Raw genomic sequence first — 57671 nt, forward strand, 5'->3', positions numbered from 1 at the left:
CCACCAAACGGTTCCGGTTCTGCCCCAGCGGTTCTTGTCCCGCCTAGCGCTTCTGGTCCCGCTCAATAACTCCGGCCCCCGCCCCAACAACCAGCCCGCTCACCGACTCCGGCCCTGCACGGCGACCGGCCCCGCCGAACGACCGGCCTTGGTCAGCGGCTCCGACCCCGCCCAGCAGGTCCTGTCCGGCCTCAGCGAGTCCCATCCGGCCCAGCGGGTCCGGCCTTGCTCAACAACTAGCGTTGCTCAACGACTCCGGCGTCTCCAACGCCGAATCCGCACTCCTTCTGCGCATCCGCACCCGTTCTGGAGTTAGGCGACTGATCATGAGGCACTGGTGGCGGCATCGCCCGAGAAGACCGCGCCACCAGTGCCCGCTCGATGTGGAAGCACCCCTTTCGATCCCACATATCGGGATTACAAGCCTCCCGAGCCGGTCAATCATGGTCTGCGGCGGCCTCATTCAACGACTCCGGCGTCCCTGACGCGAATCCGCACCCTATCTGCGCAGCCGCACCCTTTCTGGACGCCCAGAACCAGTGCAAATCCCCAGAACCAGTGCGGATCCCAAGAAGGAGTGCGGGTGTCCGCATGAGTGGGACAGCGACACGCCGTAAATGCCTCCGTCATGCCCCACTCGTGGATCTCGCCCCGTGTGAACGGGACATGGTTGTGCCAACTATCCACCAGGACAACGCTTTCGGATGCCATCGTGACTCGATAGGTGTGCGAGGAACCGATCGGGGGTGGCGAGCCTCGGCTCAATGTGAGGGCAGTGGTTGCTGACTCATTGGCAAGCGCCGAATAGTCGCCGCCCCTCATCGACGGCAGAGAAATGGTTGCCGGGCCTCGTTGACGGTAGTCATATGGTTGCAAGTGGCCGTTGACGGTAGTCAAATGGCGGCACTATGCGCCGAGACGCCCACCATTGGACTCCCGTCAACATTTCCAAGATCACTTCCTGGAAGATCTTTGGACCGGACCACAGCCAAGTGACCCGGCTGGGACGAGAGAACGCGTGACTGACAGCGAAGGTCAGCCGGGTACGGCACACGACGCAACCACGCTAATCCAGTGCATACCCCGAGGCTGTCGCACTCACCGGAACCGTTGAGCTGAGGAGTTCTTCGGCTTTACCGACCCGATCTGATGCGTTTCAGCCGACGCGGCTGACCGAAACGGGCAGGCCAGGATCGGTGGCGACGGTCAGCGGAGAGGGGGACGCGCCGCCTGCGATGACATGAGCGCCGAGTGCCGCGATCATGACGCCGTTGTCGGTGCAGAGCCGAGGCTTGGGCACCCGCAACGTCAAACCTGCTGCGGTGCAGCGCTCTTCAGCCATCGAACGGATTCGTGAGTTGGCGGTGGCGCCGCCGCCGAGCACCAGGGTGTCGACGCCGACGTCCTGGGCCGCGCGGATCGCCTTCATGGTGAGGACGTCGGCGACGGCTTCCTGGAAGGAGGCGGCGATGTCGGGGATGGGCAGGTCTTCGGCGGTCAGGCCGCTGCGCTGCGCGGACTCGACGTAGCGGGCCACGGCCGTTTTCAGGCCGGAGAACGAGAAGTCGTAGCGCGCGTCGCGGGGCCCGGTCATGCCGCGCGGGAAGCTGATCGCGCGCGAATTACCTTTGGCCGCAGCGGCATCCAAGGCGGGACCGCCAGGAAACCCGAGACCGAGCAGCCGCGCGACCTTGTCGAAGGCTTCGCCTGCCGCATCGTCGACGGTGCTGCCCAGTTCGACGATCGGCGCCGCCAGGTCGGTGACGTGCAGCAGGTGCGTGTGCCCGCCGGAGACGAGTAGCGCGACGCACGACGGCATCGGACCGTGCTCCAGGGTGTCCACCGCGACGTGCCCGCCGAGATGGTTCAACGCATAGAACGGCACATCCCACGCTGCCGCATAGGCTTTCGCGGCCGCGACACCGACCAGCAAGGCGCCGGCGAGACCCGGTCCGATGGTGACGGCCAGCGCGTCCGGTTTGGCGATGCCTGCCACGGCGAGCGCCCGGCGCATGGCGGGCACGATGGCCTCGAGATGCGCACGCGACGCGATCTCGGGGACAACGCCACCGAATCGTGCATGCTGGTCGACGCTGGACGCGACCTCGTCGGCGAGCAGTTCGCATCGGCCGTCGGCGTGCCTGCGCACGATGCCGACTCCGGTTTCGTCGCAGGAACTCTCGATGCCCATGATGATCACGAGAGGACCTCGTCCGGGAGGGGCAGCGCGCTCAACGCGGGTCTGCGCATGGTGTAGGCGTCGGCGCCGCTGGGGTGGTAGTAGTTCTTGCGCAAGCCGATGATGTGGAAGCCGTGCTTGGCGTACAGCGCGATCGCGGGCGTGTTGTCGGTGCGCACCTCGAGGAACACGGGCCCGCCGCGCTTACCCGCTTCGTCCAGCAACGCCTCGAGCAACACCGTGCCGATGCCCGCGCGCAGGCAGCTCGGGTCGACGCCGATGGTGTGCACCTCGGCTTCGGGGTGTTCGTCATCACCCAGCAACGCGATGCCTGCGTAGCCGACCATTCGCCCGTCCTCGGCGCGCGCGGTGATGTAGCGATTGTGCGGCGCGGCCAGCTCCGACTGGAAGGCCACCGCATGCCAGGGGTCGTCCTCCGGAAACAGCAGCTGCTCGAGTTCCACACAGCGCTCGATGTCCGCGGGAGCCATCGGTTCGATCCGAATGTCCATCGGCCTCACGCTCCCGTCCGGTCGAGGGTGCGGTAACTCTTTTCGACTGCGTCCGGCCTGCGCAGGTAGAGCGGCACGAGCGGCTCCGGCACGGTGCGCGCGAGCAGTTCGGCGGCGGCAACCCGGACCAACCCGGCGGGCGACGGCGTCTCCACCGGAAGGACGGGAAGGTCGAAGAAGTCGACGTGCGAAGCGGATCCGGCGATCGCGGTGGCTTGCGCCATATCGACGTCGCCCGGCTTGGTCACGTCCGGACCGGCGACACGCACACCGGCGCGGTAGCGCGCCCAGTACACCTCCCGACGGCGCGCGTCGGTGACGACCAGGAGTTCGCTGTCCGGTGTGAGGTCCGTCGCGGCGTCGGCAGCGATCGCGTCGAGGCTGCACACGCCGTACACGGGCAGGCCGAGCGCGTCGCCGAAGGCCGCCGCCGTGGCCATGCCGACGCGCAGCCCGGTGAAGGGGCCTGGCCCGATGCCGACGACGACCGCGGCGATGTCGGCCCTGGAACGCCCTGCCTCGGTGAGGCATTCGAGGATCTGCGGAGTGAGCACCTCGGCGTGTGCGCGCGGGTCGACCCGAACCCTGGATGCGACGGTCCGCGTCTGGACAGTGCCGGTCCGGCCGACCGGCATGCCGTCGCCGACGACGGTCGCCGCGTCCGGTGCGGCCTGCTCCAGTTCCACCAATCCCGCGGTAACGGCGGGTGTCGCGGTGTCGACACTTAATACCAGCATGATTGACCCAACGATACCGGGTGGTAGCTGCCGCCGGTGCGGAGCTACCAGGTAGTTAATCCACCCATTCCCATTCTGCGGTGCGTACGTCCGAATCCGGCTCGCGCGACAACAGCACCCGCAGATGCCGATCGGTCAGGTGCTCGACGACGCCGCGACCCCACTCCACGACGACCACCGCCTGATGCAGATCGGTGTCGAGATCGAGGGCATCCAGCTCGTCCAGGTCGCCGCCGAGCCGATAGGCGTCCACGTGCACCAGCGGCACCGCGCCCGGCCGCTCGCCTGCTCGGTGCTGGCGGGCGATGATGAATGTCGGCGAACTGACCCGGCCCTGCACGCCGAGGCCTGCGGCGATGCCGCGGGTGAGTGCGGTCTTGCCCGCACCGAGCGGGCCGTCGAGCACCACCAGATCGCCTGCGCCGAGCCCGGCCGCGAGTTCGCGTCCGAGTGCCTCGGTGTCGGCGACGGTGGGCAGCATCCGCTGCTGCCGTTCAGCCACTGCTCACCTCCGAAGGGCGTTGGTCGGCCGGTTCCAGCGCGCCGGCGCGCACGAGCAATCGATCGAGCGCGCCGTTGACGATATCCGGGAACTGCAGGTGCGCCATGTGCGCGGCCCGAACGAGCCGGATGAGTTCGCTGTTCGGCAGCTCACGGGCCAGCGCGCGGGAGTTGCGGAAGGGGATCACCAGATCGTGGGTGCCGCCGAGGACAAGCACCGGCAGGTGCGCCAGGGTGGGCAGCGCGGCCGATTCGTCGTGTAATTCGATGGCTTTCAAGAACTTCACGATGGTCTCGACCGGCGTCTGATCGATCATCAGGGTGGTGAATCGGGACAGTGTCGGGCTCACCGGACCGTGATATGAGCTGACGTGCAGGATCGGCGTGATCACATGACGGGCCGTGGATCGTCCCGCTTGCACCAGCGCGGGCGCGGCGTGCACGGCGACGCGGAACCCGTCGATCGCCGGGTTGCGCAGCAGTTGGGTCATACCAGCGGCAGTGACCTCGGCGGCCGCGGTCGACAGCAATGCGATCCCGATCACGCGCTCCGCGAACAGATCCGGGAACTGCGCGGCGGCGGCGAGCACCGTCATGCCGCCGAGCGAATGCCCGACCAGCACCACCCGGCCGGCCGGCGCGGTCGCGTGGATCACCGCGGCGAGGTCGCGGCCGAGCTGAGCGACGGTGCAGCTCTGCGCCGTCGGCGTGCCGGAGCGCCCGTGCCCACGCTGGTCGAACAGGACGAGCCGAGCGCTTGCGCCCCAGCGCTTTTCGAGGTCACGGCGCTGAAAGTGGAAGGACTCCATGCTGTTGCAGAAACCGTGCACGAAGATCACGGTGACCGGCGCGTCCGCGGGACCGCATTCCCGAGTGGCCAGGCGCACACCGTCTTCGGTGAGCACCGCGCCTGCCCGATCCTGCTCGATGAGGTCGAAGTTCTCGTCCCGGTATTCGTCGCGACGGGCAGGCCAGAGCACCTTGGCGCCTGCGCGGCGTAGGGCGTGCACCCCGGCAAGCGCGCCGACCACGCCCGCGGTGGCTAGGCCGCCGCGGACCGCGGCGACCTTGGTGCGGCGCTTCATCGGCTACCACCCACATAGCGTCGGACCGCCCTGCCTCGCGGCGAACAGACCACCTCGTAGTTGAGGGTGCCGAGCAGGTCCGCCCAGTCCTGGGCGCGCGGCTCGCCCGGCCCGCCGCCGAACAGGATCGCGACATCGCCTTCGCGGACGCCTGCGGCATTGTCGCCGAGGTCGACGACGAACTGGTCCATGCAGATCCGGCCGACGTTCGGGCGGCGGGCTCCACCGAGCCACACTTCGAAACGTCCACTCAGCGGCCGGAATACGCCGTCGGCATAGCCGGCGGGGATGAGCGCGACGGTGGTGTCGTGCGTGGCGACCCAGGTGTGCCCGTAGGAGACGCCCTCCCCCGCAAGCACCGGTTTGACCTGAAGAACGCGGGCCTGGAAGGTCATCGCGGGACGCAGACCGAAGTCGTCGATGTCGGGGATCGGGCTGTGCCCGTAGACCGCGATGCCGGGACGGACCATGTCGAAGGCGAGATCGGGGCGGGTCAGCGCGGCGGGCGAGTTGGCCAGGTGCACGAGCTCCGGTTCCAGGCCGTGCTCCTTGGCCGCCGCGATGGCGTCGAGAAAGCGGTCGCGCTGCAGATCGTTGGTCGGGTGCGCGGGTTCGTCACCGCGCGCCAGGTGCGAGAAGATCGCGCGGAAGCGCACCGCCTGCTCATCGACGAGTGTCCGCAATTCCGCGAGTGCCTGCGGATATTCGACCGTCGACAGTCCGTTGCGGTTGAGGCCGGTGTCGACCTTGAGGCTGACCGTCGCAGGCTTGCCGAGGCGCTCGGCCGCCGCTGCTACCGCGCGCAGATGGGCGAGGGTCGAGACGCCGATCTCGATATCGGCCGCGATCGCGGCACCGTAGTCGGCGTCGGAATCGTTGAGCCAGCTCAGAATCGGCGCGGTGATACCCGCCGCGCGCAACTGCACGCCCTCGTCGATGGTGGTGACACCGATCTCGGCGGCGCCCGCCGCCAGCGCGGCCTTCGCCACCTCGACGGCACCGTGGTTGTACCCGTCCGCCTTGACCACCACCATCACCGCGGCGTCGCCCGCGTGCTCCCGCAGGATCCGCACGTTGTGAGCAATGGCGTCTAAGTCAACGACCGCCTCGACCTGCGCGTGCATGTCCGCCTCTCCGAGTATTCAGGCCAGACCCGGGTGCCACGGTAGTGACTCGGGTGGCCTGCGGTGACGTGGTCATGGGATTAGCCCGTCCCCGGTGAGTTACCCATCTGCTTCCGAAATCAGTTGTCATCGATTGTCGACCGAGTCTATCGACCGAGAAATGTCCTGGTGGAGCGTGTTGCGTGGAAGGTGTTCCGCGGCACAAGTCGATGCGCGAGTCTATTGCCCGTCGGCGAGGGCGCGCAGGGTGCGGATGGCGGGGCGGATGTGGTCGAGCAGCGGAGTCGCCGAGATGGGGGCGGCTTCCGGGTGACCATCGCTGGCCGCCAGGTTGGCGGCAAGGGAGTGGGCGCGGGCCGCGGCCGCGGCCGCGAAGGCCGGGGCGTGATCCGCGGCGAGCAGCGCGCCGATGATGCCGGAGAGGACGTCACCCGCACCAGCGGTGGCGGCCCAGGAGGCGCCTGCCTCGTTGACGAGAACCGGTGCGCCGGGGGCAGCGACGAGGGTGGCTCGCCCCTTCAGCAGGACGGTGGCCTGCCAGGAGTCGGCGAGGGCGCGCACCGCGGCCACTCGATCGGTGCCGACCTCTGCGCCGGCTAATCGGGCGAATTCGCCTGCGTGCGGAGTCAATACGGTCGGCGCCGAGCGCCCGCGCACCAGCTCGGGTTCGGCGGCGAGCAGGGTCAGTCCGTCGGCGTCGACGACTACGGGCAGATCGGTGGCGAGAATCTCGATGAGGCGCTCGCGGGCCGCGGCATCGGTGCCCGCGCCAGGCCCGAACACCCAGGCCTGGACGCGGCCGACCTCGGAGACCTGGTCGGTGGCAATGACTTCGGGGAACTTCGCGAGCACGTCGGCGGCGCACGGCCCCGCGTAGCGGACCATGCCCGAGGTCGCCGCCACCGCCGCGCCGGTGCACAGCACCGCGGCGCCCGGGTAGCTCGCGCTGCCCGCACAGACGCCGGTGACGCCCTGGGTGTATTTGTCGTCGGTGGCGTCCGGCACCGGCCATGCCGCACCGATCGCCGCAGGTTCCAGCGCCGCCAGCGTCGGCTCGGGTAGTCGTAATCCGATGGGCACCAGCTCGATTCGCCCGCAATACGGGGCAGCGAGGGCGTGCACGGGCTTGTAGGCGCCGAACGCGACGGTGACGGACGCGCGCACGGCGGGTCCGGTGACGGCGCCGGTGTCCGGGTCGACGCCGCTCGGCAAATCCGCGGCAATGATCGGGACCTGGAGCGCCGCAACGAGTTCCGCGGCGTTCGGGCGTAACGCCCCGCGGCCGGAGATGCCGACGATGCCATCGATCACCAGATCGGGACTGCCGAGGCGCACCGCAGCGGGATCGCCGCTGCCATCGAGCACTCGGCCGCCCACTTTGCGCAGCGCCGCAAGACCTTTCGCGTGCGCACGCGCCGGGTGCAACAGCACGGCGGTCACCGCGACGCCGCGTCGGCGCAGCGTGGCGCCCGCCCACAGGGCGTCACCGCCATTGTCACCGGAACCGACGAGCAACGTCACCGAGCGCCCCGCAATGCCGCCGGTGCGCGCCCGGAGCTCGTCCGCGACCACCGTGGCCAACCCATATGCCGCACGTCGCATGGGGACGCCGTCCGGGACGCGCGTGAAAAGCTCGGCCTCGGCCGCGCGCACTTCATCGGCGGTGAAATAGCCCCGCTGCGACATGGGCGTTCCTCCACTGGGTTGTTCGGCACTGCTGGGTGTTCGGCGTTCCGGTCGCGCGGACGGTGCCGCGCGGGCCCGCAACGACAGCAGACTACGCTTGGCCATCATGCCAATGGTCAAGCGCCGCGCCAGGTCCATGCAGGTCGTCACCGGATTCGCGGTGGTGACGGCATTGCTGGTGGCCGGGTGCGGCGGCAGCGACACCGGCTCCGCCGCGACGACGACGAAGCGGCCGCCCCAGCCGACGACAACGACCACGCAGCCGACGGGTGATCAGAAGCCCGCCGCCGTCACCGTGCATGTCGGCGACATGAAGTTCGCCCCCGCCGAGGTCACCATCAAGGCGGGCGAGACCGTCACCTGGAAGTTCACCGACAAGGTCCCGCACACCGTGCAGGGCATCGGCGACAAGGCGATGGGCATCAACAGCCCGATCATCGACAAGGGCGAGTGGAGCTACACCTTCACCGTGCCCGGCTCCTACCGCTATCTCTGTTCCCTCCATCCTGAAATGCGTGGCACCATCACCGTCCAATGACCCGACGGGTCAGACGGGACGGTACTGGCGGGTGCGCGAGCTGCGCGCCGACGAGGTGTTGAGGGCTTCCACCGCGGCAACCAGCGGGGCCAGTTCGGGGTCGGCGGCGGCTTGACCCAGTGCGCTCGCGAGTGCGGCGTCATGGGTCGGCCTGGCCTGTTCGAGCAGCGTGAGCCCTGGCGGCGTGACGTCGGTGTAGATGCCGCGGCGATCGTCGGGGCACAGGTAACGCTGGAGCAGGCCGCGGTCCTCCAGGCGAGTGACGAGCCTGGTTGTTGCGCTTTGACTCAGCACGACAGCCTCCGCGACCTGGTTCATCCGTAGGTGACCGCCCGGTCCGTCGTGCTGGCGGCTGAGCACTACTAGCAGCGAGAACTCGCGGACGCTCAGGTGGTGACCGGACTGCAGCGCACGTTCGATGTGCGCCTCGATCCGATCGTGCAGCAGCGACAGTGCGTACCAACCATCGGCCAGGCCGGTCAGGGCGGCATCCGCGGTCATCGTGTTCCTTCCGCGTCGGGACAGTAGTTCCAGGATAGATGACCATCGCAATAGCCCGCGCTTGCAATTATCACGCGTGTGCAATTATTGTTGACGCCCGTAAGGCTCAGGCGCAACATCAAGTGGAGGCTCTCGACCATGCCGCTCGCACTCCTCGCCCTGACACTCGGGGCCTTCGGAATCGGCACCACCGAATTCGTCGTCGTCGGGTTGCTTCCCGACATCGCCGACACCTACGCGGTGTCCATCCCCACCGCAGGCCTGCTCGTCACCGGATACGCGCTCGGCGTCGTGGTCGGCGCACCGCTGATGACCGGACTCGGCACGCGGATCTCGCGCAAGCGCATGCTCCTCGGCATGCTGCTGCTCCTGGTGGCGGGCAACGTATTGTCCGCTGTCGCACCTACTTTCGGACTGATGCTGACCGGGCGGATCGTGGCCTCGCTGGCGCACGGCGCGTTCTTCGGCATCGGCGCGGTCGTCGCGGGTGCGGTCGTCCGCCCGGACCGGCGGGCGGGCGCGATCGCCATCATGTTCACCGGGCTCACCGTCGCCACCATGGTCGGCGTGCCGTTCGGCACCCTGCTCGGCCAACATTTCGGCTGGCGGCTCACCTTCCTCATCGTCGCCGCGGTCGGCCTGATCGGGCTGATCGGCGTGGCCGTGCTGGTGCCCGAGCAGCCTGCGCCACAGGACGCGCGACTGCGCACCGAGCTCGCCGTCTTCCGCAACCCGCAGGTGCTGCTCGCGATGGCGATGACCGTGCTCGGCTTCGGCGGCGTCTTCGCGGCGATCACCTACCTGGCGCCGATGATGACCGAGGTCACCGGCTTCGCGGACAGCTCGGTCACCTGGCTGCTCGTGCTGTTCGGCGTCGGCTTCTTCGTCGGCAACCTGGTCGGCGGCAAGTTCGCGGATCGCCACCTGATGCCGATGCTCTACCTCACCCTCGGCGGTCTCGCCGTGGTGCTCGCGCTGTTCACCCTCACCGCGCACAACAAGATCGCGGCCGCGATCACCGTCGTGCTGATCGGCGCGCTCGGCTTCGCCACCGTCCCGCCCCTGCAGAAGCGCGTCCTCGACCAGGCCGCGGGCGCACCGACTTTGGCCTCGGCCGTCAACATCGGCGCCTTCAACCTCGGCAACGCCGTCGCCGCCTGGCTCGGCGGGCTGGTCATCGCCGCGGGCTACGGCTACACCGCACCGAACTGGGTCGGTGTCGCCCTGGTCCTCGTCGCCCTCGGCCTCGCCGTCTGGTCCGGCGCCCTCGAACGCCGTGCCGGAAGTCCCGCAGCCGAACCAGCTTCCGTGCTGGCCGCCGCCACCCACTGACCATGCCGACAATCCGGCGGTGACAACACGTCACCGCCGGATCTTCCGCAACCAGCGAAACGCGTTCCTGCACAACGCGGACACGACCAACTACAACGTAGACAGCCGCCTGACGCGAGTGCGTCGGGCGGCTGTCAAAGGTTGGGGCAGGGGCTATTCGACGGTGACAGACTTCGCGAGATTGCGCGGCTTGTCTACGTCGTAGCCGCGGACCTGAGCCACCTCGGCGGCGAAGATCTGCAGCGGGACCGTGGACAGCAGCGGCTGGAACAACGTTGGCGCCGTGGGGATCTCGATGAGGTCGTCGGCGAACGGGCGCACCGTGTCGTCGCCTTCCTCGGCGATCACGATGGTGCGCGCGCCGCGTGCCTGGATCTCCCGAATGTTGCTGAGCAGCTTGGAATGCAGCACCGCGCGACCCTTGGGCGACGGCATCACCACGATCACCGGCAGCCCGTCCTCGATCAGCGCGATCGGCCCGTGCTTCAGCTCACCCGCCGCGAAGCCCTCGGCATGCATGTACGCCAGCTCCTTGAGCTTGAGCGCACCCTCCAACGCCACCGGGTATCCGACGTGGCGGCCGAGGAACAGCACCGTCGACACATGCGCCAGCTCACGCGCGATCGCGCGCACCTGCGGCGCGGTCTCCAGCACTCGCTGCACCAGCTGCGGCATCGCCTCCAGCTCGGCGAACTCGCGGGCCACCTCGTCCGGATACTTGGTGCCGCGCGCCTGCGCCAAGGCCAACCCGACCAGGTAATTCGCGGTCACCTGGGCCAAGAACGCCTTGGTCGAGGCGACGCCGATCTCCGGCCCCGCCCTCGTGTAGAGCACCGCGTCGGACTCACGCGGAATCTGCGCGCCGTTGGTGTTGCAGATCGCGAGCACTCGCGCCTTCTGCTCCTTGGCATGCCGCACGGCTTCGAGCGTGTCCGCGGTCTCACCGGACTGCGAGATCGCCACCACCAGCGTCGACCGATCCAAAACCGGGTCACGGTAACGGAATTCGCTGGCCAGCTCCACCTCGACGGGCAGCCTGGTCCAGTGCTCGATCGCGTACTTGGCGAGCAGGCCGGAGTGGTAGGCGCTGCCGCAGGCAACAACGAACACCTTGTCGAAGTCGCGCAGTTCCTGGTCGGCGAGGCGCTGCTCGTCGAGCACGATCCGGCCCGCACCGTCCTGGTCATGGCTGAAATGCCCGATCAGCGTGTCCGCGACCGCGGCGGGCTGCTCCTCGATCTCCTTGAGCATGAAGTAGTCGTGGCCGCCCTTCTCGGCGGCGGCCAGGTCCCAGTCGATCGTGAACGGGCGCGTGCGGTCCTTCGCGTTCTCACCGCTGAAGTCGGTGACCGTGTAGCTGTCCGCGGTGATCACCACGGCCTGGTCCTGGCCGAGCTCGACCGCCTCGCGGGTGTGCTCGATGAACGCGGTGACATCCGAGGCGATGAACATCTCGCCCTTGCCGACGCCGACCACCAGCGGAGTCGACCGACGCGCCGCGAAGATCAGGTCCGGATGATCGGCATGGGTCAAGACCAGCGTGAACGCGCCCTCGAGCCGACGAACCACCGACAGTGCGCTCGCCGCGAAATCGCCCGCGGTCGGGCCCTCCGCATAGGCGCGCGCCACCAGGTGCACCGCCACCTCGGTGTCGGTGTCGCTGCGCAGTTCGACGCCCGCGTCCTCCAGCTCCCGGCGCAGCGGGGCGAAGTTCTCGATGATCCCGTTGTGCACCACCGCGACCTTGCCGCTCAGATCGCGATGCGGGTGCGCATTGCGATCGGTCGGCGCACCGTGCGTCGCCCAGCGGGTATGGCCCATGCCCGTGGTCCCCGCGAACCGCGCGATCCCGATCTCGGCGAGCTCGGCCTCCAAATTGGCCAGCTTGCCCGCTTTGCGCTCCACAGCCAGCGCCCCGGCGCCGTCGACGATCGCCACACCGGCGGAGTCGTAGCCGCGATATTCCATGCGGCGCAACGCGTCAACGACTACGCCGAGCGCGTCCCGGTATCCGACGTACCCCACGATTCCGCACATGGCTCACCAGAGTACTTATCGGATAACGTTCTCGTCGTGTCGGCGTCTGTGAAATCGCTCCTGAGCACCCTGACCAGCCGCGGCCCCCACCGGGTGCTGCGCGGCAATTTGGCCATCGCAGGCCAGCCCGGGGTGGTGTTCACGCCCGAATCAGGACTCAACCTACCGGCGGTCGCCTTCGGACATGGCTGGCTGACCGGCGCAGGCAACTATCGTGGCCTGCTCGAACACCTCGCGTCCTGGGGTTTCGTCGCCGCGGCGCCGGACACCGAGCGCGGGCCGATTCCGTCACATCTCGGCCTCGCGACCGACTTGCTCACCACGCTGGATATCTGCACGGGTGTGCGCCTCGGCGACGGCACGATCAGCGTCCACCCCGGCAAGCTCGCGCTGGTCGGCCACGGCATGGGTGCGGGGGCCGCCGTCATCGCCGCGAACCAGCGACAGGTCGCCGCGGTGGCCGCGCTGTTCCCGGCGCCGACGGCGCCGTCGGCCGAGACCCTCGCCACCGACATCGACACGCCAGCGCTGATCCTGGCAGGCGCCACCGATATCGCCTCGGTCAGCTCCAACGCCATCCCGCTCTCGACCAACTGGGCCGGGCCGATGGTGCTGCGCGCGATCGACGGTGCGTCGCACAACGGCATCATCGAGGGACGGCGCATCCTCGCCGCGGTCGGCGCGGGCAAGCACGAATCCAAGACCGCCCGCACCACCCGCGCCCTGCTCGTCGGGTACCTGCTTGCCACCGTGCTCGGCGACAAGACCTATCGCGCCTTCGCCGACCCGGACGCCGAGATCCCGCACACCGCGGTGGTCGACCCGGAAGCCAAGGAAGAGAAGGAAGCCCCGAAGCTCAAGATCGGCCAGCTCGCCGCGCTCCTGCGCAAGTAACCCGCGCGCCGCACCAGAATCGCCCTCCCACACCAACACTCCGCGCGCCGACACGCCCGGAGCGCCACCCGATCTCGAACCCTCGAGATCCGCACCCTTTGTGTGCATCCGCACCGGTTGCGGACGGCCAGAACGGGTGCGGATTCACAGAAGGAGTGCGGATCTCAGTGTGCTTGGCCTCAGATCAACCAGGTTTCGCGCTGGTAGAAGGCGGCTTCCTCGTCTTCTTGGTCGACGGGGGCGACGTCTCGGTTGGCGCGGCGGGTGGCGATCGAGCGGGCGATGGCTTCGCGTTGTGCGCGGGCCTCGGCCTCGAGCCGCTCCTGCTCTTCGGCGGCGGCGCGGGCTTTCACCAGTTCGTCGGCGTGCGCGGCCGTGTACTCGCGCAGCTGGGCGGCGGATTTCTCGGTCAAGTCACGGCTGGTGTCCGCGGTGCGGCGGTTGATGTCGTCGAGTTCGTCCAGCAGCAGCGCCGAACGACGACGGCATTCCTCGGCCGCACGCTCGATCTCCTCGGCGTAACTCACCCTGCCGATTCTTCCTGATTCGCCAGGACCGCGCCGCGACAGCGCCGCATCCGTCCTGTCGACGCCGTCGGCCGCATGCACTACACCCACGGCTCCGCGCTGCGCGCGCTCACAATGGACCGGCCTCGGTCAGATCCGAGAGTGGGCCTGCCTCGGCCAGTTCCGGACCGTGCGAGGTGTCCGACTGTTGCGTGCCAGGCATGGGTTTGGGCCGGTGCTCTCCGTCCTCGCCGCGCCGGATGTTCGGCGGGGTCCCGGTCGGCATGCCCGGTCGGTCGACGGTCTCTTCGGCGGGTGCCTTCTCGGTCGGCTTCTGCTGCTCCGGACCGCTCGACCCAGGCTGGTCGGACCGGGGTGCGCCCGCGTTCGGCTGGCCCGTGCTCGGCGGCTCGGACTGCGCCTTGTCGCCGCTCGGCGCGGACCTGTCGGGCTGCGGCTGATCCCCCGGTTGCGCTGGATCGCCCGCTGGCGCCGACTCGTCGGTCGGCTCGTTCATCGAAAAGACCGGCATCCCATGCTCATCCAGCCGCACGCTGAACTCCCGCGGCTGCCCGCCGGCATCGGACAGCATCAGCTTCAGCTCGCCGTCCGCCATCTCGAACTTCAGATGCTTTCCGGCGATATCGAATTCGGCCGCAGGCGGGCCTGCCGGGTTTCCTTCGCCCACTTTCGTCGGATCGACGACATCCTCGAGCTTCGCCACCGCATCCTCGACACCCGAACTGATCGCGTCGGACAGCGAACTGATCCCCTGAGTAACGGCGTGGCTGAGCCCAGCGGCCAACGGCGACAACTGACTTGCCACCTCACTCAGCGAAGCGAGCTCATTCAGCGATGGCGTCTTCGATGGTGTCGCGGAAGTCGTGTCCGGCGTCTGCTCGGTGGTCGGCGTAGGGCTTGCCGGAACGGTCGGCGTGGTACTCGCCGGAACGGTCGGTGCAGTACCCGCCGGAACGGTCGGTGCAGTACCCGCCGGAACAGTCGGCGTCGTACTCACGGGAACAGTCGGATTACCGGACGGCCCTGGCGCATTCGTCTCCGTCGGCTGCGTCTTCGGCGTGCCCTCGATCGACTTGTCCGACACCGGAGCCCCCGCGGGGCGCGGGTACGCCGCATCCGAAACCTGGTTCAGCGCACCGATCAACGGGGTGTAGACATTCTTGACCCCTTGGTCGGTCACCTCGCAGGCCTCGAGGAACTTCTGCACCTTCGCCGTGTAATCCGGCTTGAACACCTGGTCGAGCCAGTCTCGACACCGCTGCTGGATCCGACGCGTGTAGTCGGTGCCCGGAATCAGGTACCCGCGCGTCACCGCGCCGTCGTCCTCGGCCAACTCCGGAAAGATCCGCCACAGCTTCTTCAGCAGCGTATTGCCCATGGTGCTGGTGAAACCGATGGTCTTGCCGGAGATGATGTCGTCGATGTCCTCCGGCGCCTTCCCGTCGATCCGCACCGCCTCGCCGTTCTCCAGGATGTGGCGAACGACATCGGCTTTGATCTTCACCGCGCTGCGCAGGGCAGGCACGGCACCAGCCAACGCCTGCGACGCCGTCCCAGCGGCCTGCCAGTCCGTATCGGCCCGGCCCACTTGCTGATTCAGCATGTCGATCGCCGCGTCGGCCGCCTGCCCCTGCCACAGCGCAGGCAACGCCTGCGCGGACCCACGCTGGCTGTCCAGCTGAGTTCCCGCCTCCTGCAACACGTCCCGGAGCCGAGCCGACGCGGCGACGAGCTTGTCCTCGTTGAGCCCGTTCTGCTCGTAGAACCGCTGGTGCAGCTGCTCGTAGCCCGCGAAACCCGCGGGCAGATCACCGAACGCCCGGCGATACCTCGGCTCGAAATGCTCGAAGTACAAAAGACTTCGAGAGCCGATGTCGAGGTACTCGGTGATCGGCGCGTGCGCGGGAACGGTGAAAACCACGGCTAGCCCCCTACCGTCGCGCCGCGCAAACCTCGTGCGCTACCTCGGGAGCTCACGGCCGGCCTTCGTGATGTCTCCCGCGGTCTCCGCGACGGTGTCGGAGTATTTGACGATCGAGGCGCCGAGCGCGTCCGCCGTCGTGATGGTGGCCTCGGCCCAGCTCTCCATCCAGTGCACGATCCGCTCGAATCCGGCTTGGATCTGCGTCCCCTGGTCGGCGTAGTTCGCCCCGGCGTCGCCGGGGCCGAACTCGTTGCCGGTCACGTCTTTCGACCGTTCAGCCACGACCTGACCGGATATCCGCAGGTCTCCGGCGAGGCGTCCCAACTCCCCTGTCTGGACACCGACCACGCTGCTCGGATCGCCGGTCATCTGGTCCCACCGTTCCCTTCGCCGAGTGCCGCCATACTTTCTTCGACGCGCAGCACCCGCGTTCGGTTCCCTCGAATCCGGCGGGATGATCCGGCAGGCTCAGGAACCGATTTTGCCGTGATCCGTCCGAACCCACTCCGAGGACCCGTCCGGGTGCCGGTGGAATTCCCAGGCGGCGTAGTCGCCGTCCTTCTCCACGACCGTGACGTGGTCGGCGAAGCCGTCGTGGTCGTAGTCGGTCCAGACCTGCATGGCCTCCTCACCGGTGGTGGTGATGGTGTCGAGGGTGCCGTCGCCGTCGATGTCCTGGGTGGGGTGGTGCAGTTCGACCGCACCCAGGCCGTCCAGTGACGAGGACGCATCGATGCCGGGTAGATCCAGACCCGGCAATTCGCCCGAGGTGATCATTACTCCTCCTCAGCAGGACTAGCGGTGCTGCCCGAGCGCAGCACTTATCGCTCCATCCTGACATTCATCCGTGCCCGACGCAGCCCCCTGGGCGTCACTTCTTGGGCATCAGCAGCCACAGCACCAGGTAGATGATGAACTGCGGACCGGGCAGCAGGCACGAAACAACGAAAAGCAGGCGAACGACATTGGCATTCCACCCGAGGTATTCGGCGATGCCACCACAGACTCCGGCGATCCACTTGTCGGAGGTGGAGCGGGCGAAGCGGCGGGCAGGTACGGTCATGGTCTTCCCTCTCTGGTGATGATCTCTAGCTGACTCCACTCTGCCGAGCGCCGCTCGTCGGCGCATCGCTCCGGCGACCGATCCCAACCCTGATTTCCCCAGGACCCGGCTCAGGGTGCGACCCCGAGACCGGGTGCATGCCGTGGCGCCGAACACGGCAGACTTAGGCCAGTGAGCCAGCGACAGCGAGGGAACCGCAAAGACAGCGTGCCGGTGCGCGCGACCCAGCCGAGCGCCTGCGAGGTGGCGTCGTGACGACCACCTTGCACGCGCGCGGCCTGTCGGCGGGGCACGGCGAGCGCACCCTGTTCGACGACCTCGACCTCACCCTCGCCCCCGGCGACGTGATCGGCCTGGTCGGCGTGAACGGCGCAGGCAAGTCGACGCTGCTGCGCATGCTGGCTGACCGCCGCACACCGACCGGAAGCATCACGCTGAGCCCGCCGGATGCCACCGTCGGCTACCTCGCCCAGGAACCCGAGCGGGTGGCAGGCGAGACGGTCCTCGAATTCCTCGGCCGCCGAACGGGTGTCACCGCCGCGCAGCAGACGATGGACGCCGCCGCAGAACGCCTCGCCGACGGCGGCGACGACGAATATTCGCCGGCCCTGGAACGCTGGCTTGCACTCGGCGGCGCGGATCTCGACCAGCGCGCCGCGGAAGTGGCGGCCGATCTCGGCTTGATCGACAGCCTCCCGAACGGCCTCGACACCCCGATGACGGGCTTGTCCGGCGGCCAGGCGGCACGCGCCGGGCTGGCCTCGGTGTTGTTGTCCCGCTTCGACATTCTGCTGCTCGACGAGCCGACCAACGATCTCGACCTGGACGGCCTCGCCAGGCTCGAACAGTTCGTCGCAGGCATCCGGGTGCCGCTCGTGGTGATCAGCCACGACCGGGAGTTCTTGGCGCGCACCGTCAATCGCATCGTCGAGCTGGATCTGGCGCAGCAGCAGGTCGGCCTCTACGACGGCGGCTACGAGGCGTATCTGGCCGAACGCGAGATCGCCAGGCAGCACGCGCGCGAGGCCTACGAGGAGTTCGCGGACACCAAGGCAGGCCTGGAGGCCCGCGCACAGATGCAGCGCAACTGGCTCGAGCACGGGGTCCGCAATGCGCGCCGCAAAGCCCGCGACCCGAAGAAGGTCGACTCGGACAAGGCGGGCCGCAAGATGCGCGCCGAGTCCACCGAGAAGCAGGCCGCCAAGGCCCGACAGACCCAGCGCCGCATCGAGCGCCTCGACGTCGTCGAGGAACCGCGCAAGGAGTGGGAGCTGCGGATGACGATCGGCGCGGCGCCGCGCAGCGGGTCGGTGGTGGCGACACTGTCGAACGCAACCGTGACCAGGGGCGAGTTCACCCTCGGCCCGATCACCACCCAGGTCGATTGGGCCGACCGGATCGTGCTCACCGGCGCGAACGGCTCGGGCAAGTCGACGCTGCTCGCGCTGCTGCTCGGCAAGATCACGCCGGACAGCGGAACCGCCGCCCTCGGCTCCGGCGTCGAGATCGGCGAGGTCGATCAGGCCCGCGGCTTGTTTCGCGGCAGCACCTCGCTGGTCGACACGTTCGGCGCGCTGCTGCCGGACTGGCCGGACGCGGAGGTCAGGACCCTGCTCGCCAAGTTCGGCCTGCGCGGCCCACATGCGTTGCGCGCCTGCGAAACCCTGTCTCCCGGCGAACGCACCCGCGCCGCGCTCGCTCTGCTACAGGCCCGCGGCGTGAACCTGCTGGTGCTCGACGAGCCGACCAACCACCTCGACCTGCCCGCCATCGAACAGCTGGAGCAGGCCGTCGAATCCTTCACCGGCACACTGCTCCTGGTCACCCACGACCGCCGCATGCTCGACACCATCGAGGCCACCCGCCGCTGGCATATGGCGGCGGGCACGCTCACCGAAACGAGCTGATCAGACCGAGCCGACCCGCTTGGCGAGGTCGTCGGCGAGTTGCCGGGCAAGGGCCGGGTCGGTGGCTTCCACCATCACCCGGACCAGCTGTTCGGTTCCGCTGGGGCGCAACAGGACTCGACCGGAGTCGCCGAGGATGCGTTCGGCTTCCTGGACGGCCTCGCGGATTTCGGGCGCCGCCGCGACCACGGTCTTGTCGGTCACCGGCACGTTCACCAAAACCTGTGGCACCGTCTGCAATACGGAGGCCAGGTCGGCGAGGGTGCGCCGGGTCCGCGCCATCCGCGCCATCAGCTGCAAGCCGGTGAGGATGCCGTCGCCGGTGGTGCCGAACTGCGGGAAGATGACGTGCCCCGACTGTTCCCCGCCGAGCGAGAATCCGCCGCGGCGCAGCTCCTCCAGCACGTAACGGTCGCCGACTGCGGTGGTGAGCAACGTGATTCCGGCCGCGCGCATGGCGATGTGCAGGCCGAGATTGCTCATCACGGTGCCGACCAAGGTGTTCTCGGCCAACGCACCGGCCTCGTGCATGCCGAGGGCGAGGATCGCCAGGATGACGTCGCCGTCGACGACGTTGCCGTCGGCGTCGGCCGCCAGGCACCGGTCGGCGTCGCCGTCGAGGGCGAGGCCGAGGTCGGCGCCGTGCTCGCGCACCGCCTGCTGCACCTGCTCGATATGGGTGGAGCCGCAGCCGTGATTGATGTTGAGGCCGTCCGGCTCGGCGTTGATGGCGATGACGGTCGCGCCCGCCTCGCGGAAGGCAGCGGGACCGACCTCGGCGGCGGCACCGTGCGCACAGTCGAGCACCACGGTCAGACCGGACAGATCCTGCGCGGTCGCCTCGACCAGATGCTCGACATAGCGCTCATGGGTGCCGGCAAGGCTGTACTGATCGGGGACGACCTGCCCGTGGTCGCGCGCACCTGCGGCGTTGACGACCCGCCCGATGCCAGCTCCGGTCGGTCGCAGCGCCACATCCTCGGCGATCAGCGCCTCGATGCGGTCTTCGATGGCGTCGTCGAGCTTGTGCCCGCCCGCGGCGAAGATCTTGATGCCGTTGTCCTGCATCGGATTGTGCGAGGCGGAGATCATCACGCCGAAGCACGCGTCGTAGAGCCCGGTGAGGTAGGCGACGGCCGGGGTCGGCAGCACGCCGACCTGGAGCACGTTCACCCCGGTGGCGGTCAACCCCGCGGTCACCGCGGCCTCGAGCATTTCACCGCTCGCCCTCGGATCGCGACCGACCACCGCGAGGGGACGTTTCTTCCCCCGACTCAGAATCTGTGCGGCCGCACCCGAGACCCGCAGTGCGAGTTCCGGACTCAACGACTCGTTGGCAAGCCCACGGATTCCGTCGGTGCCGAACAAACGTCCCATACCTCAGCCCCTCATCGGTGGTGCCGCGGCGTGCACGTCCGGCCCGAAGGCGCGAAGTAGGTACACCGGGGTCGGCCAGACCGATCCCGGCGACGTACGTCCGCGAACGCCGCAGTTCTGATACAGCACGAGAGCAGGCAACCAGCCGTTGCTGGAAGCCTGCTCTCGTACAGCTGCCGCGCCGACCATACCGTCCCCGGCACCTCCAGGGTGACGGAAGACGGCGGTCGGCGATGCCAAAATCAGCGCTTCGAGTACTGGGGCGCCTTGCGGGCCTTCTTGAGGCCGTACTTCTTACGCTCGGTGGCGCGGGGGTCACGAGTCAGGAAGCCGGCCCGCTTGAGCGCGGGGCGGTCGTCCGGGGTGACCTCGATCAGCGCGCGGGCGATGGCCAGACGCAGAGCGCCTGCCTGTCCCGACGGGCCGCCGCCGACCAGGCGAGCGTGGATGTCGAAGGCCTCGGTGCGCTCGACGGTCACCAGCGGCGACTTGACGAGCTGCTGGTGCACCTTGTTCGGGAAGTAGTCCTCGATGGTGCGGCCGTTGAGCACGAAGTTGCCGGAGCCCGGCAGCATGCGCACGCGAACGACGGCTTCCTTACGACGGCCGACGGTCTGCACCGGGCGGTCGATCACGATCGGGGCGAAGGTCTCGGCGACAACTTCGGCCTCTTCGTAGCCTTCGCCGTCCTCGACAACCTCGGCGGCGACGTCGAATTCCTCGACGACGGCTTCCTCGTTGAATTCCTCAGGAGCGGTCACTGGGCCACCTGCTTGATCTCGAACGGAATGGGCTGCTGAGCGGCGTGGGGGTGGCTGGGGCCCGCGTAGACCTTCAGCTTGCCCGCGATCGCGTTGCCGAGCTTGTTCTTCGGGATCATGCCCTTGACGGCCTTCTCCACGAGCCGGTCCGGACGGCTCTCCAACACCTGACCGACAGTGCGCGACTTGAGGCCGCCCGGGTGCCCGCTGTGGTGGTGGATCAGCTTGTCCGCCTTCTTGTTGCCGCTGATGGCAACCTTGTCGGCGTTGATGATGATGACGAAATCGCCACCATCGAAGTTCGGTGCGTAGGTCGGCTTCGTCTTGCCACGCAGCAGATTCGCTGCTTGAACGGCGAGACGGCCGAGCACTACGTCAGTGGCGTCGATGACGTACCACTTACGGGTCACGTCACCCGCCTTGGGGCTGTACGTAGGCACAGTGCTTCCCTGTCTGTCGTCGGTGTTGCCGGCCAAGCGTGTGGTCGAATGCCCCGGCGGCCGGTGGAGACCCGGAGCTCGATTGCACAGCCGGTCACCCGGCCGTCCATACGCCAACGAGCCACGATACCAGCCCGGATCCGGCTGACTGAAATCGCCCGGGGTCGGCCGGAGGGGACTGTGCAGCCGACCCTAGATCTGCATCGGGGGGCCCTGGTCGATGCCGCCCCTCGGCCCTGGCAGCAGGTAGCGCAAGGTGTCGACGCTCGGCTGCTCACACTTGCGCTCGTCGGTCCCGCGTTCCCGCCCTCTGGCGTTGGACAGGTGGCCACGTGCGGCCGAAATGCCGGGCCGCACCTCGGTGGTGGCGTATGGCATGAGCGGGCACACACTCGGCAGCGCCAGCTGCCCCGACACTGCGCTCAGGTGCACCTCGGCCGAGGCGAGCTCGACCCGATCGCCACTACCTGGCAGTGCGACCACCGCGAGCGCCACCGCGCCGACCACCGTGTGCGCGCCGAACAGGTTGTCCTTCATCTTGTTCCAGAGCTTGCCCTTGCGGGGCTGGCCCTCGTCGTCGTCCGGCTCGGCACCGGGTTCGCGCCATTGGTGTCTGCCCTGTCCGGATTCGGACTGCGGGGCCTGATGCGCCCCGGCAGGCGGTGCCTGTCCGCCCGGCGGCGCCGCGGGCGCGCCACCGGGCGGCTGCGTGCCGGGTTCGCTGGGCGGGCGGGTGAAACGACTGCCGAGCTCAGCGAGATTCGGCGGCAGACTGCCACGCGGCTCCTCACGAGACATCCGGGTCGTCGGGTCCTCGCCGTGCGTCGGATAGCCCGGCCCGTACTGCACCGGCGGCACCGAGCGCGGCGGCGAAGCCTCCTGCCTGGCAGGCGGCGGATCCGTGCGGCGCTGCGCGGACTCGGCTTGGCGCTGCGCGGACTCGGCCTGCCGATGCGCGGCGCCTGCCTGGCGCTGCCCTGACGCCGCCTGCTGCGGTGCGGATTCGGCTCGATAGTGCCCGGCCGGGTCGCGCTGCTGTGCGCCGTGATCCTGATATTGGGTCGGGTCGACCGGCTGCGGCGGCCCGGCGTGCCTGCCTGCCTGCTCGGGCTCGACGCCTTCGGTGTCGGTCACCAGCAGGTGGGCCGCGCCGAGCACGAGCGCGTGCATCGGATGATCGGCGACCTGCAGCCGGTGACCGAGATGGTTCTGGAAGGCAAGGCGCAGCGGGTCGTTGAAGCACACGTTGCCCGAAAGCAGCACCGTCGAGGTGTCCGCGCCGATCGAGCGCGCCGCAGCCATCACCTCGATCACCACGTTGTCGGCGGAGCGGGCATCGCGCATGGATTCCGGGTTCACCGGCACATCGACCGATTCGGTCGGCTGTTCGTCGTCGCCGTGCACCGCGACCACCAACACAGTCCGGCCGTCGGAGTACACACCGGTCGCGCCGATGCCGTTCGGCCTGGCCTGGTCGGGCGGATGCACCAGCCCGAGCGCCCGCACATAGCCCGACAACGCGACGCTCTCCGGCAGCGGTTCGACGGTCACATCGAGCTGTTCGACCAGCGCGGCGTACACGTCGACCTTCTCGTCCGGCCAGCCGTCCGGGAACGGCAACGCCACCAGGTCCGGTTTGCCGCGCAGATGCTTGCCGATGGCGGCGAGCGGGTTGTACATGCGCGCACGGAACACCAGCTCCGCCGGCCACGTCGCGCCGGCGACCACGATCTGCGGATGGCCGAGGATGTCGCGCACGTCCGCGATGGCCATCCCGAGGTCAGGGCGCTGCCGATCCACCCCTGCGGTGTGCAGCCGACCCGACGAGTCCGCCAGCAGATACGCAGGCGGTGTCCACATACCCTCCACCTGAACCGGGCGAATCGGTGTGCCACCGCCGCCCGCGGCCACGGACACCACATCCCAGCCGAGATGTACTGCCCCTACTCGCACCGTCACAGGCATAAGTGTGCCTGGTGCGCGCAAGACATGCTCGCCGTTGTCCGCACTCTGCGGCAGTGGCCGGGAAATCGCTCGCCCGTCATGCTGCCGACTTCTTCAGTCGCAACCTGCGCCAGGTGATCACGGCCAGCACCAGCGTGATCAGCAACAACACGCCGACATCCAACGCCCAGATGCCAGGCGTGTGCTCCCAGAGCGCATCCGGTTGCGCGTTGAGGAACACCTCGCGAATGTTGACAGTCGACGCCCCGGACGCGTAACCCCAGCGCGCAGGGAACAACCACGACACCTGCTCCAGCACGACCCGGCCGGTGACCGGAATCAGCCCGCCTGCCATCACCAGCTGGCACATGATCGCGACCACAAGCAGCGGCATCACCTGCTCGTTCGACTTGGCCAGTGACGAAAGCAACAGTCCGACAACGACACAGCACACGGCGGTCAACGCGATGTCGATATACAGCTCGGCACTGCCCGACGCGAGCACCGCACCCTCGCCTGGCCGCTTCTTGCCCGCGAGCACGATGCCGACCAGCACCGCCGACTGCAGCAGCGCGGTCAAGCTGAACACCGCGATCTTCGCGATCAGATACGCCGACGGCAGCAACCCGACGGCGCGCTCGCGCTGGAAGATGGTGCGCTCGCCGACCAGATCACGCACGGTGAGCGTGGAGCCCATGAAGCAGGCGCCGAGGATGAGCACCACGAGTAGCTGCTGGGTCTCGCCGCCACCCTCCGGCACAAAGGTGCCGTCCGGCAACGCTTTCAGCGCACCGCGCTGGAAACCGTCCTTGCCAGGCACCACCAGCGACAGCCCGCCGAGGATGAACGGAAGCACCACCAGGAACGCCAGATAGCCGCGGTCGGCCAGGATCAGCCGCATCTGCCTGCGGCACAGCGTCGAGAACTGTTTCCCGCCACTGGATTGCGGCGGTGAGCCGGCAGGCCCGTACTGCTGGGGTGGCGGCGGTGGCGGTGGCGCGGCTGCCTGCCTGCTTCGATAGGCGGCGAACGCCTGATCCGGATTGGCTGCCACATTGGCGAAGATCTCGGCCCAGTCGCTGGTGCCGAGGGTGCCGCCGACGCCTGCCGGATTGCCGCAGTAGGCGGTCTTGCCACCGGGCGCGAGCAACAGCACCTGATCGCACATGTCCAGGTGCGCGACCGAGTGGGTCACCACGATCACCACGCGGCCCGCGTCGGCCAGCTCGCGCAGCATCACCATCACCTGGCGGTCGAGCGCCGGGTCGAGGCCGGAGGTCGGCTCGTCCAGGATCAGCAGCGAAGGACCGGTGAGCAGCTCCAGCGCGACCGACGCGCGTTTGCGCTGGCCGCCGGAGAGCCGGTCCACCCTGGTGTCGGCGTGTTCGGTGAGCGAAAGTTCCTTCAGCACACCGTCGATCACCTGCTGGCGGTCGGCCTTGCTGTTGTCCGGCGGCAGCCGCAGCTCGGCCGCGTAGCCGAGCGCCTGGCGCACGGTGAGCTGGCGGTGCAGCACGTCGTCCTGCGGCACCATGCCGATCCTGGAGCGCAGAGCTTCGTACTCCGCGTGCAGGTTGCGGCCCTCGAAGGTGACCACACCGCCGGACGGGCGGGTGGTGCCGGCGATCAACCGCGACAGCGTCGACTTGCCCGCACCGGACGGACCGATCAGCGCGGTCAGCGTGCCCCGGCTCGCCTGCATGTTCACGTCGACGAGCAGCTGCTTGTTGCCTTCGACGGTGAACCCGACCCCGTGCACCGCGAGGCCCTGCTCGGCGACCGGCTTCTGCCGATGCACCAAAGTGCCCTGCTGGACGACGAAGTCGATGTTGCCGATGGTGATGATGTCGCGCTCGCGCAGCACCACCCGCTGCTGGCGATGCCCGTTGACGAAGGTGCCGTTCGCCGAGCCGAGGTCCTCGATGGTCAGGCCCTCGGTGGTGGCGAGCAGGCGCGCGTGCTTGCGGGAGGCCAGCGGATCGTTGACGACGATCTGGTTGTCGGTGGTGCGCCCGATCGCGAGACCACCCGGCGGCAGCCGATCGCCCCTGGCGATCGGCGCGGTCGAGGCCCTGGCGCGCACCGGCGGGGTGTTCGAGGTGTCGGCCCTGGTGGTCATGTTGAAGTTGACCGGCGGCGACGCGTCCTGCGGCGGCTGATAGGCCGGGCGCTGGAACTGCTGGGCGGCGGGCCGCTGGCCCGACATCGGTGGCGGCACCGGCTGCTGGCCCGATTGCGGCGGGCGCGCCGAAGGACGCTGCGGGGGTTGTGGATTGGCAGGCAGGAGATGGAGTAGCGGACCGGTGATCGCGTCGCCGAGCCGCACCTGCGTCGGCCGATCGATGGACACCGGCTGGGTCAGTCGGCGCGCGTCGACGAAAACGCCGTTCGTGCTGCCGTTGTCGGAGAGCACCCAGGCAGATCCCTGCCACGCGAGCGTCGCATGCACCCGTGAAACGAGCGGGCTGTCGACGAACAGCGTCACTTCCGGCGCACGGCCCATGGTGACCTGCTGGCCGGAATCGAAGACTCGTTCGTTTCCATCATGGCGCACGGTGATGGTCTGCGCCCCCGGTGAAGACATGCAGCGGATACTATTCCATCACCCGGACATCGGCGGTGCCCCCGACGCGCCTTTTGCCCCGATCCGGCGACCGATGTGAAAGTGATACCGGCCGACTAGGGGGAGCCTTGCCGAAAGTTCGTGCGACGGCGATCATCACCGTTGCTTGTCTCGTCGCGGTGCTGGTCACGGGCTGCACTCGGCTGGTAGACGGGCGGGCCGTCTCCATCTATGACGACCCGTTCAAGGTGGCAGGACTGCCGACTACCGACGGCCCGAACGGACCACGTCCCGGCGTCCCGGACAGCTCACTTACTGCCACCAATGGGGATGGTAGCGCCGAGGACGCGTTGGCGCTCAACGCCATCGATGACATCCAGACCTATTGGCGCGCCGAATTCGGCCGCGAGTTCGAGAACGGCGATTTCAAGCCGGTCGAGAAGCTCATCTCCTGGAGCGCACGCGCGCCGCGCGCCGAGGCGCTCGAATTCTGTAAAGAGACCACCTATCAGCTGGTGAACGCCGCGTACTGCCGGTTGGACAACTCGATCGGCTGGGACCGCAAGGTGCTGCTACCCGCCATGACGGACACCTTCGGCAAGATGGCGGTCGTCATGGTGCTCGCGCACGAATACGGGCACGCGGTGCAGACCATGGCCAAGCTGGTCGGCGCCAAGGATCCGGTGATCGTCAAGGAACAGCAGGCCGACTGCTTCGCAGGGGCGTTCATGCGCTCGGTGGCCGAGGGCAAGTCCAAGCACTTCACCATCAACACCTCCGACGGCCTCAACAATGTCCTCGCCGCGACCGTGGCCATCCGCGATTCCGATCCCGATGATCCTGAGAGCGTGCACGGCTCCGCGTTCGAGCGCGTCACCGCGGTGCAGATCGGTTTCACCGACGGCCCCAAGGGCTGCAAGCGCATCGACATGGACGAGATCAACCAGCGGCGCGGCAATTTGCCGAAGGACTTCAGGAACGACGAGAGGCGGGGCGAATACCCGATCACCAAGGACAACCTGGTCGAGCTCAGCAAGGCGCTCGCCGCGCTGCTGCCGACCGCACCGGCACCCGCCTACGACTACTCCGGCGCGAACCTCAGCTGCAGCAACGGCGTTGCCACCGAGCCGGTTTCCTACTGCCCGGCCAAGAACACCATCGGCACCGACATCCCGGCGCTCGCCCAGCGCGGCGCCTCCAACTGGGATGTCGACGATCCGCTGCCGGTGAAGGTCACCGGCGACTACAACGGCTACATCGTCTTCATTTCCCGCTACACCCTTGCGGTGCAGCAGAATCACGGCCAGCAACTCGTCGGACCCAAGGCCGGGCTCCGGGCCGCCTGCCTGTCCGGCGTGGTCACCGGCAAGCTCGCGCTGCCGGGCCGCCCGGTGTCGCAGGGCGATATCGGCCTTGCCGCAGGCGATCTCGACGAGGCGGTGTCCGGCCTGCTCACCGACGGCCTCGCGGCCAGCGACGCGAAGGGCCAGACCGTGCCGAGCGGCTTCTCCAGGGTGGACGCGTTCCGTGCTGGCGTGCTGAACGGCGAGAACACCTGCATGTCGCGCTATTCCTGAACGGCACTGCCGCGGACCGCCCGTGGCCGCTGTCAGCGACCGAAGGGCGGCGGGGCGATGTGCTCGAAACGCAGCACGCGGTTGCCGAGCATGACCTCCGCGCCCGGGACGAGGACCATGGATTGGTTGGGGGCCAAGCGAATCCAGTCCCGGTAGCCGGGCAGGCGGGTGCGGGTGCCGTTCGTCGATCCCCGATCGATCACGGTCACATCCCAATTCAGCAGATGGATCTCGGCGTGCGCGCGGGACATGCCGCCCGAGGAGTCGTCGACCCGCAGCGGAACCAGTCCGCGCTGCACGGCATCGGAATGCTCAGGGTCACGGCCGATCACCGCGTCCGCCGACAGCACATAGGTCATGCCGTCGTCGAGGATCAGCATGCCGAGCGGCGGGCGCACCACCTCGATCAGCAGCTGGGTCTGGTCCACCGGCATGCCGCAGACCGTGCAGAACGCCGCCCGCGGATCGCTGGGATGTGCTCTGGCGCACTTGAATCCCATCACCTTGACGGTGAGCGCGGTGGCCTTCGCGGTCGCTTCCAACCGGCGCTGCAGATCGGGGTCGGGCGCCGGGGCGGGATTAGTGCCTGCCAACTGGGTGTGTGCGTGGTGCGGATCCACTTCGATGCCGTGTGGCGCCGTGCCAGCGGTGTGTAGATCGCTCGCGGTGCTGCGCGGTGCGTCCCCGGTACCACCCGCAACCGGCACGGCCGCGTGACTGTCGTTGTGCGACTCCGCTTCTCGCTGCTCCGACGGCGACTCGTGATCGATCCGCGCGGTCGGCAGCGGCGCGTCCTCGGCACGCCGACGGGCAGGCCGCGCACCGCCGCTCGAGCGCACCGGTGCACGCCCACCCTCGGTCCAGACGATCGCGCCGCCCGCCTGCGCGACGCCCTCGGCCAGCCAGCCGATCCCGCGTTCGGCGGGCAGTTCGGGAATGCGGCCCTTCGCGTCGTCGACGAACAACGCGACCGCCCGCGCGGGCACGCCGACCACCCGGTCGACGGTGAACGCCGCATCACTACCCCGATACCGCTCGACCCTGCCGTCCTCGGCAACGACCGCGGTCACCGCGCCGTGCAGGAAGAGCGCCACCCCGCCGGTTTCCGCGGCGGACAGAATCCCGAAGTCGATCGGCTCCCCCGGGTTGATCTGCTCGGCGTGCTTCATCAACCAGCGGGTGGCCTGCCGCGCCACCAGCGCCCCCGGCCCGCCCGGCGCCTGCTCGGTCGCCGCACGCACCAGTTCGCTCAGCGACTCCAACGCCATCGCCGCCGGCGAATCCTGCGTCAGCCTGCCGGTTCCTCGATGCCCGACCACCACGACCGCCCCCGCGACCCGAGCCAGCGCATGAGCACCGACAACGACCTCGACCTGCCGATCCATCAACGGAATCGGCCTCGGTGGAGGGTGCGGTGCGGGGTGGTTGCCACAGAAACAAGGGTATTGCAATCCCACAACTACTGAAGCGCTCCCCGGCGTCCGTCCGATAACTTCGGTGACAGCACGTGAAGAAACGAGGGGCCCGGTCATGGTTCGGACATCGCGAATCGTAGTCACCGCAACATGTATCGCACTGGCAGGACTGCTGACCGGATGCGGCGGCGTACAAGGAATCGCGCTAGCGGGCGAGCCCGATGTGCGCAAGCTCGAGGTCGGCACCTACCCGGTCGACCGCCACCGGTACAACCAGGATGCCGGCGACAAGGCCGCGCTGCTCGAGGGCATGCGGATGTCCGACGCGGTGGTCCCCGCCGTGTTGATCGACCCGTCGCTCAAGGTCGGCCGCGGCAGCGCCGTGATCGCCGATGCCGAGCAGGCGCTCGATTTCGTCGCCAAAGTCTCCAAGTCCGTCTTCGACGACCGCAAGCTGATCACCGGCTACGCGGCGAGCGGCGCGGACAAGCCGGATCCGGCCGGGCAGACCAACCCGGCCGCCGACACCACCGCGGTCACCATCGCGCTGTTCCGGTTCCCGGACCAGGCCGCCGCGAAGCTCGCCGCCAGGGAGCTGGAGGACGTCGACATCTCGATCTCCCCGGACAACCGCAAGCTCCCGTCGACCAAGTACCCCGACGCCTACATTCATTGGCGCCCAGGCGTTCCCAACATCGGCACCTTCATGGCCTACAAGGAGTTCGTCGTCTCCTTGTTCGTCCAGCGTCCGCGCCCCGACAGCGCCGACATGGTGTCCTGGGTCGACAAGACCCTCACCGCAGAGCTTGCTCAACTGGACAAGTTCCAGGCCACCCCGCCGGACCAGATCAAGAACCTGAAGGTCGACCCGGACGGGCTGCTCGCCCGCGTCGCCGTCGGCGACCGCAAGAGCCGCACCCCGGATACCGCCACCTTCGGCGTCTTCGGCGCCGACCACATGGTGCACCGCGCCGACGACGAATCCAACCATCTGCGGCTGGTCCAGGACGCGGGCGCCGACCGCCTCGCCCTCGTCGACGACAGCTATGTCGTGCGCACCAGGGATGCCGCCGCCGCCCAGAAGTTTGCTACCGGGCTGCTGGAAAGCGAAGGCGCCCACTACGACTCGCTCGGTGCACCGAAGGATGTGCCAGGGGCCAAATGCCTCCAGCTCAACAGCGCGGGCGACCCGCAGCGCGAATACAAGTACCGCTGCTATGTGCCGTACAAGCGCTATGTCGGCGTCGTGACCAGCGACAAGGAGCCCGACGTCCGGCAGAAGGTGGCCGCCGAATACGCGCTGCTCGCCAACAGCCTGTGAGGTCGGCCCCCCAACCTCGAGGTCCTGTGCCTGCCCAAACCGTGAAGTAGGATCCCGCGGGGAACTACGAACGTAGGGGAGGCCCGTTGCAGCTGACGGTGGCAGCGATACCTCGGCGAATGGTCGGGAGGCGGAGCCGACCGGGGGTGCGTCGGCACCGGAGGGCCGCTGGTGCCCTGGTCATCGCGGGCATGCTGGCGGCGAGCAGCGCGTGCGAGTCGGCGCCGCAGGATCCGGCGCCCCCGGCTCCCGTCGTTGATCTCACTCGGCTCGACGTCGGCAGCTACCCGACGCAACCCCGTGAGCTCGGCACCGCGAAGAACCCGGACCAGGCCAGGATGATCGAGGCGCAGCGGCTCGGCAACGTGGTGCCGACCGCCGCGGACATCGACCCGGCGTTCCGCGAGGGCAACGCGTTCGTCTCGTCCGTCTTCATCGATCCGCGCAATTCGCTCGGCAAGATCATGAAAATCGACCGGTTCGCCGAGGCCGCACCGGATTTCATCGCAGGCTTCCTCAGCCACGGCAGCACGGAGGCGAAGAACCAGGGCCGAGACCTGTTCAACGCGGTGCTGATCTTCCCCGACGAACAGCGGGCCACCGCCGCCGCCGAGGCGCTCGAACGGGTCGACTTCGAGGCCAACGAGCGCAACGAGCGGGTGCCGATTCCGAAGTATCCCGCGGCGCGCGCGCATTGGCAGCCGCAGGAGCAGTCGATCGGTTCCTGGTTGGCCACCGGCAAATTCGTCGTCTACACCTGGATCTTCGACTATCTGAAGATCTTCCTGGAGCAGGTCGACCTGCCCGCGCTGCAGGCACTGGTCGAGAAGAGCCTCGACGCCGTCGTTCCCGCCATCGCCGCGTTCACGCCGACCCCCGCCGATCAGCTGATGACCATCCGGATCGACATGGACGGCATGCTCGGCCGCGCACTGCCACGCCAGCGCGAAGACGGCTGGCTCGATCCGCCCGGCGCGTTCACCGGCCATGCCGCACTGCACTTCGCCAGCGACCCGGCCGACGATCGCCGGATCATCGAGGCGACAGGCGTGGACAGGTACGCCACCGACGGCACCGAACTGTATCGGGCGCGCGACGCCGCGGCGGCCACGCAGCTGCGGGAGGAACGCGCCCGCCTCACCAAGAAGTTCACCGGCGCCGCCGCCCCGGAGAACCTGCCGGTGGCCAGGTGCAAGGAGTACATCGGCAGGGAAGCCCTCGCGGTCCGCTACTACTGCTCGGTGGCCTACGACCGCTATGCCGCGTTCGCCGCGTCACACCAGCTGCTCGACGCACAACAGCGAATATCCGCGCAGTACGCGATCCTGGTGCACGCGAAATGAGGCGGCTGCGCACGGCACTGCTCGCCGCCTGCTCGATGACGATCCTCGCCGCCTGCGGGTCGATCGTCCCAGGCACGGCACAGCCCGGTGAGATCGATATCAGAAACCTCGACACCGGCAACTATCCGACCCTGCCGCTGAATGCGCACGACGACGACTATCGACCGCATTTCCATGAGATGAAGGACGTCGCCGCCATGCGCGTGGCCGACCACGTCGCCTCCGCCTACGACATCGACCCACGGATGAAATACGGTTCGCTGACGTGGAGCATTTCCAGCGGGGTGATGCCGGAGGAGCTCGGGCGCAAATCCGAGATGGAGCCGATTGCCAAACGGCACAAGATGATCTACGGATTCAAGTCCAACGGCTCGGATGCCGAAGGCGGGATCTTCGCCACCACCGATTGGCCTGCCAAGCGGCAGGCGAACTCGACCACCGTCAGCACCATGGTCATGCAGTTCCCGGACGACGCGCGGGCCAAGGCGGCCGCGACCGAGTTCGCCGAGGCAGACCTCGCCGCGACCGCAGGCCAGAACCAGCCCGCCGCGCTGCCGAAATATGCCGAGGCACACGGCAATTGGCGGCCCGGCTCACCGTTCCTGCGGACCACCCTTGCCCGCGGGCCCTACGTTGTCGCCTTCCTCGTCTCGACACCCGACCCGGTGCTGAACAGCATGGTGGCGCTGGCCGAAAAGGCATACGACACCCAGTTTTCGCTGCTGGAGCAGCTGCCGACGCTGTCGCCGGAGCAATTGCTCCAATTGCCGTGGGACCCCGACCATCTGCTCAGCCGGACGTTGAACCCGGACAAGTTCCAGCGGCCGAGCTTCGACGACAGCAACGCACTGTTCAGCCTGCGCGGCGTACTGCAGTACGCCAAGGACCGGGACTACGCGAAGCAACGTTTCACCGCGATGCGCGCCGACAAGTTCGCGCTGTCCTCGGGCACCCTCGTCGTGCACACCGCAGGGCCCGACGCCGCGCGCAAGGTGGTCGCCGACCGCATTACCCCGACCGTCGTGTCCGGCGACGCCGAGGCGCCCGCCGGGCTGCCCGATTCGGCCTGTGTCGAAAACAAATCCGGCGCGGCAAGCGCCAAGCGATTCACCTGCATTGTGGCGTACCACGAATACGTCGGATTCGTCAGCAGCAATCAACTCGGCGACGCCAAGCAACGGGCCGCCGCGCAATACTCGCTTTTCGCGAATAGTCGATAATGCGACGCACCGTGCCCGATTCGAGCAGTCCAGTATGCTGCTGCGTGAGCACGACCGACTCAGGAGATTGTGGATCATGGCGATGAGCCCCGGCACCATCGTGGGCGGGTACCGCATCGAGCGGGTCCTCGGTGCAGGCGGCATGGGCACGGTCTACCTGGCCAAACACCCCAGCCTGCCGCGTATGGACGCGCTCAAGCTGCTCAGCGCCGACCTCAGCAACGACCACGAATTCCGGACGAGGTTCGAGCGGGAAGCCAATCTCGCGGCTGGCCTTGACCATCCGAACATCGTCTCGGTGTACAACCGCGGCGAAGAGCACGGGCAGCTCTGGATCGCCATGCAATATGTCGACGGTATCGACGCATCGGCCGAACTGCTCCGCGACCCGCATTCGATGAATCCGCTGCGGGCACTGCGCATTACCACCGAAGTCGGCAAGGGCCTCGACTACGCCCACCGAAAAGGCTTGCTGCACCGCGACGTCAAGCCAGCCAACTTCCTGCTCTCCTCCACGGAGGGCGACGAGGAACGCGTCGTGCTCACCGATTTCGGCGTCGCCAAATCCAACGACGACACCACCGAGCTCACTCAGACCGGCAGTTTCGTCGCCACCATCGCCTACGCGCCACCCGAGCAGCTCACCGGCGAGCACCTCGACCACCGCTCCGACATCTACAGCCTGGCGTGCGCCTTCTTCAAGTTGCTCACCGGCCGAAACCCGTATCCGGCAACGCAACCGGCGTTGGTCATGATGGGCCACCTGCACGAGCCGCCGCCGCTGGCCACCACGGTCAACCCCGGCCTGCCGCCGGCCATCGACCAGGTGTTCGCCCGCGCAATGGCGAAGAATCCCGCGCATCGGTTCAACAGCTGCCGCGAACTCACCGACGCCGCGGCGGGCGCCCTCATCCCCGGCTACAACCCGGTCGCCACCAACACCTCCCCCACCTACCCGGTCCAGGTCTTCGACCCACGTCCGCACACCGACCCGCGCGTCGACGCGGTGTCCGCGCCTGCACTGACCGCCGCAGCGGCGAGCCGCCGTCGCAAGCGCAGGCTCATCGGCGTGGAGATCGGTGCGGTGGTCGTCGCCCTCATCGCTGGCATCGGTGTCTGGGCGCTCAGCAGCGGCGGGACGCCGAATACGCCGGCGCCGACGAGCCCGGCACTCGCGTCCCCCGCGCTGGCGCCACTTGCCCAGGCGCGCAAGGACAATCCGTTGTTCGACGGCCGAACGGTGACCATGGTCGACGTATCCGAACAGGGCAAGTTCTCCATCTATCTGTCCGGAACTCCGCAGACCAAATTTTTGGAAGACCTCGGTTTCGTCTACAACTTCGCGTACGGGAAGCAAAATGGTGAAACCTCGCCGCGCCCAGCGACGAACGGCGCCAATGCGCTCACCGCATTAGCGGGCAGCTATGTGCTTGCCATTCGCAGCGATGAAAAAGCGGGCGGCGGTGGATTCGCGGGATTGCCGTACGAGATCACCGGAACGAAGGCGGAGGTCATTCCGATCGACGATCCGGCGGCGGTGGCCGCGATGCGAAACTGGTCGCCCAACTCCGAACAGACCTTGATCGACAAGCTCGTTCCGGTGCTGCGCAAAAGGGTGAAGTAGCGTCAACTCCTGCTAGCGCGAATCCGGGGGGTTCGATAAGGTATAGCCGCAGCCAGGCCACTCGCCAGTCAACACCAAGCGAGCAGGGGGAAGGAGGGGAGCAAGGGGCGCTGGCGGCACCAGTCATGCAGGTTCGACGACGATCGCGGCTGATAGTGCGGCCCTCCTCGGGCACCAGCATCCACGATGGCGTCGGCCGAGACGCACCGGGCATCCTGATCAGGTTGGGGAGGATCCCAAATTTTTCTGCCACGGGATGGAACCGATCAGACCCAAGGCGCGTCAAACCATATGTACAGGCCAGCTGACGCTTCGACCGTTGGCCGAGACGGGAACCGAAAGGAACCAAAATGGCAGGACAACTCCAAGCCGACGGCGACGCGATCGCGAAGTTCACCGAGAACTGCAGGCAGCGGCACCTGGACCTCCAGAACGCGATCACGGCGCTGAACGCCAAGTCGGATTCGACCACCTCCACCTGGAGCGGTGCGGCGCGTGGCGCATTCGACACGTTCATGGACAACTACTTCGCCCAGGCCAGGAAGCTGAACGATCAGCTGGACCAGACGGCCGACAAGCTCGCCACCGCGGGTAAGAAGTTCGTTGAGCAGGACGAGCAGTTCGCCCAGCAGGTGACGTCGCAGGCTTCCAGCCTGGACCTCCCCTGATTCGACAAGCCAGACCATCAGTTAACTAGGAGCTCCAGATGGCAGCAAACAACCCGGGGACGATTGCCTCTAACTTCGGTGAGGTCGAGGCGGGCGCCCAGTCCATCGTGTCCGAAGCACGGAACGTCATGTCCATGCTCGAGGATTTCCACAAGCAGGTCACCGACTTCGTCACCAACAACTGGAAGGGCGACGCAAACGACGCGTTCGCTTCCCTCCAGGCGCAGTGGAACACGAATGTGACCCAACTGAATACGACGCTCGAGAGCGCCGGCAAGCTCGTCAGCTCCGGCAACACGGACCTGCAGGGCACCGACACCTCGCTCGCTGGTCTTTTCTGAGTTAGCACCCGCTCGGCCAATTCGGGCCCCCGGCAAGGTTTGCTGGGGGCCTGGATTATTTGGGGGGTGGGGGTGGGTTCGAGGGGCGGTTGTGTTCGGGAGTTGTGTTCGGGGGCGGTTGCGTTCGGGGGTTGTGTTCGGGGGCGGTTGTGTTCGGGAGTGGGTTGCGTTGGGGGCGGGTTGTGTTCAGGGGTGGGGGTTGGGGCCGGATTATGTTTGGGGTGCGGGTTGTGTGCGCAGGCGGGTCGCACTCGGGGTGGGGTATGGGTTCGGCGGCGGGCTGGGTTCGAACGCCCAGACTCGGTGCGAGGCACCAGATTTCGGTTCGAGGCGGACCGGATTCGAGGGCCCGGATTATGGTTCGGGCGAGTTGGGTTCAGGGGCGGGTTGATCGGGGTGGATTGGGTTCGAAAGGCCCGAATTGCGCTTGGGGTGGGTTGTGTTCGGGGCACGGATTGCACTCGGCGACGCCGATGGCCCCCGGCGGCGCCAATTGTGTTCGGCGGCACGGATTGTGTTCGGGGTTGGTTGCGTTCGGGGTATGGGCGGCGAGTGGGATTCGGTGATTCGTTATCGACTGCCGCACAGTGAATATTCGCTTCGGCACATGCGAATAGAATCCTCGACCTGACGGTCTCCTGCGCGTGCGGCTGCGTCAGTATGCACCGGATTAGCGTGGGCGCGTTGGGTGCCGTATCCGGCGGACCTCCGCGGTCAGGTGCGTGACGTCTTGTTCCAGCGTGGTCATCGGCTTGTATTCCGGTTCAACGAGTTTCAAGCAAAGAGCCGCATTGACGGGAGTCCTATGGTGGGCATCGGTGTGTACCTTGCAACCATTCGACTACCGCCAACGGAGGCGGCAACCATTGGACTACCGCCAACGGGGGTCGCGACTGTTGTACCACCACCAACTAGGGCAGCGACCATTGGACCACCGGGTTCAGCAACGATTTCTCGCCCGTGATCCTGGGTGTCGCGGTCGTGTCGGGTTCTTCGCACGCCTGTCGAGCGCATCGCATGCGTGTCATCCCTTTTGGGTCGCAACGAATTTGGCGGTGCCCAGGTGCCGGCCGAGACCGTCTCGGGCGGCGGCTACATGGAAATCGAGGTGGGTGTCGACTCCTGCGGTGATCTCACCGACCGCCACGATCGACTCGTTCTTGGTTGCAGGGGGTTTGTTTGCCATGCTGGTAGTGGCCATCCTGTTCGCTGGTACCGGGCGGGAGTGGCACTTGCCGGGCCGGTGGTTGGACAGGACAGCGATGGGTTCACCTGGGCAAACAGGCTCCTATTAAGTCACATCGCCGGTCTGGCAAGACCTGGCGATCCCCCGGACCCGGACGACAGATCATGGCAAAGGCATACACGCCTGTCCCACTCTGGGTCAGACCGGACCAGGGAACCGCTATTTACATCCTCGCTGTCCCACTCACCAACCCGATACATGCGAACGGGACATGGCTGCAACAACTCTCGAGTCGTACACCAGTTCTGGGCGCCACCGGCTCAAGAGGTATGAGAAACCCCGTCAGTGAGTGCCAGACCTCGGATGGGCGGGCGAGCGACCGATGGTTGCCGACTCGTCGGCGTGGGCCGAGTGGCCGCGGCCTCGTCGACGGTAGTCGAATGATTGCCTAGCCCTCATTGGGCGACGGTCAAATGGCCGCCCGACCTCGTTGCCTGAGTCCAACGCTGTCGAGGCTCATTGAGCGGCAGCCCAACTACGGCCGAGCTTCGTTGAGCGGCCGTCGAATGGTTGCCGACCCAGGTTGGCGTGAGAGAAGTGGTTGCCCGCCTTCATCGACGTGAGTGAAATGGTTGCAACACGCACCCGCGATTTCTCTCACGCCAACACTTCAAGATCGCTTTGGAACAATCGCGGACCCGCCCCCGACATCGATCGGAGACAAATGGTTACTGACCCCATCGACGGGAGTCAAATGGTTGATCAACTTCATCGACGGTAGTCATATGGTGGCAGTACGCACCGAGACGCCCACCATTTGACTCCCGTCGATTTTCTTTCAAGATCTTTGAACCGGACCACAGCCAAGCAACCCGCCCTGGGACGAGAGAACGCGTGAGCGACTGCGGAGGTCAGCCGGGTACGGCACACGACGCCACCACGCTATCCAGTGCAAACCCCGAAACTGTCCCGCTCGTCAGGAAACCGTCGAACCCGCGGATAAGCCACCACCCCAAACGCAACTCGCCCCAACCAAACCCGCACCAGCCCCAAAACCGCGCCCGCCCAAAACCGCGCCCGCCCAAAACCGCACCAGCCCAAAACCGCACCAGCCCAAAACCGCGCCCGTCCGAGGCCGCGCCCCACGGGTCGGGTTGGACTGCGCCCGTGCCGCTTTGGGCTCGGCGAAGGCAAAGCTCCTTCAGGTATACGGTCTCCTGACGAATGCGGCAGCCAAAGCTATGCACTGGAGTAGCGTGGTTGCCTCGCCTGCCGTACCCGGCTGACCTCCGCAGTCGCTCACGCATTCACTTGTCCCAGCCGGGTTACTTGGCTGTGGTCCCGTTTCGAGAGTTGCAAATCACGTGGTGTCCAGTCCCAGGCAGGCCACTTGGCTGTGCTCCCGTTTCGAGAGGTTTCGAGATCAAAGATGTCGAATATTATTGCCCACCAATGGGTTCTGCCACCCGTCGGTTTCGTCCTGGCGCACTTGACGTAGGAATTGTGTTCTTGACCTAGGTTTGCAGCAACGTGGGTCAAGAGCACACTTCCTACGTTAAGTGGTGCGCACGGAGGTGGAGATCCGCACTCCAATGTGGATCGACGCTGGTTGTGGGCGGTCAGATCGGTGCGGATCCACAGCAGGGGCGTGCATTTCAGGTTCCCGATCAAACGCGGAAGCCGGATAGTTCACTGAATCACTCGCAGCGAACCACCGAATTGATCGCACGTGGTCGACAACGCGGGCCAACTGTCGCCGGCATACTGACATCCGACGCTGACCTGAACTCCGTTCTCCAGCAACACATGCCAGCGCACGGTCGACCCGTCGCCGGGGTGTTCGGTGTAGGCGAGACCGGGGCGGCCGCCGTAGCGGACGTCGCGCTGTAGTTCGGAAAGCACGCCGGAGGGGCGCTGGCTGATCTGGTCTTCGAGCCGACTGGCGAGCTGCTCGTAGCTGACACCGGGGACCAGGGTGTGCGTCACCGTGATGCGGAGCCGCGCACCGTCGTCCGGGGACAGGTCGACCCGGTACTTGTTGGAGACATCGGGGGTGGAGCCGACATGCCACCCGTTCGGCACCTGGAATCGGAGGCGGCCGACCGTCGTCGCGGTGTCGGTCGGCGGCACGATGCTGTTCGATGGCGGTGCGCTGCCTGGTGATTCGGGGCCGCTGGTCGCCGCGGTGCCGCTCGGCACCGGCATCGAGGTCGGACCGGCCACGGGCGGTGCGTCGGACCGGTTCAGGAAGACGACGCCGACGATCACGGCGACAGCGACCACCGCCACGGCGGCGACGACCGCACTCACATAACCGCTGCCGCGACGACCGGATTGCTGGGCGGCGCGTTCGCGCAGCGGCTGCATCCATTCGGGTTGTGGCAGGGCAGGCGGCACCTCCGAAGGCCGGATCGGCTCGGTCTGGCGACCGGGGACCAGATCTGGTCCGGCGACGGAGCGCAGTTCGACGCCTGGTCCGCAGGTTCGCTGCACGGCCGCGCGGAGCACTTCGACCGTCCGCTGGTCGGTGACACCGACCGCTTGCGCCAGATCGACGGGGCGGCCATCGACCAGCCGGGCGATGAGCCCGCAGAGTTCGGTGAACCCGCGAGAATCCGGATGTACCTCGGCGAGTGCGAGATTCGGTTCGTGTTCGCAGGCTTCGACATACACGCCCTGATGGCCGCGAATCACGGCGGAGGCGGTAGCGCTGAGTGCACCGAACTCCAGCACCAGCGTGCGACGGCTGTGGCTGGTGCCCGCGTCTACCGCGACGGCCCGCACCGCCAGCTCCTCGAACGCGACCTCCGCCGTGAACCGCCGAGCCGCCTGATCGAGCACGGCACGGCGGGCCCCACCCCATTCGGTCGGGCAGATGAGGGTAATCCGGTCGCAGGGCGTGGTGACGCGCAGGTTCTCCAGCACGGTCGCGAAGACGGCACTCAGCGCGTCCACCACGGACGGTGTGCGCGGCAACAGCGCGATGGCCTCGGCCGACACGTACTGCACCGCGGAACTCACCTGGGTGGGCGGCGTCAGCGACTGTCCGACCACCAGGTCGAATCCGTTGCTGCCCAACACAACCGACGGCGGCATGTCCCAGTGTGTCGTCGCGCCGCGCGCCCAGACGCGCGTCGCGGTGACCACCAGCTGCACGGCCGACATCAGGGCTGCTGCATCCAGGCCGTCTGGATCAGCCCTTCACTGTTGCGCGTCACATACGTGCCGCGTCCCGGCGGCATGGTGCTCGGACGCGTCGTGCCCATCAGCACACCCTCGTCGCGGCTGCAGCTCATGATCAGGCCCGCCGAGCCGAGGTCCTTCATCCGTGCCAGCGTCGCCTCGTACATGGCGCGGCTCGCGCCACCGGAGCGGCGCGCGATGATCAGGTGGAAACCGAGGTCACGTGCGTGCGGCAGGTGCTCGACGAGCGCCTGGACCGGGTTGCCGGTGCTGGTGGCCACCAGGTCGTAGTCGTCGACGATCACGTACAGCTCGGGCCCACTCCACCAGGAACGATCGCGCAGCTGCTGTGGTGTCACGTCAGCGCCCGGCGTCCGGTTGCTCACATATGCGGCGAGATCGGCCATGTTCTGGGTGAATTGGGGCGCGGTCGAGCCGTAGCCGGAGAGGTAGCCCTCCGGCACCGTGCCGAGCATCGAGCGCCGGTAGTCGCCCATGATGATCCTGGCCTGGTCCCGGGTGTTCGACGCGCAGATGCCCTCGACGATCGAGCGCAGCAGCGTCGTCTTCCCGGATTCGGTGTCGCCGATGATGATGAAGTGCGGGCTCTCGGCGAAGTCGATGTAGACCGGCGCCAGCTCGGATTCGTTGATGCCGATCGGGATCCGCATGCATTTCGCGGTCTGGTCGACCTGCGCAGGCCAGCCGCCCGCCAGGTAAAGCAGTTGGTCGCGCGGCAGCTGTTCGGGCAGCATGCGGACCGACGGCGCCGGGCGGCCCGGGGTCAACCTGGCGATGGTGGCGACGGCGTCGCCGACGGCCTGGCCGAGGTTGTTCTGATCCGCGCTGCCATCGATGCGTGGCAGACCTGTCAGCATGTGCAGGCAGTCCGGTGTCATACCGCGGCCGGGGCGGCCCTGGGGGACCATCGCGGCGAACTTGCGGCCGAGGTCGGAGTCCATCGGATCGCCGAGGCGCAGTTCGATTCTCGTGCCGATCTGGTCCTTCAGCGCGGGCCGTGCCTCCGCCCACCTGGCCAACGCGATGACCACGTGCACGCCGTACGACAGACCCTGCACGGCCAGGTTCATGATCACCTGTTCGAGCTGCTCGAAGTCCTGGCGGATCGAGCCGAAGCCGTCGATCACCAGGAACACATCGCCGAACGGGTCCTCGTGCGCACCGGTCGCGGCCGGGCTGCTGGACGGGTCCATCGCGCGCAGGCGCCGGAATTCGATCATCGACTCGATGCCGAGCTGCCGGAAGCGCGCCTCGCGCTGGCGGACGATGGTGGTCATCTCGGCGATGGTGCGCCGGACCTGGTCCTCGTCCAATCGGCTTGCGACAGAACCGACATGGGGCAGTCCCTGCAGGCTCATCAGCGTGCCGCCACCGAAGTCGAGGCAGTAGAACTGCACCTGCTCGGCGGTGTGCGTCATCGACATCGCCATGATCAGCGTGCGCAGCGCAGTCGACTTGCCGGACTGCGGGCCACCGACAACAGCGACGTTGCCGCGGGCGCCGGCCAGGTCGACGATCATCGCGTCACGCCGCTGGTCGTAGGGGCGGTCGACGATGCCGATCGGCGCGCGCAGCGTGGCCACCGCGGCATATTCGCCGGTGAGGATGGAGCGCGGAATGAGCTGGTCGAGGGTGGGCGCTTCGTCGAGCGGCGGCAGCCAGATCTCGTGCGCGGGACGGCCGTGGTTGGCGATCCGGGAGACCAGCATGTTCAGGTTCGACATCTGTTCGCCGTCGTCGCGGTCGTCGGCCTCCAGGCTCGGCTCCGGCGGCAACGGAACCCGGTCCACCGCACGGAAATCCACGTGGGTCGCGGTGAACGGCCGTGCCTTGGTGTCGATTTCGCCCGCCTGGGTGGCGACGTGCATGTCGCGCTGCGAACCGCCGCCGACGTACGCGCCGGAAACATAGGAGGCCTGGAAGCGCACGATCTCACCGGAATCCGACTTCAGGTAGCCGCCACCGGGATTGTTCGGCAGGTTGTAGGCGTCGGGCACGCCGAGCACCTGGCGGGATTCGTTGGCGGAGAAGGTCTTCAAACCGATCCGGTAGGACAGATGGCTTTCCAGGCCCTTCAGCTTGCCCTCTTCGAGGCGCTGCGAGGCGAGCAGCAGGTGCACGTGCAGCGAGCGGCCGAGCCGGCCGATCATCACGAACAGTTCCGCGAAATCCGGGTGCTGGGTGAGCAGTTCGGAGAACTCGTCGAGCACGACGAACAGCGCGGGCAGCGGATCGAGGTCGGCGCCTGCCGCGCGGGCCTTCTCGTATTCGGAGACGTTCGCGAAGTTGCCCGCGGAGCGCAGCACCTCCTGGCGGCGGTTCATCTCACCCGCCAGCGCGTCCTTCATACGGTCGACGAGGTCGGCCTCTTCCTCCAGGTTGGTGATGACGGCCGCGACGTGCGGGACGCCGTCGAGGCCGAGGAACGTTGCGCCACCCTTGAAGTCGACGAGCACCAGGTTGAGCTGGTCCGGCGAGTGGGTGGCGAGCAGACTGAGCACCAGTGTGCGCAAGAACTCCGACTTACCGGAACCGGTGGCGCCGATGCACAGGCCGTGCGGGCCCATGCCGTTCTCGGCGGCTTCCTTGATATCGAGTTCGACCGGCAGGCCGTCGGCACCGACACCGAACGCGACCCGCAACCGTTCACGGCCGTAACGCGGGCGCCAGGCGTGCTCGGGGTTGAACGAGCCGATGTCGCCGAGATTCATCAGCTGACTCCAGGTCGAGATCACCTCGGAGTCATCGGTTTCCACGTCGCTGCTGCGCTGTGTCGCGGCGCGGTACGGCGCGAGCCTGCGGGCCACCTGCTGCGCCTGCTGCGGGCTGATCCGGTCGATCAGCGCGAAACGCTCCTGGTTGCCGGTCGCGCCGCGGCCGACGCACTCGCCGTTCTCCACGATCATCTTGATGCCGCGCGACACCGCCAACCGCGGCGCGTACCCGCACAGGTCGATGATGGTGACACCCTCGTAGCCGGATTCGCGCAGCTGATCGTCCTCGGCCTCGAGCAGGCCGCCGTCGACGACGATCACGATGTGCACCATGTTCGCGTTGGCAGGCTGGTTACGCGAGTACCTGACCCGGTTGCCGAGCAGCGGCTGCAGGCCTGCCATGGCCTCCCGGATCGAGCCGTAGAACATCCGCTGGGTGCCGATGCCGTCTTGGGCATCGGGGTGCTGGGTGTGCGGAAGCCACTTGGTCCACTCCCATTCACGCGCCGTGTCCGGGCCGCAGACCACCGCGACCAGCACCTGATCCGGCGCCTGGAACATGCACAGCTGCAACAGCATCGCGCGGGTCATGTCCCTGGCCTCGACCCGGTCGCCGTCCAACGCGATGGTCGCGAAGCCCTTGACCGCGATCGCGGTCGGCAGATCAGGCACCGTCGAGTGCGCGCGCACGAAGCGGCGCAGCGACACCGCGGCGATCGGCTCCAGCTCCTCGACCGGTCCGGTCTCCGGCGCGACCAGCCGGGTCGCCAGTCGCTGGCCGCCGACGCCGATGCGGGCGTGGCAGAAGTCCTTGTCGCCCGCGCGGCGCTCCCACATGCGGCTCGTGCCGGCAAGCATCCAAACGAGGCCGGGCTCCGGGTGGCTCCATTCGACCGAGGCGCGCTGCTGTTTGGCGGTCTCGTCGACGTCGCGGCGCACCTGGTCCAGGTAGCGCAGGTAATCCTTGCGGTCCTCGTTCGCCTCGGCGGCCTTGGCCCCTTTACCGCCGCCCTGGCCCGCGAACATGCCGACCATGGAGAACATCATCATGAGCGGGAACATCATGCTCATCGGGTTCGATCCGATGCCGCCGCCCGAGGTGAACAGCAGCGCCATCATGCCGACCATGCCGATGATCATCACGACCGGCATCAGCTTGAGCAGCAGGTTGCCCGGTGTCACCCGAGGAATCTCGGGTGGCGGCTGCAGCGTGACCTCGCCGCCGGGCGAACGCGGCATCTCTCGGCGGGCTCGACGCTGGAACCGGACAGTACTCATCTGAAAAGCTATCCCCCTCTTCGACAGCTGCTACCCCGACGGCCGAATTACTGTGGCTGCCGAGTTTCGGCCTCAGTGTAGAGGGCACAGCCGACATGTCGTACAGTTCGACCAGCATTCTGCTGCCCGGACCGTGGGTTCGCAAGCTCGACGTCGGCTCTCGGGTTTGCGAAGATTACGAGGTAGAAGACCGAGTTGGGGGAAGCTTGACGCACGCGCGACTTGACCATATCGAGGAAGATTCCTCGCGCGGAATCGTCCGCGCACCGGATCTCGCCCGGGTAACCATTCTCGCCAAACACACTCAAGTGGATATGGCGATTCCCGTGGATGTTCCGGTCGCGTTGGTGATCCCGAGCGTCGTCGACATGGTCGCACAACACAGCAGAACCAATGATTTCGACAATGAGGGCGAGCGCTTCGAGCCCGCCGAATGGGTGCTGGCGCGGATCGGTCACCCGCCCTTCTCCAATTCGCTGAGCCTCGGCGAACACGGCGTCCGCGACGGCGAGCTGCTCATGCTGGAGAGCGCCTCGCACACCGCGCCGACCCCGCTGTTCGACGACATCATGTACAACGTCGCGATCGCGGACACCGACCACTACCGCAGCTGGACCCCCAAGGTCGCGCGGATCACCGGGTCGGTGCTCGCCGCCGTCACCATGCTCGTCGGCTGCTTCGGCCTGCTGATCGCCCCCGGCACGCTCCCGTACTGGGTCAGTGGTTCGGTCGCGATGGCGGTGACGATCCTGCTCGTGGTCGCCGCCATGGTGCTCAGCCGGATGTACGGCGACACCTCGACTGCCCTCGTCCTCGGCGGCTGCGCGCTGCCCACCGCCTTCACCGCAGGCATGCTGTATGTGCCCGACCACTACGGTTGGGCCCATATCCTGCTCGGCGCAGTGTTATTCGGCGCCACCGCGGTCTTAGCCTGGCGCGTCACCGGCGTCGGCCTCGCCCTCTTCATCGGCGCGGCAACCCTCGCGGTGTACGCCGTGCCCGCCGCCCTGGTCGGCCTGCTCACCGCGCAACCGGAACGCGCGATCGGCGCGGGCGCCGCCGCCCTCGGCCTCGCAGGCCTCGCACTGTCGCCGCGAGTCTCCATGCTCCTCGCGAAACTGCCGCTCCCCCCGGTCCCTTCGCCGGGCACCCCGATCGACCCCACCGAAGACGACCCCGACGACCACCGCGCCCTGCCGACCATGGAAGCGCTGCGGGTGAAATCGGAACGCGCCCGCAGGTACCTGGCAGGCCTGGTCGCCGCAACCACCCTGGTCACCGCCGCAGGCGCACTCGCGGCGACCGACCCACGCGCCGAAGACCCCTACTGGCAGGGCATCGCCCTCGCCCTCGTTTGCGCGGCCGTCCTCATGTTCCGCAGCCGCACCTACGCGGGCGCCGAACAAGCGGTCGTGCTCATCGCGGGCGGCGCAGGCATCGTGCTGATCATGCTGATCGGCGCAGGCTTCGCCATGGATCAGCCCCTCGCGGTGTTCGGCGCCGCCATGGTCATCCTCATCGCCGCCCTGATCCTCGGCATCATCATCCCCAACCAGTCGGCGACCCCACCCATGCGCCGAGGTGTCGAACTCCTCGAATACGCCTTCGTCGCAGCGGTACTGCCGCTGGTCTTCTGGGTAGCCAGCCTCTACTCCCTCGTCCGCGGGCTGTGAACCGGATCCTGCGCACCGGCGCAGCGGCGACGGTGCTGGCACTGAGCGTGTCGTTAGGGGTGGGGGCGACTCAGGGTGTGGCACTTGCTGATCGGCCGCCTGCAGTCAACCCGGCGCTGCTTCCGTCGGGCGATCCGGCTCGGCCGCCGGAGCCCACCGAGCATCCCGCCAACACCCCGTGTGCCTCGACCCAGCAAGGCGGAGAAGGGCCTGCGACCCCGTTGCCCCAGCAGGCACTCGACCTGAAGCGCGCATGGGAGTTCTCCAAGGGCGAAGGCCAGCTCATCGCGGTGATCGACACCGGTGTGGTCCGCCACCCGCGCCTGCCCGATCTCGACGCGGGCGGCGACTATGTGGCAGAGGGCGGCGACGGCGTCAGCGAGGACTGCGACGGACACGGCACCGTTGTTGCGGGCATCATCGGCGCGAAACCGGTAGCGGGACAAGGCTTTTACGGCGTCGCACCCGAGGCGAGAATCCTCTCCATCCGGCAAACGAGCAAGTTCTACGACAAGAAAGAACGCAGGGCGGAGAAGCGACCGGAAGAACCTCCGGAGGGCTACGGCAATATCGACGCGCTCGCGCAGGCTATTCGGCGTGCGGCAGATCGCCGCGCCTCGGTTATCAACATCTCGCTCGTCTTGTGTGTCGACAACAGCCAGGCCCTCAACGATTCCGCTGTCGGTGCGGCAGTGCGCTACGCAACGCTCGAGATGAATTCCGTCGTGGTGGTGGCGGCGGGCAACAAAGACAAGAATTGCAAGGCAGGCAACCCCGATGTCGTCAATCCGCTCCATCCGGAGAGCGACCCGTGGAAGAACGTGACAACCAATGTCACGCCCGCCCGTTACGACGACTACGTCCTTACCGTCGGATCCATCAATAAAGACGGCGCGCCGTCGGACTTCACCGTGCCCGGCCCTTGGGTCGGAGTAGCCGCACCCGGCGAGGACATCGTCTCGCTCGATGCACGGGGCAGCGGCACCATTACCGGCATCTACGAGAACAACCAAATGATCCCGCTCAAGGGCACCAGCTTCGCCGCACCCTACGTTTCGGGCGTGGTGGCGCTGGTCCGCGCCCGCTTTCCCGAACTGAGCGCGCTCGAGGTCATCAAACGCATCGAGGCCACCGCGCACGCGCCAGGCGAAGGCTGGAACTCCTACGTCGGCTACGGCGCGATCGACCCGATCGCCGCCCTGACCGCCGAAACAACGAAACCCCTTCCCCCCAAACGCCCCGCGGCCGCCAAGCAAATCCAACTGGCGGTCCCCGCACCACCGCCACCACCGGACAACCGAGCCCGCAACGCCGCCCTGATCGGCAGCGCCTCCGTCGCCACCCTGCTCATCATCGGCATGCTCGCCTCATTCCCCATCCGCCGCCGCTTCGGCGTACACGGCGACGACCTGTAATAGAGAAATGACCCCCGATGGCAATATCGGGGGTCATTTCGATCTTTCCTCAGCCGATTCGATGGTTGGGCGGTGCCGACACCTCGGGCGAATTCACTCCGGTTCGCCGGTGGATCGGGTGGGCGGCGGTAGCGTCTGGACCGCACAGCGCGAAGTATAGGGTGCTGGATTCCATCGACGCAGGTAGATCGCATGTCACAGAGACAAGACGTCAGCAGCGGCGCGGCAGGCCCGACAAGGCCGAGTCGCCGTCAGGCATGGGAGCGTGCGACGGGGGTGCCGATGGTGGTGCTCGCCGTGATCTTTCTGGTCGTCTACGCGTGGTTCGTCCTCGATACCGGCGCTTCGCCGGAGTTGGACGCCTGGTTGGGGCGGGTCGATGTGGCGATCTGGGTGGCGTTCGTCGCCGACTTCGTGATTCGGTTCGGGTTGTCCACCCGCCGTTGGCATTTCCTGCGGACGCACCCGCTGGAGTTGTTGATCGTGCTCATTCCGCCGTTCCGTCCGCTGCGGCTGTTGCGGGCGGCGGTGCTGATCCTCGGCTCGCTCAACCGGCACTCCCTTTCGCACCGGACCCGGCTTTCGGTGTTCGTCGGCACCGGCTCGGTGCTGGTCTTGTCCCTGTGCAGCCTGGCGTTCTTCGATGCCGAGTACGGCGTGGAGGGCAGCAAGGTGCTGAACTTCGGTGATGCGCTGTGGTGGTCGGCGGTCTCGGTGACGACCGTTGGCTACGGCGACGTCTATCCGGTCACCACCGAGGGCAGGCTGATCTCGCTGGTGTTGATGACCTTCGGCATCGGGCTGATCTCGTTCGCCATCGGCACCACGACCACCTGGGTGATCGATCAACTGAAGGCGGTCGAGGAAAGCTCGGACCGCGCCGACCGGGAGATCAGCGCACTGGTCGCCGAGGTGCGGACGCTGCGCGCCGAGGTCGCCGCGCTGCGCCCGGCCGACGAGCAGTACCCCGCAGACATCGCGAAACCCGTTGGCGCGGACGGTCGTTAGCGACTACTTCGGCGAGATCAGCTGTTTGGCCGGCGCGGCGTCCGGGGCGACACCGTCGTGGGCAACCATTGCTTCGTCACGGCCAAGGGTCGGTCCGCCTGCGAGCAGACCGACGATCGGATATGGCGCGCGTTCCGGTGTCACGCCGGACTCTTTGCCCATGCCGAGCGCGTTCGCCGCATCCTCGTTCTTGATGCCGTAGCGGACGCCGGTGTCGGAGACGTAGAACATGCTGTCTTTGCGGCGACTGTCGACCTCGATGCCGGTGGTCTGGACGAAGGCGCCCGAGCCTGGCTTGAAATACACCGAATCGACGTTGTCGCCCTTGCCATCTGCCTGCGCGAGCGAAACCAGTTTGGCGTTACTCGGCATCGGCAAATCAGTGCCGTCGATGACGGACAGTTCCGCGTGCACCGCGACCTCAGCGTTGTCGGCGGCGCCGGCGATCGGCTTCCAGGACAGGCAGCTCACCGGCCGCACCTTGGACTGCACGATGGTCGGCGCGACATCGGGGTACGAGTCCACCCGCAATACCTTTGCGGGCGGTGAATTGGTGGACTCGAAATCACCAATAACGGCACCATGATCCGGGTTCCGCTGCGAAACCTTGATCACGTCGGCGGTGAACGGACTCACGGGCTGAATGCCGTCACGCAGCAACACGTAATTCCGATCGGCCTTTCCTGACACCTGAACCACGGTGCCGATCTTCAGATTATTGATCGAATAGCCGACCGTTGACCCGCCTGGATCATCGATCTTCGGCGGCACAATCGCGTTCACCTCGGGGATGGCATTCAGCAGTCCCTCGCTGATCGGCCGCGGCGTCATGCCTCGGATGTTCAACGGCCCGGTGACCTGCGGGTCGTTCATGTCCACCCGCGCACGCGTGTTGTTCCAGATGAGGTAGGTCGCCTCTTTGCCCTTGACCAGCAGGCCTTTGTCCCGGCCCATCGTCGACGCTTTGTCGCCGAGGTCCAGGTCACCGATCAACACCGAGCTGGTGCGATCGTCGGTGCCGTCCGCCTTCAGCGAATCGCAGACGGTCCATGCCCGCCCCTTGCCCGCCTTGTCGAAGCTCAGCGCACTGGGTGCACCGGGGATGCCGATCAGCTGACCACGCGGTTTCTTGCCGACCTCGGATTCCTTGACGAGGGTCGGCTTGGCGGCATCGCCGACCGCGAGCCGCGCCGAAGCAAGGTTCAGCGTCGGGTATGCGACGTCGTTGATCATGGCGTAAATGGCGCCGGATTCCTTGGCGACCAGGATCTTGCTGCTGCCGTCGACTTTCCCCTGCGGGCGAATCAACGCCAAGATCCCGCAACCGGCCAAGACGACCAGCGCGAGAACGAGCCCGGCCGCGTACGCACGCGACTGCGAGCGCATCGGATCGTGCAGCATCCGCACGTCCCGCCGGACCAGGGCGTGTTCCATCCGTCGAACCAGGAAGCGGTAACCGCTCACCTGCCACCGAGTAGTGGGTTTTGAAGGCATTATTCCTCCCCCGAACAGTGCTCGCGTTCGCGCAACACAGTACAGTTCCCTGGGACTCTTGTTCAGCTCGGCCACGACGAATGGGCCGACACCGGGTACTTGGGGGACGACGATGGCGGAACCTGCCGGGGCGGGACCACGACCGCTTCTGGGGCGCATCTCGCTACAGAATCTGCTGATTGCGCAGGTCATCGGGTTTATCGCAGGGGTGGGCGCACTACTGGGCGGGTTGCAGGCGCTGCCCGCGCTCGGGGTAGGCATTGTCGTCGCGCTGATTCCGCTGATCCCGATCGCGAAGCGCACCCTCCTCGACTGGATCGCCACCTGGTGGCGCTACTTGACCAAGCGTGACTATCTGATCGGCGACACCGTCGACTACCGCGGCACCGACGGCCGCTCGCTCGGCCTGTACTGGGACGGCAGCCGGGTCGTCACCGTCGTCGAGGTGCTCGCCCCACCCGGCGGGCTGACCCGAATCGCCCGCAACACCGTGCACGCCTCGCACCTGCTCCCCCTGCCGGAGCTGGCGAAATGCCTTAGCCAGCACGACATTCTGCTCAGCGGCATCGACATCGTCAGCCACGGCCACCGCAGCAGGTCCGGCACGCCCGCGGGCAAGATCTACGAATCGTTGCTCGGCCCACTGCCCGCCACCGCGCACCGAACCGTCTGGCTGGCAATCGGTTTCGATGCGGTGGCCTGTCCGGAGGCGGCGGCCCGGCGTGGCGGCGGCGCGGAGGGCGCCTCCCGCGCGGTCACCATCGCGACGCAACGCATCATGCGCACGCTCGAGGACGCCGACTGCAATGCCCGCATTCTGACCGCGCCGGAAATCCGCAAGGCGGTCCTGCAGATCACCAGCGGTTTCGATCCGCGCACCCTCGAACATCGGTGGCGTTACGCCGAAATCGGCAACAGCGTGAACATCGGCATGGCGGTCGATCCCAAGCGGCTCGGCTCGGATCTGCTCGCCCAGCTGTGGGTCGCCCCGTCTCGTGGCACCACGGTGGCGGTGCGGCTGCGGCCGGGCAGCTCGGCGGAATCGGTGAGCATCGGCGCCGCATGGCGACTGACTGCCAGGGAACTGCCAGAACGGCGCAAGCTGGCAGGCATGGTGTCGATGAACGGCAGACACCGCGACGGCCTGCTCGCGCATCTGCCGATCGCGGTTCCCGGCGTCGACGACACCGTCCCGATGAGCGAATACCCGATCGACGTCGTCGGTGCGCTGCATCTGCCTTCCTCGGGTTGTGGCCAGCTGATCGGCTCCGACGACGAGGGCAACGGCGTCGCGGTGCGCATCGTCGGCACCGGCATCTCGACCGTGTACGTAGCCGGAGAGCTCTATCTCGCACAGCAATTGGTGTTCCGCGCGCTCGCGGTCGGCGAGCGCGTGCTGATCCGCACCGACCGCGCACACGCGTGGGAGAACCTGGTCACCACCATCGGCAACCCGGAGCGGTTGACCCTCGCGGTCGAAACCCACCAGTCCGACGCCGGATTCACCGCGACCGTGGTGGACGGGGTGCTCGCGCCGGCACCGCACGCGGGCGTCACGACGATCTACGTGACCGGCGATCCGATGGGCTGGCCTGCCACCCGCCCCGATCTGTCCCTGCACCAGCCAGGCGCGATCGGCAACCACGTCATCCTGCGCACCGGCACCGCCCAGGTGGACCTCACGCTCGTCTCCATCCCCCGCGAGGCCACGTACATCGGCCACCCGCGGGGTCGGCGCGGCGCCATGGCGGGCAACAACGCCGGGTGAGGTCAGCCCGGATACGGATCGGTTGCCCGGGCAGCACGCAAAGTCCGTGCCCACCAAGCCAACTGGCCCAATAACCGCTCGGCGGCGTCGATGGCCGCGCCGTCCTGGGTCTCGCCTGCCGCGTCGAACTGTTTCTTCGCCTGATGGAAGCTGACGGTCTCGCGGATCGACACCATGTGGATTTCCGCGACGACCTGACGCAGTTGCTCCACGGCGCGCAGCCCGCCGGAAAGCCCACCGTAGGAGACGAATCCGATCGGTTTGGCCCGCCATTCGCGCTTGGCGGTGTCGAAGGCGGTCTTCAGCGCGGCCGGGTATCCGTGGTTGTACTCCGAGGTGATCACCACGAACGCGTCCGCCGCCGCCAGCCGAGCGCGATAGGCCATCGCCGCCGGGCTGTCGGTGAGGTCGGCGGGCAACGGAGTATCCAGCAAATCGATAACGCCCGTGTCGAATTCGCTGTGCGCACGTAAGGTGCGCAGGAACCAGTCCGCGACCACGGGCGCGAACCGCTCCGGCCGCACACTGGCCACGATGACCTCGAGTCGCAACGGGGTATCCACCGCGTGAGCTTAACGCGCGGGCAGAGCGGTCCGAAGGAGACGAAATGATCTTGGTAACCGGCGCAACAGGCACCATCGGCGGCGAACTGGTGACGGCGTTGAGCGCGGCGGGCACACCGGCCCGCGGCCTGGTCCGCAATCCCGCGAAGGCCACCATGCCCCCTGGCATCGACGCGGTCACCGGCGACCTGAACCGGCCGGAGAGCCTGGCCGAGGCGCTCGACGGGGTGCATGCCCTGTTCTTGCTGCCCGGCTACGACAACCAGGCCGAACTGCTCGACCTCGCGAAAAAGGCGGGGCTGCACCGGGTTGTGCTGCTGTCGAGCCCCGCGGCGGCGCTCGAAGACATGGACAACGCGGTGTCCCGCTATATGACCCTGTCCGAGCGCGCGGTGCGCGAATCCGACCTGACCTGGACGATCCTGCGGCCACGCACGTTCATGTCGAATGCACTGCGCTGGCTCCCGCAACTCGCCGACGGCGACGAGGTGCGGGTGCAGTTCCCCGATGTCCGGGTCGGCGCAATCGACCCCGCCGACATCGCCGCCGTCGCGGCCCAAGCCCTCGAGGGCGGGTTCGACGGCCGCGTCCTCGAGCTGACCGGCCCGTACGCGCTGCGGCCCGCCGACCAGATCGCCGTGCTCGCCGAGGTTCTGGATCGCCCGCTGGTCGCACGCGGGCTCAGCACCGAGGAGACCAAGGCGGAGCTGGCGGCGGCCATGCCGCAGCACTACGTCGATGCGTTCCTGAGCTTCTTCGCCGACGGCACGCTCGACGAGGCGACGCTGCATCCCACCGTGCGTGAGGTCACCGGCCGGGGGCCGCACACGTTCGACCAGTGGGCGCGCACGCACGCCGCTGCCTTCGCCCGCTGACCGTGCGCACTGCCCGTTTCGGTGGCAACACTGCCCCCTTTCGGCATCGACACTGCCGAATCAGGCACGATAGGCACTGGATGTCGGCCTGACCGTGGCATAGTGTTCGACTTCGGGAGGGGGGATTGTGATCACCGAGCGCTGGCTGCTCATCGAGACACTGGGGCATGTCCACAGTTGGTCGCTGCTCGCCGTCGGGACGTCGCCGCGCGAGTGGAAGTCGTTCCAGCGCGCGGTGGCCACCCGCTTCCAGCACCTCATCGGTGCGGCCTTCGCGAGCGGCGCGGTCATCGACGAGGAACTGCCGCAGTCCAGGCACAGCTGGTCGGGGCAGCGGATCCGGGTGGTGCCGCTGCCCGGACCCGACGGCCGTGCCCATGCGGTTCGGCTCTGGGTCGGCGCCGGTGAACCGCCGCCGCCCGCCGGTGTCGCCGCGTTCGACGTCGACGCACGCACCCGGCGGATCGAAGCGCTCCCGCACGACCTCGGACCGCATTTCGAGGACCGCGTCGTCTGGATCGGCGCCGAATCCTTCGAGCTGATCGAACGATTCGACGGCGCACTCGATCTGGTTGCCGCGCTGGCCAGATCGACGCCAGGCGACCAGTGGCTGGACACGGCGACCGTGCGATCGCGGACCGGCCCGCGCACCCTGCTGCTCGCGGCCCGCAATCCCGAGCAGAACCGCTACCGATGGCGCGGCCTGGCCGTCGATGTCACCGAGAGTGTTGCGCCACAACCCAAATCGTTCGAGGCGGCAACGCTCGATCTGCTGCGCGGCGCGCAGCCGAACCTCTACCTGGCGATCGTCGACCTGGCGCAGGTCCGGCTGATCCGCTGGGTCACCGAACCCGTGCCCGGCCTGCGCTGGGGCCGCGGCACCGACGAACGAACGGTGCCGCATCCGGCCGACCGCGCCCGGATCATCGCCGCCCGCAACGACATCCGATCCGGCACTCAGCGCGTCACGCTCACCGGCGTTCGCCTGGCCACCGACAACGGCGACTGGCTCGTCGCCGACCTGGAGGCCTCACCTCTGCCAAGCGGCACAGCCACACTGCCGACCCCCGGTTTCGCCCTGGTCCAGCTCGACATCATCGCGCCACCACCGACCGCGTAGCCAGGTCCCCAGCAACCGCACACCCTCTGGTTTCCCGCACAACGACTCGCCGCACCGACACGCGTGCGGATGTCAAAGCGTGTGCGGCGATGGGGATTACCGTGGCGGCGGATCTGGATGACGCTGCCGGATCGGCCACCGTCCGGAGCGATCAGCCCGCGGTGACTTGTGTGGGCGGCGCCGCGAACTCCGCGAAGCCCTGCACCGGCGGCACCTGCGCGACGAAACCTAAGCTCCGCCTGGCCCGTTCGGGGTCCGCGACGAAATGGCGCACATCGCTGAGCCGGTACTGCCCGGTGACCACCGGCGCAGGCCCGCCGCGCGCCTTCGCCATGATCGAGGCCACCTCCCACAGCGTGACCGCACGCCCGGACGCGATATTCAGCGGAACGAACCCCGGCAGTGCCGCTTCGACGGCCGCGAGCACGGCCGAGGCGGCGTCGCGCACATGCACGAAATCTCGTACCTGCCCGCCGTCTTCGAACACCTGCGGCGCACGGCCTTCGTCCAGCGCGGCCCGGATCCGTCCGACCAGTCCGGCGTGCGCGCCCTCCCCGTAGACCTGGTGCATCCGCAACGCGGTCACCGCGCCACCGACGCCGAGTCCCCACGCGAACGCGTAGTTCTCCTGCGCCACCTTGCTCGCGCCATACGTCCCGCGCGGCCGCAGCGGCGCGTCCTCGGCGACCGGCTCCCAGGTGAGCACCTCGCCGGTGCGCGGAGCCCGGTGGTCGAACATGCCGCGATCCAAATCGGCGCGTCTGCGCAGCCCGGGAAAGAACGGGCCGCCGCGCACGCTGCGATACCGGCCTTCGCCGTAGACGGTGATCGAGGACGCCAGCACCAGGCGACGCACCTTCGTCCGCTCCATCGCGCCGAGCAGCGCCGCGGTGCCCAGATCGTTGTGCGCCGCGAAGTCGGCAGGGTCGGTGGCAACGGTGATCGCGGCGAGATGGCAGACGACGTCGACGCCGGCGAGCAGCGGCTCCAGCGCCGCGCCGTCGCGCACGTCGACGCGCGAAACACCGTCCGGCGGTTCGGCGTCCGCGCCGTGCACCGAGTCGAGCATCAGGTCGACCGCGACCACCTCGTGTCCGGCGGCAGCCGCGGCCTTACGCACCTGTGTTCCGATGAAACCGGCCGCGCCGGTGATCAACACTTTCATGTACGCACCTGGATCATCCCCGCGTGCGCGGAGAGCACCCTTCCTTGGCCCATGGGTCAGGGTAGATCGAACGGCAGCGACACTCCGGTATGGACACGGCATCGATCGCACGTGTCGGTCTCGGTGACCGCCGCGACCGAGCGGCGGATCAGCTCCTTGAACGGCGCCAGGTTGCGCTTGAACTCGGCGAAGACGTCGACCGCGTGCACGCCTGCGCCCTCCTCCAGGCCCGCGTCCAGATCGGTCACCAAAGCGACTGCGGCGTAGCACATCTCGAGTTCCCTGGCGAGCACCGCCTCGGGGTGACCGGTCATGTTCACCAGGTCCCAGCCCTGTCCGGCGAACCAGCGGCTCTCGGCCCTGGTGGAGAACCTCGGCCCTTGGACGACGACCATCGTGCCCGCGCCCTTCATCGGCAGCGCGTCGTTCGCGGACTTGATGGTGGCGGTGCGCAGGTCGTCGCAGTACGGATCGGCGAACGAAACGTGCACGCCGCCACCGTCGAAGTAGGTCTGCGGCCGACCCGAGGTCCGATCCACCAGCTGATCCGGCACCGCCACCGTGCCCGGCCCCCAGTCCCCGCGCAGGCTGCCGACCGCACAGGGCGCGAACACGCGGCGCACGCCGAGCGATCGCAACGCCCACATGTTCGCCTGGTACGGCAACGTGTGCGGCGCGAACTCGTGGCTCTTTCCGTGCCTCGGCAGGAAGGCGACGGGCCGTCCCTCGACCTCCCCGACCGCGATCGGCGCACTCGGTGCCCCGTAGGGCGTCTCTACCTCGACATTTGTCGCCTCGTTGTCGAAAAAGTCATAGAAACCACTACCACCGATAACAGCAAGCGCGGGCCTGGCATGCGAACTCATGCACCAATTCTCTCGTCCCCGATTACCCGATGTTCAACGGGTACCAGAACTCCGGGCAACAAGACCGCAAGTTGTCAGACCCCTCGGCAATGATGGGAGGAATTCGGAGCTGGGCGGAGGTGCGTGTGGTGCAGGCGCGTCGTGGTGTGTCGCGGACGGGTGTCGGGGTGTGGCTGACGGTGTGCAGTGGGCTGGCTTTCGCCAGCACCGGACCGCTGGCGAAATCGGTGCTTGTCGAGGGCTGGTCGCCGGGGGCGGTGATGGCCGTCCGGCTCACCGGCGGGGCCGTGATCATGCTCGGCCTGGCGCTGCTCGCCGATCCGACCGGACTGCGCGCGTGCGTGCAACACCTGCGCACGGTCGTCGCCTTCGGGGTGATCGCGATCCTCGGCGTGCAGGCCACCTTCCTGCTGTCGTTGCCGTATCTCCAGGTCGGCGTGACCCTGATGATCCAATTCCTGGCACCGATCGTGGTGATCGGCTGGAACTGGGCGGTGCGCGGGCACAAACCTTCGCACCTGACCATGCTCGGCGCGGCCCTGGCACTGGGTGGTGCGGCGTTGGTGATCGACGTGTTCGGCGCGGGCGGGCTGAACCTGCTCGGGATCGGCTGGGCTGCACTGTCGATGCTGTGCAACGCGGCATTCTTTCTGCTGTCCGAACGCACCTCGGACCGGCTGAGTCCGGTCGCACTGCTCGGTTCCGGGCTCACCGTCGCAGCGATGGCCGCGTGGCTGGCGGGCGTGGCAGGCGTGCTGCCGTTGGTGTTCGGTGGCGGCACGGCAACGCTCGCCGCGCAGCACATTCCCGCCGCGGTCTCGCTGGCGCTGCTGGTTCTCCTCAGCACCGTGGTGGCCTACCTGTCCAGCGTCGCAGGGGCGGCACGGCTCGGGTCGACGCTCATGTCGCTGGTCTTGCTGAGCGAGGTGCTGTTCGCGGTGGTGCTGGCGTGGCTGTTGCTCGGCGAATCGATTCGTCCGGTGCAGTTGGCCGGCGGGGTCTTGGTGGTCGCGGGGATCGCGCTGGCCCGCGGCAGCGCAGGGCGGCGCGCTGCCGAGCGGGTGCCCGACGCGGCAGCACCGGTCCTGACCTGACAAGTTGGCCACCGAACTGTACCCTAGGGGGGTATTAAGTCCGGTCCGGCCGCAGACCGGCAGGCAGCGAGGAGAACCGGTGACAGACGCCACGCAGGACCACAGTGCGCACGACCATGCCGCGCACGGGTACATCACTGCCAAGGACGACTACCTGAAGCGGCTGCGTCGGATCGAGGGCCAGGCGCGCGGGCTGCAGCGGATGGTCGAGGAAGAAAAGTACTGCATCGACATCCTCACGCAGGTCTCCGCGATGACCAAGGCGTTGCAGGCGGTGGCGATGGGGCTGTTGGAAGACCACATCAGCCATTGCGTGGTCGATGCCGCGGTCGCGGGCGGGCCCGAAGCCGAGGCGAAGATCAAAGAGGCGACCGACGCGATCGCGCGGCTGGTTCGCTCCTGACTCAGCCGTGCCAGCGGCGGTAGACCTCGATGGCGCCGGGATGCAGTGGGACCGGCGCGGTGCCGATCAGGGAACGGCCGTCGAGGAACTGGGTGCCCGCCGCCTCGGTGGGCACCAGCGAATCCGCTTGATACACCAGTAGTTCGACGATCGCAGCGGCGATGTCCTGCGACATCGACGCCGCGGCGAGCATCAGGTTCGCCACGCCGATGGTGTGCACCGCGGAACCGCCGGGATAGGCGTCGGCGGGGATCTCCACCCGGTCGTACACCGGGCCGAATCGCTCGCGCATCGGCACCGCCCACTCGCCCATGTCCACCAGCCGCATCCGGCTCGGCACCTCGAGCACCGTCGTCGGCACGCCGCCCGCCCACAGCAGCGCGTCCGAGGCACCGGAGTTCAACGCTGCCACCGCATCCCGCAGCGGCCGATGCGAAATCACCACGTCCTCTTGCGGATCCATCCCGGCGACGCGAAGCAGCCGGTCGCCGGTCAACGCCGCACCCGACCCGTCGGCACCCAAATTCACCCTGGCGCCACGCAAGTCGGCCACGCCGGCGATCGGGCTGTCCGAGCGCACCACCAGCTGCAGGTAGTTCTCGTACACCCGGCCGAGCGCAAGCATCCGGTCCGTCGTGTCCCCCACCGAATCCGACAGCGCCAGCGCCGCATCCACCTGGCCCTGCGCCAGCATCGTCAGGTTC

At 67.7% G+C, this 57671-nt stretch carries 47 protein-coding genes (1 of these 47 only partly in view); 19 read left to right on the top strand and 28 right to left on the bottom strand.

What is annotated here, in order from left to right:
- Nucleotides 1–1156: 1156 nt before the first annotated feature.
- The 7 genes from tsaD to ACGFNJ_RS22660 form a co-directional block, all read right to left on the bottom strand.
- Complete coding sequence (gene tsaD / locus ACGFNJ_RS22630; RefSeq protein WP_393451411.1) at nucleotides 1157–2200, bottom strand: tRNA (adenosine(37)-N6)-threonylcarbamoyltransferase complex transferase subunit TsaD; 1044 nt, start codon at nucleotides 2198–2200, stop codon at nucleotides 1157–1159.
- On the bottom strand, nucleotides 2197–2691 hold the full coding sequence (gene rimI, locus ACGFNJ_RS22635) for a ribosomal protein S18-alanine N-acetyltransferase (RefSeq protein WP_393451414.1): 495 nt from the start codon (nucleotides 2689–2691) through the stop codon (nucleotides 2197–2199). Before rimI ends, tsaD begins: the two co-directional genes overlap by 4 nt.
- A gap of 5 nt (nucleotides 2692–2696) precedes the next feature.
- Entirely contained in the window at nucleotides 2697–3428 is a 732-nt protein-coding gene (gene tsaB, locus ACGFNJ_RS22640; protein WP_393451417.1) for a tRNA (adenosine(37)-N6)-threonylcarbamoyltransferase complex dimerization subunit type 1 TsaB, read from the bottom strand.
- Between the two features lie 55 nt (nucleotides 3429–3483).
- Entirely contained in the window at nucleotides 3484–3909 is a 426-nt protein-coding gene (tsaE, locus tag ACGFNJ_RS22645; protein WP_393452240.1) for a tRNA (adenosine(37)-N6)-threonylcarbamoyltransferase complex ATPase subunit type 1 TsaE, read from the bottom strand.
- 13 nt (nucleotides 3910–3922) lie between these two features.
- Nucleotides 3923–5014: an alpha/beta fold hydrolase gene (locus ACGFNJ_RS22650; RefSeq protein WP_393451420.1), complete on the bottom strand. Its 1092-nt coding sequence runs from the start codon at nucleotides 5012–5014 to the stop codon at nucleotides 3923–3925.
- Entirely contained in the window at nucleotides 5011–6138 is a 1128-nt protein-coding gene (gene alr, locus ACGFNJ_RS22655; RefSeq protein WP_393451423.1) for an alanine racemase, read from the bottom strand. Before alr ends, ACGFNJ_RS22650 begins: the two co-directional genes overlap by 4 nt.
- 219 nt (nucleotides 6139–6357) lie before the next feature.
- A complete protein-coding gene (locus ACGFNJ_RS22660; protein ID WP_393451426.1) occupies nucleotides 6358–7824 on the bottom strand; it encodes an NAD(P)H-hydrate dehydratase in 1467 nt (488 codons plus the stop codon).
- Nucleotides 7825–7930: 106 nt separating this feature from the next.
- Here ACGFNJ_RS22660 and ACGFNJ_RS22665 point away from each other — a divergent pair, with 106 nt between their 5' ends.
- The gene (locus ACGFNJ_RS22665) at nucleotides 7931–8362 is read left to right on the top strand and encodes a cupredoxin family copper-binding protein (protein ID WP_393451430.1); all 432 of its coding nucleotides are present in this window, start codon (nucleotides 7931–7933) and stop codon (nucleotides 8360–8362) included.
- Between the two features lie 9 nt (nucleotides 8363–8371).
- On the opposite strand, the gene ACGFNJ_RS22670 is transcribed toward ACGFNJ_RS22665, so the two are convergent.
- Nucleotides 8372–8863 carry a MarR family winged helix-turn-helix transcriptional regulator gene (locus ACGFNJ_RS22670; RefSeq protein WP_069163682.1) on the bottom strand — a complete coding sequence of 164 codons (492 nt, stop codon included), beginning with the start codon at nucleotides 8861–8863 and terminating at the stop codon, nucleotides 8372–8374.
- Nucleotides 8864–9001: 138 nt separating this feature from the next.
- Between ACGFNJ_RS22670 and ACGFNJ_RS22675 the strand changes: the two genes are divergently transcribed.
- The gene (locus ACGFNJ_RS22675) at nucleotides 9002–10195 is read left to right on the top strand and encodes an MFS transporter (RefSeq protein ID WP_393451434.1); all 1194 of its coding nucleotides are present in this window, start codon (nucleotides 9002–9004) and stop codon (nucleotides 10193–10195) included.
- Between the two features lie 153 nt (nucleotides 10196–10348).
- Here the strand turns inward: ACGFNJ_RS22675 and glmS are convergent, their stop codons facing one another.
- On the bottom strand, nucleotides 10349–12232 hold the full coding sequence (gene glmS / locus ACGFNJ_RS22680) for a glutamine--fructose-6-phosphate transaminase (isomerizing) (RefSeq protein WP_393451437.1): 1884 nt from the start codon (nucleotides 12230–12232) through the stop codon (nucleotides 10349–10351).
- Nucleotides 12233–12268: 36 nt separating this feature from the next.
- On the opposite strand from glmS, the gene ACGFNJ_RS22685 reads away from it, so the two are divergent.
- Nucleotides 12269–13126 carry a dienelactone hydrolase family protein gene (locus ACGFNJ_RS22685; protein ID WP_393451440.1) on the top strand — a complete coding sequence of 286 codons (858 nt, stop codon included), beginning with the start codon at nucleotides 12269–12271 and terminating at the stop codon, nucleotides 13124–13126.
- 179 nt (nucleotides 13127–13305) lie between these two features.
- On the opposite strand, the gene ACGFNJ_RS22690 is transcribed toward ACGFNJ_RS22685, so the two are convergent.
- The 5 genes from ACGFNJ_RS22690 to ACGFNJ_RS22710 form a co-directional block, all read right to left on the bottom strand.
- Complete coding sequence (locus tag ACGFNJ_RS22690; RefSeq protein ID WP_393451443.1) at nucleotides 13306–13653, bottom strand: hypothetical protein; 348 nt, start codon at nucleotides 13651–13653, stop codon at nucleotides 13306–13308.
- A gap of 109 nt (nucleotides 13654–13762) precedes the next feature.
- Nucleotides 13763–15574 (bottom strand): hypothetical protein, encoded by a 1812-nt coding sequence (locus ACGFNJ_RS22695; RefSeq protein ID WP_393451446.1) that lies wholly within the window; start codon nucleotides 15572–15574, stop codon nucleotides 13763–13765.
- 39 nt (nucleotides 15575–15613) lie between these two features.
- Nucleotides 15614–15946, bottom strand: coding sequence for a hypothetical protein (locus ACGFNJ_RS22700; RefSeq protein WP_393451449.1), 333 nt, complete (start codon nucleotides 15944–15946; stop codon nucleotides 15614–15616).
- Between the two features lie 99 nt (nucleotides 15947–16045).
- Nucleotides 16046–16354, bottom strand: a complete 309-nt coding sequence (locus ACGFNJ_RS22705) for a DUF6802 family protein (protein WP_069163689.1) — start codon at nucleotides 16352–16354, stop codon at nucleotides 16046–16048.
- A 94-nt stretch (nucleotides 16355–16448) separates the two neighbouring features.
- Nucleotides 16449–16640, bottom strand: a complete 192-nt coding sequence (locus ACGFNJ_RS22710) for a PspC domain-containing protein (RefSeq protein ID WP_069163690.1) — start codon at nucleotides 16638–16640, stop codon at nucleotides 16449–16451.
- Between the two features lie 251 nt (nucleotides 16641–16891).
- On the opposite strand from ACGFNJ_RS22710, the gene ACGFNJ_RS22715 reads away from it, so the two are divergent.
- Nucleotides 16892–18547, top strand: a complete 1656-nt coding sequence (locus ACGFNJ_RS22715; RefSeq protein WP_393451453.1) for an ABC-F family ATP-binding cassette domain-containing protein — start codon at nucleotides 16892–16894, stop codon at nucleotides 18545–18547.
- Here ACGFNJ_RS22715 and glmM read toward each other — a convergent pair whose 3' ends face one another.
- From glmM to ACGFNJ_RS22740, 5 genes are all read right to left on the bottom strand, one after another.
- Entirely contained in the window at nucleotides 18548–19924 is a 1377-nt protein-coding gene (gene glmM / locus ACGFNJ_RS22720; protein ID WP_393451456.1) for a phosphoglucosamine mutase, read from the bottom strand. It lies immediately after the preceding gene.
- A gap of 242 nt (nucleotides 19925–20166) precedes the next feature.
- Nucleotides 20167–20685: a 30S ribosomal protein S9 gene (gene rpsI / locus ACGFNJ_RS22725; RefSeq protein WP_393451459.1), complete on the bottom strand. Its 519-nt coding sequence runs from the start codon at nucleotides 20683–20685 to the stop codon at nucleotides 20167–20169.
- Entirely contained in the window at nucleotides 20682–21125 is a 444-nt protein-coding gene (gene rplM / locus ACGFNJ_RS22730) for a 50S ribosomal protein L13 (RefSeq protein ID WP_014981802.1), read from the bottom strand. The genes rpsI and rplM overlap by 4 nt, the downstream gene beginning before the upstream one ends.
- Before the next feature lie 192 nt (nucleotides 21126–21317).
- Nucleotides 21318–23090: a hypothetical protein gene (locus ACGFNJ_RS22735; protein ID WP_393451463.1), complete on the bottom strand. Its 1773-nt coding sequence runs from the start codon at nucleotides 23088–23090 to the stop codon at nucleotides 21318–21320.
- Nucleotides 23091–23166: 76 nt separating this feature from the next.
- Nucleotides 23167–25653 (bottom strand): FHA domain-containing protein, encoded by a 2487-nt coding sequence (locus ACGFNJ_RS22740; protein ID WP_393451466.1) that lies wholly within the window; start codon nucleotides 25651–25653, stop codon nucleotides 23167–23169.
- A gap of 107 nt (nucleotides 25654–25760) precedes the next feature.
- Between ACGFNJ_RS22740 and ACGFNJ_RS22745 the strand changes: the two genes are divergently transcribed.
- Complete coding sequence (locus ACGFNJ_RS22745) at nucleotides 25761–27209, top strand: metallopeptidase (protein ID WP_393451469.1); 1449 nt, start codon at nucleotides 25761–25763, stop codon at nucleotides 27207–27209.
- 32 nt (nucleotides 27210–27241) lie between these two features.
- Here the strand turns inward: ACGFNJ_RS22745 and ACGFNJ_RS22750 are convergent, their stop codons facing one another.
- Complete coding sequence (locus tag ACGFNJ_RS22750) at nucleotides 27242–28594, bottom strand: FHA domain-containing protein (protein ID WP_393451472.1); 1353 nt, start codon at nucleotides 28592–28594, stop codon at nucleotides 27242–27244.
- 145 nt (nucleotides 28595–28739) lie between these two features.
- On the opposite strand from ACGFNJ_RS22750, the gene ACGFNJ_RS22755 reads away from it, so the two are divergent.
- From ACGFNJ_RS22755 to ACGFNJ_RS22780, 6 genes are all read left to right on the top strand, one after another.
- Entirely contained in the window at nucleotides 28740–29945 is a 1206-nt protein-coding gene (locus ACGFNJ_RS22755) for a hypothetical protein (protein WP_393451475.1), read from the top strand.
- A 146-nt stretch (nucleotides 29946–30091) separates the two neighbouring features.
- Nucleotides 30092–31288, top strand: a complete 1197-nt coding sequence (locus ACGFNJ_RS22760) for a hypothetical protein (RefSeq protein WP_393451478.1) — start codon at nucleotides 30092–30094, stop codon at nucleotides 31286–31288.
- Entirely contained in the window at nucleotides 31285–32508 is a 1224-nt protein-coding gene (locus ACGFNJ_RS22765) for a hypothetical protein (protein ID WP_393451481.1), read from the top strand. The genes ACGFNJ_RS22760 and ACGFNJ_RS22765 overlap by 4 nt, the downstream gene beginning before the upstream one ends.
- Nucleotides 32509–32584: 76 nt before the next feature.
- Nucleotides 32585–34132, top strand: coding sequence for a serine/threonine-protein kinase (locus ACGFNJ_RS22770; RefSeq protein WP_393451483.1), 1548 nt, complete (start codon nucleotides 32585–32587; stop codon nucleotides 34130–34132).
- A 350-nt stretch (nucleotides 34133–34482) separates the two neighbouring features.
- Nucleotides 34483–34800, top strand: a complete 318-nt coding sequence (locus ACGFNJ_RS22775; protein ID WP_393451484.1) for a WXG100 family type VII secretion target — start codon at nucleotides 34483–34485, stop codon at nucleotides 34798–34800.
- Between the two features lie 38 nt (nucleotides 34801–34838).
- On the top strand, nucleotides 34839–35141 hold the full coding sequence (locus ACGFNJ_RS22780) for a WXG100 family type VII secretion target (RefSeq protein ID WP_393451486.1): 303 nt from the start codon (nucleotides 34839–34841) through the stop codon (nucleotides 35139–35141).
- Between the two features lie 1024 nt (nucleotides 35142–36165).
- On the opposite strand, the gene ACGFNJ_RS22785 is transcribed toward ACGFNJ_RS22780, so the two are convergent.
- The 3 genes from ACGFNJ_RS22785 to eccCa form a co-directional block, all read right to left on the bottom strand.
- Entirely contained in the window at nucleotides 36166–36327 is a 162-nt protein-coding gene (locus ACGFNJ_RS22785) for a hypothetical protein (protein WP_393451489.1), read from the bottom strand.
- 1689 nt (nucleotides 36328–38016) lie between these two features.
- Nucleotides 38017–39492: a type VII secretion-associated protein gene (locus ACGFNJ_RS22790; protein ID WP_393451492.1), complete on the bottom strand. Its 1476-nt coding sequence runs from the start codon at nucleotides 39490–39492 to the stop codon at nucleotides 38017–38019.
- Nucleotides 39492–43523, bottom strand: a complete 4032-nt coding sequence (gene eccCa / locus ACGFNJ_RS22795) for a type VII secretion protein EccCa (protein ID WP_393451495.1) — start codon at nucleotides 43521–43523, stop codon at nucleotides 39492–39494. The genes ACGFNJ_RS22790 and eccCa overlap by 1 nt, the downstream gene beginning before the upstream one ends.
- Nucleotides 43524–43729: 206 nt before the next feature.
- On the opposite strand from eccCa, the gene eccD reads away from it, so the two are divergent.
- The 3 genes from eccD (at nucleotide 43730) to ACGFNJ_RS22810 (ending at nucleotide 47619) form a co-directional block, all read left to right on the top strand.
- Nucleotides 43730–45196, top strand: a complete 1467-nt coding sequence (gene eccD / locus ACGFNJ_RS22800) for a type VII secretion integral membrane protein EccD (RefSeq protein ID WP_393451499.1) — start codon at nucleotides 43730–43732, stop codon at nucleotides 45194–45196.
- 77 nt (nucleotides 45197–45273) lie between these two features.
- Complete coding sequence (gene mycP / locus ACGFNJ_RS22805) at nucleotides 45274–46611, top strand: type VII secretion-associated serine protease mycosin (RefSeq protein ID WP_393451502.1); 1338 nt, start codon at nucleotides 45274–45276, stop codon at nucleotides 46609–46611.
- 192 nt (nucleotides 46612–46803) lie between these two features.
- Entirely contained in the window at nucleotides 46804–47619 is an 816-nt protein-coding gene (locus ACGFNJ_RS22810; protein ID WP_393451505.1) for a potassium channel family protein, read from the top strand.
- Nucleotides 47620–47622: 3 nt separating this feature from the next.
- On the opposite strand, the gene eccB is transcribed toward ACGFNJ_RS22810, so the two are convergent.
- The gene (gene eccB, locus ACGFNJ_RS22815) at nucleotides 47623–49113 is read right to left on the bottom strand and encodes a type VII secretion protein EccB (protein WP_393451508.1); all 1491 of its coding nucleotides are present in this window, start codon (nucleotides 49111–49113) and stop codon (nucleotides 47623–47625) included.
- Nucleotides 49114–49225: 112 nt separating this feature from the next.
- On the opposite strand from eccB, the gene eccE reads away from it, so the two are divergent.
- Nucleotides 49226–50881, top strand: coding sequence for a type VII secretion protein EccE (gene eccE, locus ACGFNJ_RS22820; protein ID WP_393451511.1), 1656 nt, complete (start codon nucleotides 49226–49228; stop codon nucleotides 50879–50881).
- Between the two features lie 2 nt (nucleotides 50882–50883).
- Here the strand turns inward: eccE and ACGFNJ_RS22825 are convergent, their stop codons facing one another.
- Nucleotides 50884–51444, bottom strand: a complete 561-nt coding sequence (locus tag ACGFNJ_RS22825; RefSeq protein ID WP_393451514.1) for an NADPH-dependent FMN reductase — start codon at nucleotides 51442–51444, stop codon at nucleotides 50884–50886.
- A 44-nt stretch (nucleotides 51445–51488) separates the two neighbouring features.
- Between ACGFNJ_RS22825 and ACGFNJ_RS22830 the strand changes: the two genes are divergently transcribed.
- Nucleotides 51489–52319, top strand: a complete 831-nt coding sequence (locus tag ACGFNJ_RS22830; protein ID WP_393451517.1) for an NAD(P)H-binding protein — start codon at nucleotides 51489–51491, stop codon at nucleotides 52317–52319.
- Between the two features lie 127 nt (nucleotides 52320–52446).
- Nucleotides 52447–53439 (top strand): GAF domain-containing protein, encoded by a 993-nt coding sequence (locus ACGFNJ_RS22835; protein WP_393451520.1) that lies wholly within the window; start codon nucleotides 52447–52449, stop codon nucleotides 53437–53439.
- 151 nt (nucleotides 53440–53590) lie between these two features.
- Here ACGFNJ_RS22835 and ACGFNJ_RS22840 read toward each other — a convergent pair whose 3' ends face one another.
- Nucleotides 53591–54604: an NAD-dependent epimerase/dehydratase family protein gene (locus ACGFNJ_RS22840; RefSeq protein ID WP_393451523.1), complete on the bottom strand. Its 1014-nt coding sequence runs from the start codon at nucleotides 54602–54604 to the stop codon at nucleotides 53591–53593.
- A 56-nt stretch (nucleotides 54605–54660) separates the two neighbouring features.
- Nucleotides 54661–55470, bottom strand: a complete 810-nt coding sequence (locus ACGFNJ_RS22845) for an S-methyl-5'-thioadenosine phosphorylase (RefSeq protein ID WP_069167621.1) — start codon at nucleotides 55468–55470, stop codon at nucleotides 54661–54663.
- A gap of 128 nt (nucleotides 55471–55598) precedes the next feature.
- Here ACGFNJ_RS22845 and ACGFNJ_RS22850 point away from each other — a divergent pair, with 128 nt between their 5' ends.
- Together ACGFNJ_RS22850 and ACGFNJ_RS22855 are read left to right on the top strand one after the other, a co-directional pair.
- Complete coding sequence (locus ACGFNJ_RS22850) at nucleotides 55599–56564, top strand: EamA family transporter (RefSeq protein ID WP_393451527.1); 966 nt, start codon at nucleotides 55599–55601, stop codon at nucleotides 56562–56564.
- A gap of 79 nt (nucleotides 56565–56643) precedes the next feature.
- The gene (locus tag ACGFNJ_RS22855; RefSeq protein ID WP_069167620.1) at nucleotides 56644–56967 is read left to right on the top strand and encodes a metal-sensitive transcriptional regulator; all 324 of its coding nucleotides are present in this window, start codon (nucleotides 56644–56646) and stop codon (nucleotides 56965–56967) included.
- Between the two features lies 1 nt (nucleotide 56968).
- On the opposite strand, the gene ACGFNJ_RS22860 is transcribed toward ACGFNJ_RS22855, so the two are convergent.
- On the bottom strand, nucleotides 56969–57671 hold the 3' portion of the coding sequence (locus ACGFNJ_RS22860; RefSeq protein ID WP_393451530.1) for a TAXI family TRAP transporter solute-binding subunit. The gene runs 212 nt beyond the window's last position; the window shows 703 of its 915 coding nt (coding positions 213–915); its start codon lies off the right edge, out of view; the stop codon is at nucleotides 56969–56971.

The organism is Nocardia sp. NPDC049149, from assembly GCF_043197455.1.
In the GTDB taxonomy this organism is placed as follows: domain Bacteria; phylum Actinomycetota; class Actinomycetes; order Mycobacteriales; family Mycobacteriaceae; genus Nocardia.

Bases quoted from the DNA above. Each gene is read 5' to 3' on its own strand.
- eccE (WP_393451511.1), top strand. From the start codon at position 49,226: ATGGCGGAACCTGCCGGGGCGGGACCACGACCGCTTCTGGGGCGCATC.
- ACGFNJ_RS22710 (WP_069163690.1), bottom strand. From the start codon at position 16,640: ATGACCGTACCTGCCCGCCGCTTCGCCCGCTCCACCTCCGACAAGTGG.
- glmM (WP_393451456.1), bottom strand. From the start codon at position 19,924: ATGGGACGTTTGTTCGGCACCGACGGAATCCGTGGGCTTGCCAACGAG.
- ACGFNJ_RS22750 (WP_393451472.1), bottom strand. From the start codon at position 28,594: ATGGATCGGCAGGTCGAGGTCGTTGTCGGTGCTCATGCGCTGGCTCGG.
- ACGFNJ_RS22775 (WP_393451484.1), top strand. From the start codon at position 34,483: ATGGCAGGACAACTCCAAGCCGACGGCGACGCGATCGCGAAGTTCACC.
- ACGFNJ_RS22675 (WP_393451434.1), top strand. From the start codon at position 9,002: ATGCCGCTCGCACTCCTCGCCCTGACACTCGGGGCCTTCGGAATCGGC.
- rimI (WP_393451414.1), bottom strand. From the start codon at position 2,691: ATGGACATTCGGATCGAACCGATGGCTCCCGCGGACATCGAGCGCTGT.
- ACGFNJ_RS22700 (WP_393451449.1), bottom strand. From the start codon at position 15,946: ATGACCGGCGATCCGAGCAGCGTGGTCGGTGTCCAGACAGGGGAGTTG.
- ACGFNJ_RS22790 (WP_393451492.1), bottom strand. From the start codon at position 39,492: ATGTCGGCCGTGCAGCTGGTGGTCACCGCGACGCGCGTCTGGGCGCGC.
- ACGFNJ_RS22705 (WP_069163689.1), bottom strand. From the start codon at position 16,354: ATGATCACCTCGGGCGAATTGCCGGGTCTGGATCTACCCGGCATCGAT.
- ACGFNJ_RS22785 (WP_393451489.1), bottom strand. From the start codon at position 36,327: ATGGCAAACAAACCCCCTGCAACCAAGAACGAGTCGATCGTGGCGGTC.
- ACGFNJ_RS22670 (WP_069163682.1), bottom strand. From the start codon at position 8,863: ATGACCGCGGATGCCGCCCTGACCGGCCTGGCCGATGGTTGGTACGCA.
- tsaE (WP_393452240.1), bottom strand. From the start codon at position 3,909: ATGCTGCCCACCGTCGCCGACACCGAGGCACTCGGACGCGAACTCGCG.
- ACGFNJ_RS22755 (WP_393451475.1), top strand. From the start codon at position 28,740: ATGGTTCGGACATCGCGAATCGTAGTCACCGCAACATGTATCGCACTG.
- glmS (WP_393451437.1), bottom strand. From the start codon at position 12,232: ATGTGCGGAATCGTGGGGTACGTCGGATACCGGGACGCGCTCGGCGTA.
- ACGFNJ_RS22770 (WP_393451483.1), top strand. From the start codon at position 32,585: ATGGCGATGAGCCCCGGCACCATCGTGGGCGGGTACCGCATCGAGCGG.
- tsaB (WP_393451417.1), bottom strand. From the start codon at position 3,428: ATGCTGGTATTAAGTGTCGACACCGCGACACCCGCCGTTACCGCGGGA.
- ACGFNJ_RS22830 (WP_393451517.1), top strand. From the start codon at position 51,489: ATGATCTTGGTAACCGGCGCAACAGGCACCATCGGCGGCGAACTGGTG.
- ACGFNJ_RS22810 (WP_393451505.1), top strand. From the start codon at position 46,804: ATGTCACAGAGACAAGACGTCAGCAGCGGCGCGGCAGGCCCGACAAGG.
- alr (WP_393451423.1), bottom strand. From the start codon at position 6,138: ATGCACGCGCAGGTCGAGGCGGTCGTTGACTTAGACGCCATTGCTCAC.
- ACGFNJ_RS22740 (WP_393451466.1), bottom strand. From the start codon at position 25,653: ATGTCTTCACCGGGGGCGCAGACCATCACCGTGCGCCATGATGGAAAC.
- ACGFNJ_RS22665 (WP_393451430.1), top strand. From the start codon at position 7,931: ATGCCAATGGTCAAGCGCCGCGCCAGGTCCATGCAGGTCGTCACCGGA.
- ACGFNJ_RS22845 (WP_069167621.1), bottom strand. From the start codon at position 55,470: ATGAGTTCGCATGCCAGGCCCGCGCTTGCTGTTATCGGTGGTAGTGGT.
- ACGFNJ_RS22840 (WP_393451523.1), bottom strand. From the start codon at position 54,604: ATGAAAGTGTTGATCACCGGCGCGGCCGGTTTCATCGGAACACAGGTG.
- ACGFNJ_RS22650 (WP_393451420.1), bottom strand. From the start codon at position 5,014: ATGAAGCGCCGCACCAAGGTCGCCGCGGTCCGCGGCGGCCTAGCCACC.
- ACGFNJ_RS22660 (WP_393451426.1), bottom strand. From the start codon at position 7,824: ATGTCGCAGCGGGGCTATTTCACCGCCGATGAAGTGCGCGCGGCCGAG.
- ACGFNJ_RS22780 (WP_393451486.1), top strand. From the start codon at position 34,839: ATGGCAGCAAACAACCCGGGGACGATTGCCTCTAACTTCGGTGAGGTC.
- ACGFNJ_RS22735 (WP_393451463.1), bottom strand. From the start codon at position 23,090: ATGCCTGTGACGGTGCGAGTAGGGGCAGTACATCTCGGCTGGGATGTG.
- eccB (WP_393451508.1), bottom strand. From the start codon at position 49,113: ATGCCTTCAAAACCCACTACTCGGTGGCAGGTGAGCGGTTACCGCTTC.
- eccCa (WP_393451495.1), bottom strand. From the start codon at position 43,523: ATGAGTACTGTCCGGTTCCAGCGTCGAGCCCGCCGAGAGATGCCGCGT.
- ACGFNJ_RS22765 (WP_393451481.1), top strand. From the start codon at position 31,285: ATGAGGCGGCTGCGCACGGCACTGCTCGCCGCCTGCTCGATGACGATC.